The sequence below is a fragment of the Pararhizobium sp. DWP1-1-3 genome (assembly GCF_049896125.1).
Taxonomy (GTDB): Bacteria; Pseudomonadota; Alphaproteobacteria; order Rhizobiales; family Rhizobiaceae; genus Pararhizobium.
Map to the genome: position 1 here is coordinate 1 of NZ_JAFCTR010000001.1, position 57,671 is coordinate 57,671.

Annotated in this window: 49 protein-coding genes (1 of these 49 running past the window's edge); 29 read left to right on the forward strand and 20 right to left on the reverse strand. The window is 59.4% G+C overall.

What is annotated here, in order from left to right; all coding sequences use genetic code 11:
* Nucleotides 1–190: 190 nt before the first annotated feature.
* The 6 genes from ACP7BS_RS00005 (at nucleotide 191) to sbmA (ending at nucleotide 5,597) form a co-directional block, all read left to right on the forward strand.
* On the forward strand, nucleotides 191–496 hold the full coding sequence (locus tag ACP7BS_RS00005) for a type II toxin-antitoxin system Phd/YefM family antitoxin (protein ID WP_426227094.1): 306 nt from the start codon (nucleotides 191–193) through the stop codon (nucleotides 494–496).
* On the forward strand, nucleotides 493–915 hold the full coding sequence (locus ACP7BS_RS00010) for a type II toxin-antitoxin system VapC family toxin (RefSeq protein WP_426227096.1): 423 nt from the start codon (nucleotides 493–495) through the stop codon (nucleotides 913–915). The genes ACP7BS_RS00005 and ACP7BS_RS00010 overlap by 4 nt, the downstream gene beginning before the upstream one ends.
* A gap of 117 nt (nucleotides 916–1,032) precedes the next feature.
* Entirely contained in the window at nucleotides 1,033–2,091 is a 1,059-nt protein-coding gene (locus ACP7BS_RS00015) for an LLM class flavin-dependent oxidoreductase (RefSeq protein WP_426235112.1), read from the forward strand.
* Between the two features lie 78 nt (nucleotides 2,092–2,169).
* Nucleotides 2,170–2,919, forward strand: coding sequence for a type I methionyl aminopeptidase (map, locus tag ACP7BS_RS00020; protein WP_426235113.1), 750 nt, complete (start codon nucleotides 2,170–2,172; stop codon nucleotides 2,917–2,919).
* Between the two features lie 80 nt (nucleotides 2,920–2,999).
* Nucleotides 3,000–4,199, forward strand: coding sequence for an MFS transporter (locus ACP7BS_RS00025; RefSeq protein WP_426235114.1), 1,200 nt, complete (start codon nucleotides 3,000–3,002; stop codon nucleotides 4,197–4,199).
* Between the two features lie 123 nt (nucleotides 4,200–4,322).
* Complete coding sequence (gene sbmA / locus ACP7BS_RS00030) at nucleotides 4,323–5,597, forward strand: peptide antibiotic transporter SbmA (RefSeq protein WP_426235115.1); 1,275 nt, start codon at nucleotides 4,323–4,325, stop codon at nucleotides 5,595–5,597.
* 24 nt (nucleotides 5,598–5,621) lie between these two features.
* Here the strand turns inward: sbmA and ACP7BS_RS00035 are convergent, their stop codons facing one another.
* Nucleotides 5,622–6,629, reverse strand: coding sequence for a polysaccharide deacetylase family protein (locus tag ACP7BS_RS00035; protein ID WP_426235117.1), 1,008 nt, complete (start codon nucleotides 6,627–6,629; stop codon nucleotides 5,622–5,624).
* 136 nt (nucleotides 6,630–6,765) lie between these two features.
* Between ACP7BS_RS00035 and ACP7BS_RS00040 the strand changes: the two genes are divergently transcribed.
* The 3 genes from ACP7BS_RS00040 (at nucleotide 6,766) to der (ending at nucleotide 9,622) form a co-directional block, all read left to right on the forward strand.
* Entirely contained in the window at nucleotides 6,766–7,353 is a 588-nt protein-coding gene (locus tag ACP7BS_RS00040) for an NnrU family protein (RefSeq protein WP_426235119.1), read from the forward strand.
* A gap of 108 nt (nucleotides 7,354–7,461) precedes the next feature.
* Nucleotides 7,462–8,133, forward strand: coding sequence for a tetratricopeptide repeat protein (locus ACP7BS_RS00045; RefSeq protein WP_426227106.1), 672 nt, complete (start codon nucleotides 7,462–7,464; stop codon nucleotides 8,131–8,133).
* 67 nt (nucleotides 8,134–8,200) lie between these two features.
* On the forward strand, nucleotides 8,201–9,622 hold the full coding sequence (gene der, locus ACP7BS_RS00050; RefSeq protein ID WP_113312766.1) for a ribosome biogenesis GTPase Der: 1,422 nt from the start codon (nucleotides 8,201–8,203) through the stop codon (nucleotides 9,620–9,622).
* 22 nt (nucleotides 9,623–9,644) lie between these two features.
* Here der and ACP7BS_RS00055 read toward each other — a convergent pair whose 3' ends face one another.
* From ACP7BS_RS00055 to ACP7BS_RS00065, 3 genes are all read right to left on the reverse strand, one after another.
* Entirely contained in the window at nucleotides 9,645–10,034 is a 390-nt protein-coding gene (locus ACP7BS_RS00055) for a type II toxin-antitoxin system VapC family toxin (RefSeq protein WP_426235121.1), read from the reverse strand.
* The gene (locus ACP7BS_RS00060) at nucleotides 10,031–10,285 is read right to left on the reverse strand and encodes a type II toxin-antitoxin system Phd/YefM family antitoxin (protein ID WP_426235123.1); all 255 of its coding nucleotides are present in this window, start codon (nucleotides 10,283–10,285) and stop codon (nucleotides 10,031–10,033) included. Before ACP7BS_RS00060 ends, ACP7BS_RS00055 begins: the two co-directional genes overlap by 4 nt.
* Nucleotides 10,286–10,350: 65 nt before the next feature.
* On the reverse strand, nucleotides 10,351–11,271 hold the full coding sequence (locus tag ACP7BS_RS00065; RefSeq protein ID WP_426235125.1) for a sugar kinase: 921 nt from the start codon (nucleotides 11,269–11,271) through the stop codon (nucleotides 10,351–10,353).
* A 232-nt stretch (nucleotides 11,272–11,503) separates the two neighbouring features.
* Between ACP7BS_RS00065 and ACP7BS_RS00070 the strand changes: the two genes are divergently transcribed.
* Nucleotides 11,504–13,147, forward strand: a complete 1,644-nt coding sequence (locus ACP7BS_RS00070; RefSeq protein ID WP_426235126.1) for an alpha-glucosidase family protein — start codon at nucleotides 11,504–11,506, stop codon at nucleotides 13,145–13,147.
* 94 nt (nucleotides 13,148–13,241) lie between these two features.
* Here the strand turns inward: ACP7BS_RS00070 and ACP7BS_RS00075 are convergent, their stop codons facing one another.
* The 3 genes from ACP7BS_RS00075 to ACP7BS_RS00085 all read right to left on the reverse strand — a co-directional run bounded on the left by ACP7BS_RS00075 (nucleotide 13,242) and on the right by ACP7BS_RS00085 (nucleotide 16,869).
* Nucleotides 13,242–14,306: a pyridoxal-phosphate dependent enzyme gene (locus tag ACP7BS_RS00075; protein WP_426235128.1), complete on the reverse strand. Its 1,065-nt coding sequence runs from the start codon at nucleotides 14,304–14,306 to the stop codon at nucleotides 13,242–13,244.
* Between the two features lie 234 nt (nucleotides 14,307–14,540).
* Complete coding sequence (locus tag ACP7BS_RS00080; protein WP_426235130.1) at nucleotides 14,541–15,203, reverse strand: LuxR C-terminal-related transcriptional regulator; 663 nt, start codon at nucleotides 15,201–15,203, stop codon at nucleotides 14,541–14,543.
* A 223-nt stretch (nucleotides 15,204–15,426) separates the two neighbouring features.
* Nucleotides 15,427–16,869 (reverse strand): sensor histidine kinase, encoded by a 1,443-nt coding sequence (locus tag ACP7BS_RS00085; protein WP_426235132.1) that lies wholly within the window; start codon nucleotides 16,867–16,869, stop codon nucleotides 15,427–15,429.
* A 224-nt stretch (nucleotides 16,870–17,093) separates the two neighbouring features.
* On the opposite strand from ACP7BS_RS00085, the gene ACP7BS_RS00090 reads away from it, so the two are divergent.
* The 6 genes from ACP7BS_RS00090 to ACP7BS_RS00115 all read left to right on the forward strand — a co-directional run bounded on the left by ACP7BS_RS00090 (nucleotide 17,094) and on the right by ACP7BS_RS00115 (nucleotide 30,750).
* The gene (locus tag ACP7BS_RS00090) at nucleotides 17,094–24,329 is read left to right on the forward strand and encodes a peroxidase family protein (protein WP_426235134.1); all 7,236 of its coding nucleotides are present in this window, start codon (nucleotides 17,094–17,096) and stop codon (nucleotides 24,327–24,329) included.
* A gap of 68 nt (nucleotides 24,330–24,397) precedes the next feature.
* Nucleotides 24,398–26,152: a type I secretion system permease/ATPase gene (locus ACP7BS_RS00095; RefSeq protein WP_426235135.1), complete on the forward strand. Its 1,755-nt coding sequence runs from the start codon at nucleotides 24,398–24,400 to the stop codon at nucleotides 26,150–26,152.
* Nucleotides 26,149–28,446, forward strand: a complete 2,298-nt coding sequence (locus ACP7BS_RS00100) for a cadherin-like domain-containing protein (RefSeq protein ID WP_426235137.1) — start codon at nucleotides 26,149–26,151, stop codon at nucleotides 28,444–28,446. Before ACP7BS_RS00095 ends, ACP7BS_RS00100 begins: the two co-directional genes overlap by 4 nt.
* A 21-nt stretch (nucleotides 28,447–28,467) precedes the next feature.
* Nucleotides 28,468–29,799: an HlyD family type I secretion periplasmic adaptor subunit gene (locus tag ACP7BS_RS00105; protein WP_426235139.1), complete on the forward strand. Its 1,332-nt coding sequence runs from the start codon at nucleotides 28,468–28,470 to the stop codon at nucleotides 29,797–29,799.
* Between the two features lie 295 nt (nucleotides 29,800–30,094).
* Complete coding sequence (locus ACP7BS_RS00110; RefSeq protein WP_426235140.1) at nucleotides 30,095–30,562, forward strand: response regulator; 468 nt, start codon at nucleotides 30,095–30,097, stop codon at nucleotides 30,560–30,562.
* Nucleotides 30,553–30,750, forward strand: a complete 198-nt coding sequence (locus ACP7BS_RS00115) for a response regulator transcription factor (protein ID WP_426235142.1) — start codon at nucleotides 30,553–30,555, stop codon at nucleotides 30,748–30,750. The genes ACP7BS_RS00110 and ACP7BS_RS00115 overlap by 10 nt, the downstream gene beginning before the upstream one ends.
* 83 nt (nucleotides 30,751–30,833) lie before the next feature.
* Here the strand turns inward: ACP7BS_RS00115 and ACP7BS_RS00120 are convergent, their stop codons facing one another.
* The 4 genes from ACP7BS_RS00120 to ACP7BS_RS00135 all read right to left on the reverse strand — a co-directional run bounded on the left by ACP7BS_RS00120 (nucleotide 30,834) and on the right by ACP7BS_RS00135 (nucleotide 32,413).
* Nucleotides 30,834–30,965 (reverse strand): LuxR C-terminal-related transcriptional regulator, encoded by a 132-nt coding sequence (locus tag ACP7BS_RS00120; RefSeq protein WP_426236415.1) that lies wholly within the window; start codon nucleotides 30,963–30,965, stop codon nucleotides 30,834–30,836.
* Between the two features lie 12 nt (nucleotides 30,966–30,977).
* Nucleotides 30,978–31,244 (reverse strand): hypothetical protein, encoded by a 267-nt coding sequence (locus ACP7BS_RS00125; protein WP_426235144.1) that lies wholly within the window; start codon nucleotides 31,242–31,244, stop codon nucleotides 30,978–30,980.
* A 6-nt stretch (nucleotides 31,245–31,250) separates the two neighbouring features.
* Nucleotides 31,251–31,481, reverse strand: coding sequence for a response regulator (locus ACP7BS_RS00130; RefSeq protein WP_426236417.1), 231 nt, complete (start codon nucleotides 31,479–31,481; stop codon nucleotides 31,251–31,253).
* Between the two features lie 458 nt (nucleotides 31,482–31,939).
* Complete coding sequence (locus ACP7BS_RS00135; RefSeq protein ID WP_426235146.1) at nucleotides 31,940–32,413, reverse strand: Lrp/AsnC family transcriptional regulator; 474 nt, start codon at nucleotides 32,411–32,413, stop codon at nucleotides 31,940–31,942.
* A gap of 143 nt (nucleotides 32,414–32,556) precedes the next feature.
* Here ACP7BS_RS00135 and ACP7BS_RS00140 point away from each other — a divergent pair, with 143 nt between their 5' ends.
* Entirely contained in the window at nucleotides 32,557–33,171 is a 615-nt protein-coding gene (locus ACP7BS_RS00140; protein WP_426235148.1) for a glutathione S-transferase family protein, read from the forward strand.
* 15 nt (nucleotides 33,172–33,186) lie between these two features.
* On the opposite strand, the gene ade is transcribed toward ACP7BS_RS00140, so the two are convergent.
* The 3 genes from ade to ACP7BS_RS00155 all read right to left on the reverse strand — a co-directional run bounded on the left by ade (nucleotide 33,187) and on the right by ACP7BS_RS00155 (nucleotide 37,792).
* Nucleotides 33,187–34,884 (reverse strand): adenine deaminase, encoded by a 1,698-nt coding sequence (gene ade, locus ACP7BS_RS00145; RefSeq protein WP_426235149.1) that lies wholly within the window; start codon nucleotides 34,882–34,884, stop codon nucleotides 33,187–33,189.
* 189 nt (nucleotides 34,885–35,073) lie between these two features.
* Nucleotides 35,074–36,180 carry a branched-chain amino acid ABC transporter substrate-binding protein gene (locus tag ACP7BS_RS00150; RefSeq protein WP_426235151.1) on the reverse strand — a complete coding sequence of 369 codons (1,107 nt, stop codon included), beginning with the start codon at nucleotides 36,178–36,180 and terminating at the stop codon, nucleotides 35,074–35,076.
* Nucleotides 36,181–36,463: 283 nt separating this feature from the next.
* Entirely contained in the window at nucleotides 36,464–37,792 is a 1,329-nt protein-coding gene (locus ACP7BS_RS00155) for an aspartate aminotransferase family protein (protein ID WP_426235153.1), read from the reverse strand.
* 261 nt (nucleotides 37,793–38,053) lie between these two features.
* Between ACP7BS_RS00155 and ACP7BS_RS00160 the strand changes: the two genes are divergently transcribed.
* Both ACP7BS_RS00160 and ACP7BS_RS00165 read left to right on the forward strand, forming a co-directional pair.
* The gene (locus tag ACP7BS_RS00160) at nucleotides 38,054–40,321 is read left to right on the forward strand and encodes a glycoside hydrolase family 9 protein (protein WP_426235155.1); all 2,268 of its coding nucleotides are present in this window, start codon (nucleotides 38,054–38,056) and stop codon (nucleotides 40,319–40,321) included.
* Entirely contained in the window at nucleotides 40,318–41,463 is a 1,146-nt protein-coding gene (locus ACP7BS_RS00165; protein ID WP_426235157.1) for a Gfo/Idh/MocA family protein, read from the forward strand. The genes ACP7BS_RS00160 and ACP7BS_RS00165 overlap by 4 nt, the downstream gene beginning before the upstream one ends.
* Here the strand turns inward: ACP7BS_RS00165 and ACP7BS_RS00170 are convergent.
* The 6 genes from ACP7BS_RS00170 to ACP7BS_RS00195 all read right to left on the reverse strand — a co-directional run bounded on the left by ACP7BS_RS00170 (nucleotide 41,458) and on the right by ACP7BS_RS00195 (nucleotide 46,864).
* Nucleotides 41,458–42,525, reverse strand: a complete 1,068-nt coding sequence (locus ACP7BS_RS00170) for a Gfo/Idh/MocA family protein (RefSeq protein WP_426235159.1) — start codon at nucleotides 42,523–42,525, stop codon at nucleotides 41,458–41,460. The genes ACP7BS_RS00165 and ACP7BS_RS00170 overlap by 6 nt on opposite strands.
* 92 nt (nucleotides 42,526–42,617) lie before the next feature.
* Complete coding sequence (locus ACP7BS_RS00175) at nucleotides 42,618–42,959, reverse strand: ArsR/SmtB family transcription factor (RefSeq protein WP_426235161.1); 342 nt, start codon at nucleotides 42,957–42,959, stop codon at nucleotides 42,618–42,620.
* 120 nt (nucleotides 42,960–43,079) lie between these two features.
* A complete protein-coding gene (locus ACP7BS_RS00180; RefSeq protein WP_426235163.1) occupies nucleotides 43,080–43,823 on the reverse strand; it encodes a HugZ family protein in 744 nt (247 codons plus the stop codon).
* 81 nt (nucleotides 43,824–43,904) lie between these two features.
* Nucleotides 43,905–44,954 carry a choline ABC transporter ATP-binding protein gene (gene choV, locus ACP7BS_RS00185; RefSeq protein ID WP_426227144.1) on the reverse strand — a complete coding sequence of 350 codons (1,050 nt, stop codon included), beginning with the start codon at nucleotides 44,952–44,954 and terminating at the stop codon, nucleotides 43,905–43,907.
* The gene (gene choW, locus ACP7BS_RS00190; protein WP_426227146.1) at nucleotides 44,951–45,802 is read right to left on the reverse strand and encodes a choline ABC transporter permease subunit; all 852 of its coding nucleotides are present in this window, start codon (nucleotides 45,800–45,802) and stop codon (nucleotides 44,951–44,953) included. Before choW ends, choV begins: the two co-directional genes overlap by 4 nt.
* 114 nt (nucleotides 45,803–45,916) lie before the next feature.
* A complete protein-coding gene (locus ACP7BS_RS00195; RefSeq protein WP_426235165.1) occupies nucleotides 45,917–46,864 on the reverse strand; it encodes a choline ABC transporter substrate-binding protein in 948 nt (315 codons plus the stop codon).
* Between the two features lie 244 nt (nucleotides 46,865–47,108).
* On the opposite strand from ACP7BS_RS00195, the gene ACP7BS_RS00200 reads away from it, so the two are divergent.
* From ACP7BS_RS00200 to ACP7BS_RS00245, 10 genes are all read left to right on the forward strand, one after another.
* The gene (locus ACP7BS_RS00200) at nucleotides 47,109–47,690 is read left to right on the forward strand and encodes a thymidine kinase (protein WP_426227150.1); all 582 of its coding nucleotides are present in this window, start codon (nucleotides 47,109–47,111) and stop codon (nucleotides 47,688–47,690) included.
* A 71-nt stretch (nucleotides 47,691–47,761) separates the two neighbouring features.
* Nucleotides 47,762–48,151: a c-type cytochrome gene (locus tag ACP7BS_RS00205; RefSeq protein ID WP_426235167.1), complete on the forward strand. Its 390-nt coding sequence runs from the start codon at nucleotides 47,762–47,764 to the stop codon at nucleotides 48,149–48,151.
* A gap of 166 nt (nucleotides 48,152–48,317) precedes the next feature.
* Complete coding sequence (locus tag ACP7BS_RS00210) at nucleotides 48,318–49,406, forward strand: hypothetical protein (protein ID WP_426235168.1); 1,089 nt, start codon at nucleotides 48,318–48,320, stop codon at nucleotides 49,404–49,406.
* 208 nt (nucleotides 49,407–49,614) lie between these two features.
* A complete protein-coding gene (locus tag ACP7BS_RS00215; RefSeq protein ID WP_426122298.1) occupies nucleotides 49,615–50,763 on the forward strand; it encodes a hypothetical protein in 1,149 nt (382 codons plus the stop codon).
* Nucleotides 50,764–50,766: 3 nt separating this feature from the next.
* On the forward strand, nucleotides 50,767–52,683 hold the full coding sequence (locus ACP7BS_RS00220; protein WP_426235170.1) for an AAA family ATPase: 1,917 nt from the start codon (nucleotides 50,767–50,769) through the stop codon (nucleotides 52,681–52,683).
* An 83-nt stretch (nucleotides 52,684–52,766) separates the two neighbouring features.
* A complete protein-coding gene (locus tag ACP7BS_RS00225; protein WP_426236419.1) occupies nucleotides 52,767–53,000 on the forward strand; it encodes a type II toxin-antitoxin system RelE family toxin in 234 nt (77 codons plus the stop codon).
* The gene (locus ACP7BS_RS00230) at nucleotides 52,997–53,413 is read left to right on the forward strand and encodes a helix-turn-helix domain-containing protein (RefSeq protein WP_426122304.1); all 417 of its coding nucleotides are present in this window, start codon (nucleotides 52,997–52,999) and stop codon (nucleotides 53,411–53,413) included. Before ACP7BS_RS00225 ends, ACP7BS_RS00230 begins: the two co-directional genes overlap by 4 nt.
* A 24-nt stretch (nucleotides 53,414–53,437) precedes the next feature.
* Complete coding sequence (locus ACP7BS_RS00235) at nucleotides 53,438–54,739, forward strand: DUF6638 family protein (protein ID WP_426235172.1); 1,302 nt, start codon at nucleotides 53,438–53,440, stop codon at nucleotides 54,737–54,739.
* On the forward strand, nucleotides 54,732–55,859 hold the full coding sequence (locus ACP7BS_RS00240; RefSeq protein WP_426235174.1) for a DUF2333 family protein: 1,128 nt from the start codon (nucleotides 54,732–54,734) through the stop codon (nucleotides 55,857–55,859). Before ACP7BS_RS00235 ends, ACP7BS_RS00240 begins: the two co-directional genes overlap by 8 nt.
* A 182-nt stretch (nucleotides 55,860–56,041) precedes the next feature.
* Nucleotides 56,042–57,671, forward strand: partial view of a formate--tetrahydrofolate ligase gene (locus ACP7BS_RS00245; protein ID WP_426235176.1) — the 5' portion only. 50 nt of this gene lie beyond the right edge of the window; only the first 1,630 of its 1,680 coding nucleotides appear in the window; its start codon is at nucleotides 56,042–56,044; its stop codon lies beyond the right edge, outside the window.

Consider the following 57,671-nt stretch of genomic DNA (forward strand, 5'->3'; position numbering starts at 1 on the left):
AGCAAAACCCGCAGCCGCGGGCGATGATCTTCAATCATGTCGGCCTCCAAATCACCGACACACTTGAATCAGACTCGTGAAATTTCCGAAATACCCGTTAACCCGAGTTCAGGGCCGTGGAGCGACGGGTAGAAATATTGAAGCCGGACATTAAATGTAGTAACGTTGCTACAAATTAACGGAGGCGCCGATGAGCACCACATTGTCCAGCCGGGAATTCAACCAGGACACCGGGCGTGCCAAGAAAGCTGCAGCAGATGGACCCGTGTTTATTACTGACAGGGGGCGCCCTGCTCATGTGCTTTTGTCGATCGAGGAATATCAGAAGCTGACAAATGACAGAGGCGATCTCCCGGATGCGGAGGCGTCTGGTGGAAATCACAGGAAAAATATCCTCGAACTTCTGGCTATGCCGGGATTGGAGGTCGTGGATGACGACTTCGAGTTTCCGGAAATGAAAGGGGACTGGGGGCTTAAAACCCCCGATTTCTCGTGAAATTTATTCTGGATACGAACGTCATTTCCGAGTTTCGCAAGGCTGCCAGCGGCAGGTGTCATCCGTGCGTGAAGGATTGGGGCGAGAACGTCGATCCGGAAGAGATGTACCTCTCCGTCATCACGATCATGGAGCTGGAGGTCGGCTATCTGTCGTTGAGACGCCGTGATCAGCGGCAGGCTGCGCATGTTAAAGCCTGGATATCCGATTATATTCCTCGGGTCTTCGGGGATCGCATTCTGGTATTGGACGATGCGGTGGCTCTTGTTTGTGCCGGGTTGCATGTTCCAGATAAACGGCCGGAACGGGATGCGATCATCGCGGCGACCGCGCTCCATTACGACCTGACCGTGGTTACCCGCAATATCAGGGATTTCACGGGCACAGGGGTGCGTCTGCTCAATCCATGGGAATCCTGACCCGACTGGAAACGCACTGTTTCAACTGGCGTGCTGTGATCCGCCTGCAATGTTGATTATCTGAGTAATCGAAACATTCTCTTTGCCATCAGGTCTTTTCAGACAGACAGGAATCGCATGGAACTTGGTCTTTACACATTCGGCGATGTTCATCCCGAGGCGCCGCAGGGGCGCGGCCGGGAGGGTGAGGAGCGGGTGCGCCACCTGATCGAGGAAATCGAGCTGGCCGATCAGGTCGGGCTCGATGTCTTTGGTCTGGGCGAGCATCACCGGCCGGATTATGTCGCATCGGCCCCGGCGATGATCCTGGCTGCTGCGGCTTCGCGCACGAAAAACATCAAGCTGACCAGCGCAGTCACCGTGTTGAGCTCGGACGATCCCGTCCGGGTTTTCCAGCAGTTTGCAACGCTCGACCTGATTTCGAACGGCCGCGCCGAAATCATGGCGGGGCGGGGCTCTTTCATCGAATCCTTCCCGCTGTTCGGCTACGATCTGGAAGATTACGATCAGCTGTTTTCAGAAAAGCTGGACCTGCTTCTGGCCATCCGCGATGGCGAGGTGGTCACCTGGTCGGGCGAAAAGCGCGCGCCGATCAATGGCCGCGGTGTCTATCCGCGTCCGGTGAATGATCCGCTGCCGGTCTGGATCGCGGTGGGCGGCACGCCGCAATCTGTGGCGCGGGCCGGTGCTCTCGGTCTGCCCGTGGCGCTGGCGATCATCGGTGGCGAGCCGGCGCGTTATGCGCCGCTATTTGATCTCTACCGCGAGGCCGCGCGCCGGGCCGGGCAGGATGCGGCCAAGCTGAAGACCAGCATCAATGTCCATGGCTTCATCGCCGATACCAATGACAAGGCCGGCGACCAGTTCTACGGCCCGCAGGCAGAGGTCATGAACCGCATCGGCCGCGAGCGCGGCTGGGGACCGACCAACCGGGCGCATTTCAACCAGTCGATCGGGCCCAACGGCAATCTCTTCCTCGGCGATCCCGATACGGTGGCGGAAAAGATCATCCGGCACCAGAAGATCTTCAAAAACGACCGCTTTCTGCTGCAGATGGCAATCGGCACGATGCCGCATGACCAGATCCTGCGCGGCATCGAACTCTACGGCACGAAAGTGGCGCCGCTGGTGCGCGCGGCGCTGGCAGAGGAGAAGAAACAGGCGGAAACCGCCTGACCTCGGCGATTTTCCCATCGTGGGTGTCTGGATTGGCCGCTTTCGGCTTGTTACATAAGCAGCCGAAAGCGAGAGACGATGACACTCAACAACGACGAAGACCTGGAGCGGCTGAAGGACATCGGCCGTATTTGTGCCAATGCGATCCAGATCATGGCGACGGCGCTCGAGCCAGGCATGACCACGGCGGAACTTGACGCCATCGGCCGCAAGGTTCTGGAGGATGCCGGCGCCCGGTCTGCGCCGGAACTGACCTATAATTTTCCCGGCGCCACCTGCATCAGTGTCAACGAGGAAGTCGCCCACGGTATTCCAGGGAGCCGCATCATTCAGGCTGGCGATCTCGTCAATATCGATGTGTCCGCCGAGAAGAACGGACTGTTTGCCGATACCGGCGCGTCCTATGCCGTGCCGCCGGTCAAGCCACTGGTCGAACGCCTTTGCCGCGACGGCAAACGCGCCATGTGGGTGGGGCTGAACGAGGTAAAATCCGGCAAGCCGCTGGCCGCTATCGGCAATGCCATCGGCGCCTTTGCCAAGAAGAACCGCTATACGCTGATCACCAATCTGGCCAGCCACGGCGTCGGCCGTTCGCTGCACGAAGAGCCCACCGAGATCGCCACCTGGCCGGACAAGCATGAAAAGCGGCGGATGACCGAAGGCATGGTTTTTACCGTCGAGCCTTTCCTGTCGCTCGGTGCGCAATGGGCCGAAGGCGGCGATGACGAGTGGACGCTCTATAGCGAACCACGGGCGCTGACCGTTCAGTACGAGCATACCGTGATCGTTACCCGCAACGGGCCGCTGGTCGTCACCCTGCCGGGCTGACGGCTTCCATTCACGCGGTTGAACGGCACCATCAGATTTTGTCATTTGTCATCGCCATGCTGCATTGCAATAGGTAGGCCATGACCAGACCCGACCGCGTGCTCGCCCACAACCTTGTCCCGACCGCCCTTGCCGGTGCCATCGCCATGGCGGTCGCCATGGGTTTCGGGCGGTTTTCCTACACGCCGATCCTGCCCGGCATGATGACGGAACTCGGCCTGACGCCGGCCGATGCCGGGTTGATCGCCTCAGCGAATTTCGTGGGCTATCTCGGCGGTGCGGTCGCTGCGGGTTATGGCTGGGCAGCCGGGCACGAGCGGATGGTCAGCCTGTCGGCACTCGTCGCGACCACGGTTCTGTTGCTTGCCATGGGCCTGACGTCATCGCTCCTCCTGTTTTCCTTCATCCGGTTTCTGGCCGGTGTCGCCAGCGCCTTCACGATGATCTTTACCTCGGCGATCGTGCTCAGCCGGGGATTAGCGGCGGGCAATCCGCATGTGCAATCCGTGCATTTCGGCGGTGTCGGTATCGGTATCGCCGTTTCCTCGCTGATGGTCTTTCTCCTGCCCGCCCAAGGTTTCGGTGGACTTGCCAATTGGCAGGCCGCGTGGTTCGGCGGCGCCGTCATTGCCTGCATCGGCACGATTATCGTGGCGGCCCTGCTACCGTCCGGGCCGGCTTCCGGCAAAGCCGCTGAACGGGAAAAGCCGCTGGTCTGGACCCGGCCGCTGGTCGTCGTCACGCTGACTTACGGCCTGTTCGGCTTCGGCTATGTCATCACGGCGACCTTCCTCGTTGCGATGGCGAGGCAAGGGACGAGCGATCATACGGTCGAATTCCTCGCCTGGCTGATCACCGGCCTGTCTGCAGCAATCTCCGTCCAACTCTGGCGCCGCGCCGTCCCGAGGCTCGGGATCGTCGGCGTGTATCTGATGGGGCTGCTGGTCGAGGCTATCGGTCTTATCCTCGTCGTTGCCCTGCCATCGCCCTATGCGCCGCTCATCGGCGGGCTGATGCTCGGGGCGACCTTCATCATGGTCACCGCCTATGGTCTGCAGATCGGCCGGGCGCTTGTACCGCACAGCCCGCGCAAGGCGCTCGCCTTCATGACGGCGGCCTTCGGTGTCGGCCAGATCATCGGACCTCTGGTGGCCGGCTGGTTGGCGCAGGGAAGCGGCAGTTTCACGGTGCCGACATTGCTGGCATCCGGGGTGCTGCTCTTCTGTGCCGCCCTGATCGGGCTGGAAATGCGCCGGATCGTCGCCGCCACAGGAGCTTGATCGCCCCCGTAATTAAATAACCGTAACATTAGCTTGACGTGATTGGCAGGTGAGGGCTTTTGCCCTAGGTTCGGCACATCGAAGCAGGGTGTTTGCGCCCTCCAGAAACGCGAGTGCCCCGCCTTGTTCAAGTCGTTCTTTCCCCAACCAAAACTGTTTTTTTTATCGCTTATCGTATGGACGATGGTCGCCGTCTTGCTTTGGTATTTCGGAGGCCGTGACTTTGGAGCGGTTGTAGGCCTTCCCGCAGTCATGTCGGAGGAGCAGGGGTTTGTCGGGGTTTCTCTGTTCTGGTCGACGCCTTTCCTCTGGTTTTATATTTACTATGCCGTGATGGTCGGACTGTTCGCGGCCTTCTGGTTCACTTACCGCCCCCATCCGTGGCAATATTGGTCTGTGCTCGGCTCGGCATTGATTGTTTTCAATACCTATTTTTCCGTGCAGGTGAGCGTCGCTTTCAATGCCTGGTACGGTCCCTTCTACAATTTGATCCAGCAGGCCTTGTCGAAGTCCGCTCCCATCACCGAAGCCCAGCTTTATGCAGGGATGCTCAGTGTTACCGGCATTGCTTTCGTGGCCGTCTTCATTGGCGTGCTCAATCTGTTTTTTGTTAGCCACTACATCTTCCGTTGGCGCACCGCCATGAACGATTACTACATGAGCCATTGGAGTAAGCTCCGTCACATCGAGGGTGCGTCCCAGCGCGTTCAGGAAGACACTATGCGGTTTTCGACGACGGTCGAAAGTCTTGGAGTCAACCTCGTCAGTTCAGTGATGACGCTGATCGCATTCCTGCCGGTTCTGTTCGTATTTTCCGAAACCGTCACTGTCCTGCCGCTGATTGGAACCGTGCCTCACGCCCTTGTTTGGGCTGCGATTCTTTGGTCGGTCTTTGGCACCACATTTCTGGCAATCGTGGGTATCAAGCTTCCGGGGCTTGAGTTCCGCAACCAGCGCGTCGAGGCGGCTTATCGCAAGGAACTGGTCTACGGGGAGGATCACGCCGACAGAGCCGATCCTCCGACTGTCGCCATGCTGTTTGCCAACGTGCGGAAAAACTACTTCCGGCTTTACTTCCACTATCTTTATTTCAACGTCGCCCGCATCTTCTATCGCCAGGCGGATAACCTGTTCGGCACGCTCGTCCTTATTCCCTCGATCGTAGCGGGCAAGCTGACGCTCGGCACGATGAACCAGATCCTCAACGTCTTCGGGGAGGTGCGCGACTCTTTCCAGTATCTCGTCAATTCCTGGACGACGATCGTCGAGTTGCTGTCGATTTACAAACGTCTTCGTGCTTTTGAAGCGGTCATAGAAGACGAACCGCTACCAGCGATCGACCAGCGCTATCTCGCCCGCGAAGAACATGATGGGGAGCTCGCGGCAGACCGGCCGTAAACCCAACGCTCACGAAAACGACACTCAAAAGGCGGAGCGATCCGCCTTTTGCTGTTTGGCGATCAGCGGTAGCGCCTGGGCATAGCTGACGCAGGCGACGTCCGGTTTGCCGCAGGTTTCGGTCAGGAACCGGTCGAGCGCCCGCCAATAGGCGCCACCGTTCATTTCGACGAAATGGAAACCCAGCTGCAGGGGAATGCGGTTGCCGGCATATTCCTTCTGGAACGCCTTGCGGTAGGCGTCGAGCGTACGTTCTTCGAAGGCGACGCTGTCCTTGCGGTTCTCGATGCCCATGGAATGGCGAACGAACAGATTGTAGTCCATGCCGATCACCCGGCGCTGTTGCGGCCCTTCGGGAATGAGCGGCAGGCCGAAGCGCGGCAATCCATCGGCGTCGGACGGCCAGCCCGGTCCCTTGGTCACAAGGCTGGCGTCATAGCTGAAGCCGTCTTGTTTCAAGGCAGGCAGCAGACCGTCGCTTAGCGAGAGATAGGGTGAGCGAAACCCTCTAATGTCGTGGGCGGCGAAATCGGCCCAGCCCTGCGGCTCCTCGCTGGCGATGCCGCCGGCCTTCCAGGCGTTGACCAAAGCTGCGTTGAAGGCGGAGAATTCCCGTTTCCAGTGGGCAGCAGTCCAGCCTTTGCCGTCGAAATGGCCGCAGGCATGGCTGCCGATATCGTGACCAGCCTGACGGGCCTGCCAGATATGGCGCACACGGGTCTGGATCTCTTCGCGGCTCTGGGCGAACCCAACATTCGAGCGTCCGGCTTTGTGGCCCGGTGCCTGATAGGCCTTGCCGCCCTCTGCCCTGGTCATCAGGAACGTGCAGGAGAGGAAATAGGTGAAATGCGCGCCGGTGCGCCTGGCCATGTCGAGGCTCTTTTCCCAGAGCTTGTTGTCGTGCGCGCCGTCGAACGAGATGATGACGAGTTGCTTGCGGTCCGCCGGTACCGGAGGCTCGACGGCGTGGGCGAGGGTGGGGACCAATGCCATTGCAACGGCAAGACAAGGTGCTGCGGAAAATCTGGACATGCGAAAACCTTGGACGGCGAATGCGGAACTGCGACCCTTGAGCCCAGAATGCGGCAATCCTTTGATCGGACTGGAAAACCGGCTGCGTTACCGGTATGCGGTAGTTCGCAATTCATAACAGTCACGGGTGTCCTTCATGGCCTTTCTCATTCTCGGTATCGTCATCTTCCTCGGTATCCATCTGATCAAGAGCTTCGCGCCCGGTCTTCGCGCTGCGGTCGTCGAGCAGGGCGGCACCGGGCTGTGGCATGCCATTCACGGTTTTTGTGCTCTCTTGGGCCTCTGTCTGATTGCCTACGGCTTCGATATTTCCCGGGCAACGACCGGCATTCTCTACACGCCGCCGAAATTTTTCACCCATATCGCACTGACGCTGATGCTGATTTCCTTCATCTGTCTGGCGGCCGCCTTCCTGCCTGCCGGCAGGATCAAGGCAGCAACAAAACATCCGGCTATCCTCGCCATCAAGATCTGGGCCGTGGCGCATCTGATGGCCAATGGCGAGGTCAATTCGGTGCTGCTGTTCGGCACGTTCCTGGTCTGGGGCGTGCTTTTGCGTATCTCGGCGAAGCGCCGCTGGCGTGCCGGCAGCGTCACGCATCCGGTGTTCGTATCCTACAAATACGATGTCATCGCTGTGCTTGCGGCCCTCGTCGTTTACGGGCTGTTTGTCTGGAAGTTGCACGAAGCGCTGATCGGCGTTGCGCCGATTGTCATGGGTTAAGAAGGCCTAAATCGCGCTGCCCCCTTACAACAGCCTCAAAATACGGTAGAAGCGCGGAAATCTTTACATTCATCTTTGCAGGGAAGGCCGGGAAACCGGAACTTAGGAATGGCGAACCAGGACGAAAGCTTTATCCGCGAGGTCAACGAAGAACTGCGTTCCGAACAGGTGAAAGCCGTCTGGACGCGGTTCGGTAGCGTGATTATCGGTCTCGCAATTCTCATCGTGCTTGGTACGATCGGCAAGGTTGGCTATGAATACTGGCATGAAACCTCTGCCTCCAAGTCCGGCGACGAATTCCTCGCAGCCTTGACCCTTTCCCGTGAAAACAAGACAGATGAGGCCATTGCAGCGCTGAACACGCTCGAAAAGGATGGCTACGGCGCCTATCCGGTTCTGGCCAAGATGCGGGCTGCAACCCTGCAGGCGCAGAAGGGCGATACGGCAGGGGCCGTCAAAGTCTTCTCCGATATCTCCAAGGATACTGCCCTGCCACAGGCGATGCGCGATGCTGCCCGCATGCGTGCTGCCTATCTTCTGGTTGACACCGGCACCTATGAGCAGGTTTCGGCCGAGGCCGAGCAGCTCGCCGTTCCTGCCAACGGCATGCGCCATTCGGCCCGCGAGGCTCTCGGTCTTGCAGCTTACAAGGCCGGCGATATGGCCAAGGCCAAGAGCTGGTTCCAGCAGATCACTGATGATGCCGAGACACCGCGCAATCTGGCAAACCGCGCCCAGATGCTGCTCGATCTGATTACTGCCAGCGGCAAGGCGTCCTAAGCGGGCGCCCAAGAAAACAACATTGGAGCATGACCGGTTGCGGATGCTCTGAGGACAGGATTATTCGATGAACTTCACCGTCGCCATCGTTGGGCGCCCCAATGTCGGAAAGTCGACGCTTTTCAACCGTCTGGTTGGCAAGAAGCTGGCGCTCGTCGACGATACGCCGGGTGTGACCCGCGACCGCCGTCCGGGCGACGCCAAGCTCGTCGATCTGCGCTTCACCATCATCGATACCGCCGGCCTTGAGCAGTCCGGACCGGAGACCCTGCAGGGCCGCATGTGGCTGCAGACGGAAGCAGCCATCGAAGAGGCCGACCTGACGCTGTTCGTCGTTGACGCCAAATACGGCCTGACGCCGGCCGACGAGACGCTCGGCAAAATGCTGCGCCGCCGCGGCAAGCCTGTCGTACTGGTTGCCAACAAGTCGGAAGCCAAGGGCTCCGACGGCGGCTATTACGATGCCTTCACGCTCGGCCTCGGCGAACCCGTTGCCATTTCTGCCGAACACGGCCAGGGCATGATCGACCTGCGCGACGCCATCGTCGCAGCACTCGGCGAAGACCGCGCCTTTCCGCCTGAGATCGACGAGCCGGCGACCAATGTCGATCTGCGCGGTGAAGAGGACCTGGAAGATGACGATTACGAGCCGGAATACGATGATACCAAGCCGCTGCGCGTGGCGATCATCGGTCGCCCGAATGCCGGCAAGTCGACGCTGATCAATCGCTTCCTCGGTGAAGACCGTCTTTTGACCGGCCCGGAGGCCGGCATTACGCGCGACAGCATTTCCGTGGAATGGGACTGGCGCGGCCGCACCATCAAGATGTTCGACACCGCCGGCATGCGCAAGAAGGCGCGCGTGCAGGAGAAACTCGAAAAGCTCTCGGTTGCCGACAGCCTGCGCTCGATCCGTTTTGCCGAATCCGTCGTCATCGTCTTCGATGCGACCATTCCGTTCGAAAAACAGGACCTGCAGCTGGTCGATCTCGTTGCCCGCGAAGGCCGCGCCGCGATCCTGGCCTTCAACAAATGGGATCTCGTCGAAGACACCCAGGCGCTATTGGCCGATCTGCGTGAAAAGACGGAACGTCTTTTGCCGCAGGTGCGCGGCATCCGCGCCGTGCCGATTTCCGGCCAGACCGGCTATGGCCTCGACAAGTTGATGCAGTCGATCATCGACACGGACAAGACCTGGAACCGCCGCATCTCCACCGCCAAGCTCAACAAGTGGCTGGAATCGCAGCAGATTCAGCATCCGCCGCCGGCCGTTTCCGGCCGCCGCCTGAAGCTGAAATACATGACCCAGGTCAAGGCCCGCCCGCCGGGCTTCATGATCTCCTGCACGCGTCCGGAATCCGTTCCGGAAAGCTATATCCGCTATCTGACAAACGGCCTGCGCGCCGATTTCGAAATGCCGGGCGTGCCGATCCGTATTCATCTGAGAGCGTCGGAAAACCCCTTCGAGAACCGCAAGAAGAAGCGGTAGGGCCTGGAATGAGCTTGGGCCCCTACCAGGTGACGAAGGTCGGGCTATAGGTAGCTATCTTGCTGTCCCGGGTGACCAGGATCAGCGGCTCGGTGATGGCTTGTGCGATCAGCAAACGGTCGAATGGGTCGGCGTGAGGGGTATTCAGACGCCCGACGGCGGCGGTATGAGCGACCGAGATGTCCAGGAAATCATATCCGACATTGGTGAAATGCCGGATCGCCTCTTCGGCATTGAAGGGAGGGCTATCCTTTCGGCCGAGCCGGAATTTGATCGCGATTTCCCAGATGCTGGCGGCCGAGACGAGGACGTCATTGCTTCGGCTCGCTAGCATGTGTCTTATATCGACCGGTAGGCGATGGACGGCGGTCAAGCTCCATATGGCCACATGGGTGTCGAGAAGCAGCCTCATTCAGGCTTGACGCCGAAGAGTTCGGCAATTTCTTCATCCAAGGCGTTGAAATCCTCAAGAGACATGTCCGGAAACTGTCCTTCAAGAAGACCCAGCCGTCTTGGCGGCTTTTCGCCAGCGGCGATGGGAACCAGCCTTGCCGCCGGTTTGCCGTCGCGCGCAATGATGATTTCGTCTTCGGCGCCGCTTTCAACGGCGCTGACAAGTTGGGAAAGGCGCGTCTTGGCTTCCAGCATATTGACGGTGGTCATCACAGATCCCCTTGGCTAAGGTTGACCAAGGATAAGGCCGATACCGCGAGATTGCAATATTTGTACTACGCGGTCCCTGCCAGCTTGTCTTTGGAGACAAGCGCGCCATGATGCTGGATGACGGCCGCTGCCGTTTCCGCTGCAAACTTGGCTGCAGCGGTGGCGTTGCCATCGACGGCGTAGCGGGCAAGGAAGGCGCCGTTGAAGCTATCGCCGGCGCTGGTCGTGTCGACGATCCTGTCGACCTTGGCGGAGGGGACAAACTGGAGCGGTGCTTCGCCAAAGCTGAGCGTCACGCCGTTTGCCCCGTCCTTGACGACGATGTTTTCGGCGCCGAGACCGCGATAGCGCGCGATGGTTGCCGCGATATCTTCATCGCCGAAATGCACCGCTTCGTCATCGAAGCTCGGCATGACGAGGTTGGCCGCGCGGGCGCCGGCCGAGATCGTTTCGAGCATATAGCTCTTGTCGTCCCACAGGCGCGGGCGGATATTGGGGTCGAAGACGACCCGCTTGCCTGCCGCCTTGGCGCGGCGAAGTTCGGACAACAGCGTCTCGACGGCGGACGGTGCCAGGATGGCAAGGGTAATGCCGGAAAACACGATGACATCCGAGGCTTCGATGGCGACGCGGAGATGGGCGGCATCGTCGGCCAGGGTCTTTGCGGCCGAGACGGAGCGCCAGTAGGAGAAGCTGCGCTCGCCGTCTTTCAGGTGGATCATGTAGAGCCCCGGCGAACGGCCCTCGATGCGGCGGATGAAGCCCGTTCCGACGCCGGTCTTGTCGATGAAGGCCAGCATCTCGTCGGACACCGTATCGGTTCCGACGGCGGTCAGATAATCGACCGACCAGTCACCCGGAAGGAAGAGCCGGGCGTAATAGGCGGTGTTGAACGTGTCGCCGGCGTAGCCCTTGCGCAAGAGATCACCTTCGGCCTGCATCAGTTCCACCATGCATTCGCCGATCGAAAGCAACTTGCCCGCCATGAAATTCTCCTGCTCTTCACGTCCTTGCGACAGCGGAGATACGGCTTACCGGGACGGAAGGCAAGCGGATGCGGCCGTCGCGACGGTTCCTGAGCTCTCGCGCCAAACGCCTTGAATCGTCATTTTTGCATCGCCGTTGGTCAATTGCCGCAAACAGCCGCAACGGCCGTTTACTCGCACCTGCAGCAACGATACATCTTGCAGCATATCCTTGTGATCGCGGAGCTTTTTGATGGCATCTCCCTTGAAGTCCAATCCCGATTGGTGGCGCGGCGCGGTGATCTACCAAGTCTATCCACGCTCCTTCCAGGATACGACGGGGGATGGCCTGGGCGACCTCAAGGGGGTGACGCAGCGGCTGCCGCATATTGCCGGCCTCGGCATCGACGCCATCTGGCTGTCGCCCTTCTTCACCTCGCCGATGGCCGACATGGGCTACGACGTTTCGGACTATTGCGATGTCGATCCGATATTCGGCACACTCGCCGATTTCGACGCCCTGCTGAAGAAAGCGCACCAGCTCGGCATCAAGATCATCATCGACCAGGTGATTTCGCACACGTCCGACCAGCACCCCTGGTTCAGGGAAAGCCGCTCGGACCGTACCAATCCGAAAGCCGATTGGTATGTCTGGGCCGATCCGAAACCGGATGGCACGGCGCCCAACAACTGGATGTCGATCTTCGGCGGGCCGGGCTGGGAATGGGACGGCGTGCGCAAGCAGTATTATATGCACAATTTTCTGGGCTCGCAGCCGGACCTCAACTTCCACAATCCGGATGTGCAGGAAGCCCTGCTGGAGACCGTGCGCTTCTGGCTGAAGCGCGGTGTCGATGGATTCCGGCTGGACACAGTGAACTTCTATTTCCACGACAAGGAGCTGCGCGATAATCCGCCGCTGGTCTATGATCCCGACGCCATCGGTCTGGATGCGCCCGACGTCAATCCCTACGGCATGCAGAACCATCTCTATGACAAGACACAGCCGGAAAATATCGGCTTCCTGCAGCGGTTTCGCGCTCTGCTCGACGAGTTCGGCGATCGGGCCTCGGTCGGCGAAGTCGGCGATGGCGCTCGCTCGCTGAAGACCGTGGCCGCCTATACCGGCGGCGGCGACAAGCTGCATATGTGCTACACGTTCGACCTGTTGGGGCCGGATTTCACCGCCACCCATATTCGCCGCTGCGTTCAGGCCTTTCAGGATGCGGTCACCGACGGCTGGGTGTGCTGGGCTTTTTCCAACCACGACGTCACCCGCCATATCAGCCGGTTCACGCACACGGCCGAGGAGCGCGAGCGGGTTGCCAAACTGGCGATCTCGGTGCTTTCAGCGCTGCGCGGCTCGATCTGCCTCTATCAGGGCGAAGAACTGGCGCTGCCGGAAGCCGAACTCGAACTGGCGGACTTGCGTGATCCCTACGGCATCCGATTCTGGCCGGCCTTCAAGGGGCGGGATGGATGCCGTACGCCGATGGTCTGGGAAAAGGCGGCTGATCATGCCGGTTTCACCAGTGCCAAACCGTGGTTGCCGGTGCCCGCCGAACATCTGCCGCTCGCTGCCGATCAGCAGGCGGGCACGGGGTCAGTTCTCGATCACTACCGGCAGACGCTGGCCTTCAGAAAGGCGCATGCGCCGCTGCTCGACGGTGCGATGACATTCCTCGAAACCAATCAGGACATCCTGGCTTTCACGCGGGAAAAAGGCGGCGAGAAGCTGCTGTTCATCTTCAACCTGCACCGTGGCCCGCAAACGGTCGACCTGCCGAAGGGCGTGGTGATTGCCGAGGTTCTGCCGATGCCGGGGTTTGCGCCGCAGACCGTCGACGGCCAAATCGTTCTGGAGGCTATGGACGTGTTTTGCGGGCGGCTGGGATAGGCACGGGCTGCCTCTGAGAACCAGGACGCTTTCCTGTCGACTGTCCCTTCCTGGCGACTGTCGGTTTATGCATCGACCTCCGGCGTTAGGTTGTTCAGGCCCCCATCTGCGGGAAGAAGCCTGCTGCAAAACGACAGGCAGCTTCGAGCTCGATGACGACGTCGCGGCAAAAGGCATCCGGGTGCGCTTCCGTCGCGACAAGCAAAACCGTGCTGGAACGGTCAAGACCCGACAGTTCGCTGAGGTCGCCGCGGCGCGCCACTTGCAGCAATCCCGCCAGACCGGCGCTGCCAGACGGGGTGGTGTGGATATCGGCCTCCTGACGCATGATCTCGGCCGCTTGCAAAAGCCCGGCTTCGCTGACAAGGACGGGCAAGGGGTTGTGCCGTTGAAAAATAGCCAATGCTGGTGCTGACGCCTCGCCGCAGGCGAGCATCTCCGCGCATGTGTGCAATGAACTGTCGATGCGAACCACGCGACCGGCCGCGAGGGCGGGGGCGACGCAGGCCGCATTTTCCGGCTCGACAATGGCAAGCTTTGCCTTCGGTAGGCCTTGCGCCATGGCGGCGGCAAGGCCGCCCACGCCAGCCTGAATGAACTGATGGGAGACGGCGATCGCGCTTTCCGCGAGTTGAACAGCGATTTCGTTGGTCATCGTTGCGTAACCGGACATCACATCCCGGACGATCGGATCATTTACATCGGAACTGGTGTCCGGCACGAGAATACCGTCGACCCGCGCCGCCTCGATGGCGGCATCCACCGCATGATCATAGGTTCCTGCGATCCAGTAGACCGACGCGCCAAGCGCAATAATCCGGTCTGCCCGCGACCGGGGTACGCCATGGTGCAGATAGATCGTCGCGGGCGCGCCGGCGATCTTAGCCGCTGCCGCGACGGCCAGCCCATGGTTTCCGTCGCTGGCGCAGATCAGGCGCGGCAGGTCGCGGTGAGTGGGCAATTGCGCAACAGGCGTTCTGGTGATGCGGGACAAAGCGCGCAGCGCTGCCGTCATGCCGCCGAGAATCTTGAAGTTCCCAAACGGCCGGCCGCTCTCCACCTTGACGAGAACGCGGCCAACATCGGCGCGGCGTGCCAGTGCCGGACAATCTGAAAGCGCCGTTGGGTTGACGGGAATTTGGAGACGAGGTTGGGTCATGGGAAAACTATGACAGGCCACCCTGCGGTCAAACCGCGAAAATTTCCGGGCATGTGCAGCAAAGCCGCAATGTTCCAGACAAGCCTTCGTCAGAAAAACAAGACGGCGCTCTGCGCTCGGTTACCGCGCAGTCTGCTCCAGCGCACGCTCCACAAGGTCCATACCTCACGCAACAATGGCATCCGTTACCGCGACTAAATGTCGAGTGAACCTCTGGAACGGTGGCAGGGTCTGTCAATGGCGCAGTATTGGTGCACCGTCATGGTCGAGTTTCTGTGCGGCAATCAAAACCTCAAGGCGATTGCGAACGTTCAGCTTCTGCATCAGGACAGTCATGTAATTTTTGACGGTCTTTTCGCTGATTTTCAGCTCGGAGGCGATCTGGCGGTTGGTGCAACCGCGTGTCAGCATTGCGATGATCTGGGCCTCCCGAATGCTCAGTTTAACCGGTGGCCCGGCAGCGACACGCAGGGAAGCCAGTCTCTGTTCTTCGACCAGTTTGCATGCCAGAGCACGGGTGATAAAGGTCTCGCCGCGATGCACGGCCTTGACGCCTTCAATAAGCTCCTGCGGGCTGCTGCCTTTGAGAACATAGCCGCTCGCTCCGGCATCCAGGGTCTTGATCGCGATGTCTGATCGTGACATCGCGCTGAAAGCGAGCACCTTTGTCTTCCCGCCGTATCTCACCAGTTTCAGAATGGTGTCGAATACGTTTCCTGGCATCATGATATCGACGATGAACACATCTGGTGCCGATCGAAGGCCGACCTCAAGTGCTTCATCCGCGTTGGATCCCGTCCCGACTACTTCAAATTCTTCTTCAGTTTTAAATAGTTCCAAAAGACCAGAAAGCATTAATGGATGATCGTCGGCCAGGGCCAGCGAAATTGATTTCATGATTGATACCAACCCTCCCGGACATAGCTATACGCTCGCGGAAGTTTCATGTCCATGCGAGTAGTATCTAGCTATACTGATTAGGTATAGGCCGGTCTGTTGATCTCGGATTTTATAATTAAATGCGAAACAACAATTTTGCATATTATTGTTATATCGAATATATTTTTTGTTCGTACACGGTTTAGTTGTAGTGTGTGCTTGGGTATCAACTGTACTCAATCTAGTCGCTATTGCCATTCAGTGGAACAATGACCACAAGCTCGGTCCGGCGGCCGTCGCGTCTCCTCACCTTGAGCGTACCGTTAAAGGCTTCTACTCTGTTGTGAATGCCAAGCAAGCCGAGGGGCAGCCGGTCTTTACCGGCCCGATTGAGCGGTAAACCCGGCCCGCCGTCGCTGACGGTTATCGTAATATTCCGTTCGTCCGCACTCGCATCGATATGTTGATCGATCCCGTTTCCATGGCGAAATGCGTTGTTCAAACCTTCCTGTACAATGCGGTAGAGGCAAATTTTAAGCGAGCTTGCCACCGTCACCGGAAGTCTTGTGTAGTTGGCACCGACCCAGGTTCCTGTCGTGAACTGATGCCGGTCGACGGCGAGCCTAAGCGCGTCCTCCAGCGAGAGTTCGTCGATCTGCGGCATGACAAGTCCGGTCGAAAGATCTCGCAGCTGCGTAAGGCACTCCGTGGCGATACTGGAGGGGGTCAGGTTTTCGGGTACGTCTTCCGTCCTGCTCGTTGCCGTGGCCTGCCCCAAACGCAGGATAAGCAAAGCCAGAAGCTGCATCGGTCCATCATGCAGATCGGAGCCGATACGGTTGAGAAGGCTCTCGTTCGACTTGCTTGCTTCGAGACGGGCCTTGTTGGCGAGTTCCCGCAGGTCCCTGTTCTGCTGCGCCATGGCCTTTGCGTCTGCCAGCTGACTTTTCAACCTGTTCCGCTGAACACCGATCAGGTTGTCGGCGCGGCGCACGATCGCATAAAGCGCTGCCAAGATTGCAAGCGTGGTGGCGGCGACAATGTACCAAGTCCGTCTCTGAACGTCGTCCCGCCGCTCGATGAAATCGCTCGCATCTTCGTAAACCTCTCCAACAGCCAAGGTGTCTCGAGTCCCTTCACGATAGATGGGTGCGTAGATTTCGATAAGAGGCCTCTCTTCAGCGGGGGACAAATTTCCTTCATCATCATGCCCACTCTCCAAGTGAGCAGAAACTCTGCCCAAAAAAGCTGCCTCGACACTGGGCGATGGAAAAGTCTTTCCGATAAGAGTTTTGTCGGTGCTGTAGAGGATCAGGCCGTCGCGCCGCCAGATGCGCAGGCTGTCGATGCGGCGTGCCAGATCCGGATTGATGAGCAGTTCATCGAGTTCCTCAATGCCCTCAGAGGTCACGGTGGGACCAAGGTCGCCGGATTGGACATGCCGGGCGAGAAACCCCTCCATGTAGAGAGCTCCCGAGTCGGCCCTGCTTTGAAGCTGGCTGGCGGCGATCTGCAGGTTTACCCATTCGCCCAGGATGGCCATTGAAAGGCTGAGGATCAGCGACGCGACGATCAGGAATTGCGACCGCAAGCTAAGGTGTTGCCAAAGCTGGTTTAACTGGAAAGTTGCGGTTTTGCCGCGTCCGGTAACTGTGACGTTGGTCACATCGTCTTTACGGCCCAAGGTCACGCTCTCCTCTAGTACAAAGTCGCAAGAAAGCCCCGACCAAGGCAACTGTTCAACCAGCCTGCGAACAACTGATTATTGGCAAGTTAGATTAAGCGAACGTTTCTGTCGACGATGCCGGGTTGAAGACCCGTGCCGGCAAGAACACCGACGAAATTTCAATAGTTATTTCAAAACGGTAACGGTTCTTCGTGTCCGAAGCAATCAAAGGGAGAGAAAAGATGGTTGCCTATATTCGTTCTGACCTTGATTTCATCTTGAAACAGATCAAGATCGCAGAGGATCACGCGCTCTTTGAGCAGTCGGGTGGCACCCAGGGCAAGTCGCTGTTCGGTCCGGCCGGCTCTATTCCAAGCTACAACATCTCTTGGGGACTGCGCACGGTTGACGGGACCTACAACAACCCGCTCCATCCGGAATGGGGAGCTGCCGACAATGAATTCCCTGAGCCGCTGGGCACGGATTTCCGCACGATCATGGTGGACCCCGACGGTCCCGGCCCGGCCCCGATGGTCCCGGTTACCTACCAGCCTGGCGTCGACAATGACGGCCCCGGAACAGCCGGTCCCGGCGATGTCTTCGACCCCTATGTCCGTACCATCTCAAACCTGCTTGTCGACCAAACCCTTGGCAACCCGTCAGCCATCCTGACGGGCCTCCAACGGGCAGGCATCGTCCTTCCGGAACAACAGATGGCCGTTACGGCGGCGATTTCTGCCGCCTATGCGCCGTTGATTCCGCAGTTCAGGGCGGTCGCGACGGCGGAACGCGAATATGCAGAAGCCGCCGCAGCGGCCTCTGCCAGCCCCAACAACGCAGCACTTCAGCAGGCGGCAGCCGATGCCCTCACCGACCTGAACGCGGCACGGCTGGAGCTTGCCGCGGTAGACGATGACCTGATGACGCTTCTCGAAACCAACGGTATCGAACTGGAGGGCGCCAACGTCAAGATTACCAACCTGGCGCCGGACGAAGGTCTCTCGGCGTCATTCAATTCCTGGTTCACGCTTTTCGGCCAATTCTTCGACCACGGCCTCGACCTGGTCGCCAAGGGCGGCAATGGTACGGTTTTCATTCCGCTCATGCCGGATGATCCGCTCTATGTGCCCGGTGGCACCACCAACTTCATGGTTCTGACGCGCGCAACCTTGGCAGGGCCGGGCAATGATGGCGTGATGGGAACTGCGGATGATACGGACCGTCCGGTGAACAACACCACGTCCTTCGTCGATCAGAACCAGACCTACACCTCGCACCCTTCTCATCAGGTTTTCCTTCGCCAATATGTTCTGAACGGGGACGGCGTTCCGGTTGCAACCGGGCGGCTGATTGAGGGCGTCAACGGTGGGATGGCGACCTGGGCCGACGTCAAGGCGCAGGCAAGAGACATCCTCGGCATCAACTTGACCGATTTTCATGTCGGTAACCTGCCTTTGCTGGCAACCGATGCCTATGGCAATTTCATTCCCCATCCGACCACGGGCTTCCCGCAGGTCGTCATGGCAGGACCTCCGCAGACGCTTGCATCCGGCACGCCAGCCGCGCCGCTCAGCCTGTACAATCTCGTAGCGGACGGCGCCGACGCGGACACGCTTCCAGATGTCGTCCATCTCGCAGTCCGCACCGGCCATGCCTTCCTGGCAGACATTGCCCACAACGCGGTCCCGACCGGTCTTGCCGACGGCGATCTCGAGATCGGCTTGGGCAATCCGGACCAAACGCCGACCGATGGACAGTATGACAACGAGCTGCTCGATGCCCACTTCATCGCCGGCGACGGCCGCGCAAACGAGAATATCGGCCTGACAGCCGTCCATCACGTGTTCCACTCCGAACATAATCGGCTGGTGCAGCACACCAAGGACGTGGTCTTGGCCGATGCCAATGCCATGCTGACCAACGGTGCTTCGCAGGCGGAAGCCGTGGCATTCCTCAACGAGTGGCTGAGCGTCGATGTCGCGGCGGTTCCGGCAAACGCAGCCGGACTCATCTGGGACGGCGAACGCCTTTTCCAGGCTGCCAAGTTCGGCACCGAAATGCAGTACCAGCATCTTGTGTTTGAAGAGTTCGCACGCAAGATCCAGCCCAACATCAACGTGTTCCTGGTGCCGGACGGTTTCGACGTCACCATCGACCCTTCGATCGTGGCCGAGTTCGCCCATGTGGTTTACCGCTTCGGTCACTCGATGCTGACCGAATCCATCGACCGCTTCGATGAAAACTTCAACGAAGACCATATCGGTTTGATCGAGGGCTTCCTCAATCCGATCCAGTTCAAGAACAATGGTACAGCCGATGTCGTCGACGCCGATATCGCGGCGGGCGCCATTATCCGCGGCATGACACGACAGGTCGGCAACGAGATCGATGAGTTCGTGACCAGCGCTCTGCGCAACAACCTGCTTGGTCTGCCGCTCGATCTGGCGACCATCAACCTTGCACGCGGCCGTGACACCGGGGTGCCAACCCTGAATGAAGCTCGCGCCCAGTTCTACGCCGCGACAAATCAGGATAGCCTGCTCAAGCCTTACGAGAGTTGGGTCGACTTCGCCGGACATCTCAAGCATGAAGCCTCGATCATCAACTTCATCGCCGCCTACGGCACGCATTCGCTGATCACCGGTCAGACCACGATTGAAGGCAAACGGGATGCCGCGATGACCCTGATCTTCGATCAGTCATATGGCGGCCTCGCAGTGCAGGCGGATTCCGCCGACTTCCTCAATGCCACCGGAGCCTATGCCGGCGGTTCGCTTGGCGGCCTCAACGATATCGATCTTTGGATCGGTGGCCTTGCCGAACAGATCATGCCGTTCGGCGGCATGCTCGGCTCGACGTTCAACTTCGTCTTCGAAACCCAGATGGAGAAATTGCAGAGCGGCGACCGCTTCTACTACCTGCAGCGTCTCGACGGCCTGCACCTCTTCGGCGAGATGGAGAACAACTCATTCGCCGCCATGATCATGCGCAACACCGATGCGGGACATCTTCCGTCCGACGTGTTCTCGACGCCCGGTCTCATTCTCGAGATCGACCGGACCAAGCAGTATAATTCCGGTCTCGGCGAGACTGCCGGAGCGGACGGCATATTGGAAGACAATCCTGCGACGGCTGCCAACGAAAGTGCCGACAACCTCGGCAACGATCCCGTTGGTGGTGGTATTCTGACGCCTCTGGTCGTGCGCAACAACCCGGCGACAGCGGGACCGGATACCAACTATCTCAAATACACCGGCGGAGACCATGTCGTCCTCGGCGGCACCGACGGCAACGATATCCTGATCGCCGGCATCGGTGACGACACGCTCTATGGCGATGGCGGCAACGACCGGCTGGAAGGGGGCTTCGGCAACGACATCATCAATGCCGGCGCGGGCGACGACATTATCGTCGACTCCGGCGGCGACGACAATATCAAGGCTGGCGCGGGCAATGACGTCGTCCATGCCGGACCGGGGCTCGACCTGGTCATGGGCAATGACGGTCAGGACTTCATCTTCCTTGGGACCGACATGGGATCGGAGGTCTTCGCCGGAACCGGCAACGACTTCATCTACGGCAACAAGAACGCCGAACGTATCCTCGGCAATGAAGGCGACGACTGGATCGAGACCGGCACATTCGACGGTGCGCCTGGCGACAACTTCGACGAAGTCTTTGCTCATGACGGTGTAGATGGGCACGACGTCTTCCTGGGGGATGGTGGCTTTGACGAATTCATCGGCGAAGGCGGCGACGACATCATGGTCGGCAGTGCCGGCCGGGGCAAGATGGTGGGCATGTCCGGCTTCGACTGGGCAACCTACAAGGACAACGTCCGTGGGGTGAACGCCGACCTGTCGATCCCGATCGTCTTCGACGAGGCACCGGTTCTGCCGGAGAATGCCGCGCTTGATGAATACGAATCCGTGGAAGGCCTGTCCGGCACAAGGTACAACGACGTTCTGGCCGGCACGGAAGACGTGGCGGCGGATAGAGCCCCGCTTGCCCAGGGCGGGACGACAGGTTATCTCGGCAGCGGGCTCGATGCCCAAGGAATTGCTCTCGTCAACGGCCTGCAGGCCTTGCTTGGCGCCGGTGTCACCTCGTTTGCCGGCGGAGACATCATCCTGGGCGGCGACGGCAGCGACCGCATCATCGGTAACGCCGGCGACGACATCATCGATGGGGACAAGTGGCTTGACGTGCAGATCGGCGTCTATGCCGCTAATGACCCCGAACATACCGGCACGCCTGTCCTGCACAACAGCATGACGACGCTCGCCGCCGCCATGTTCAACGGCAGCATCAACCCGGGCCAGCTGGCCATCGTGCGGACGATCCGCGACAGCAACGACCAGCCAGACAGCGACGGAATTGCCGATATCGACACGGCGGTCTTCTCGGGTGCCCGTGCCGAATACGACATCGCCTTCAACACCAACGGCACGGTCACAGTCGCCCATGTCGGCGGGTTGGCAACCGACGGTACGGACACGATCCGCAACGTCGAGCTGCTGGACTTCACCGACCAGGACATCTCGCTCCAGGCGCCGACACTGGATCTGCATGGCCCTTCGACCACCACGACCACCGCAACGGTGGCACAGGCCTATCGCGATACGTTTGCCACGGCCGCCTATACGAATAGTAACGGCGCTTCAAATTGGGTTGGACCCTGGGTCGAGGCCGGGGATGCCGGGGGTGCAACGGCCGGTGATGTCAGCATCGCTGGCGGCAGACTGCAATTTGTCGCCGGTATCGATGGCGATGAAACCCTTGCCCGCCCGGTCAATCTGACGGGTATTACCAGAGCGACGCTGAGCTTTGACTATCAATCCGTCGGTCTGGACGGCGGCGAAAACGTCGTGGTCGAAGTCCGCAATACCGCTGCCGGCGCATGGACGGGACTCGGCACACTCGGCGGCACTGCGAATACCAACTTCTCGGCAGCAATTCCGGCGGCCTTAATCGGCGTGAACACCCAGATCCGCTTCAGGACAGTCGGGACCTTTGATGCCGGTGAAAACTTCTTCATCGACAACGTCAACATCCAGACCGAAGTCGATACGATCACGCCCGTGCCTGGTGGAGCTGGGAACAACTACCAGACCACCTACACGGAAAACACTCCGGCCGTGGCGATTGCACTTGCTCCTGTCATCACGGACGATGGTACGACGCTGGCTTCTGCCCGGGTTGTCCTAACCAATGCCAGCGCCGGTGACGCCCTGTCGATACAGGGCGCCCTGCCTGGGGGCATTGCCACAGCGGTGGACACTTCGGTTGCCGGACAGATTACCCTGACGCTTTCCGGCACGTCGTCGATCGCAAACTATCGCACCGCGATCCAACAGGTGCGCTATGTCAACAACTCCGACAACCCAGGCACAGCCGCTCGTACCATCCAGGTCACCGTCAATGATGGCCTGTTGACAAGCGCGGTGGCAACCACGACCGTTACCGTGACCGCAATCAACGACGCTCCAGCTGCCAACAACGATACGGTCATCACCAACGCCCTCCAAAACGAGACCTTCTCCATCTCGCAGGCAGCCTTGCTTGCAAACGACATCGATCCGGAGGGAGCGGCTGTCACCATCACGGCAGTTGGAACACCGGGCGGCGTATCAGCTCCGGTGCTCGGGGCAGGTGCCGTGACGCTCGCCGATACCGGCGCTGCAGGCGGAACGTTCGTCTACACCGCAAGCGACGGGTCCCTCACTGACCCGGCGACCGTCACCATCAACCGTGTCGCTGGCAATATCACCGGCACCGGCGGCGCCGACATCATCGTCGGCAATACGGCGGGCACCACGATCAACGGCGCAGGCGGCAATGACAACATCGATGCCGGCGACGGCGGCGACACCATCAATGGCGGCACTGGAAATGACATCATCGATGCGGGTACCGGTAACGATACGATCACCATGAATGCCACCGACGGGTTTGACCGGATCGATGGCGATGCCGGCACCGACACCTTCCAGCTCGTCGGCAATGCCGAGGCCGAGACCTTCCGCATCTATGCAAAGGCTGCGGCCATTGCTGCGGGGGTTCCGGTCACCGGGGCGGACGCCGAAATCATCATCACCCGCACGGTCGGACTGACCACCACGGTCATTGCGGAACTCGACAATATCGAAGAGATCACGGTCAATACACTGAATACGACCGCGAACAACGGCAACAACCCGACCACGCCTGACGGCGGAGCCAGCAATGGTGATACCATCCAGGTGTTCGGCAACTTCAATGCACCGTTCACCAGCTTGAACTTCAGCACGATTACCATCGATGGCAATGCCGGGAACGACACTGTCGACATAACCGGGCTCAGTTCCGAGCACCGGATCGTCTTCCGGTCGAATGGTGGCAACGACACGATTATCGGCCAACTGCGTTCGCAGGATGTGATCGAGCTCGGGGGTACGCTGACTGACTTCGTGACCACTGAAGCCGATGGCAACGTCACGGTCAGCAACGGCGCGAACTCCGTGACGTTCAAAAAACAACAAGCAGGCGGGCCGCAGATCACCGGGGCGGACGACGATACCGATGAGACACCGACGCCAACTCCGGGCGCAGGCGCACCGATCGCCGGCACAGCAAGCGCAGACGTGCTGCTTGGCACCGCAAATGCGGAAACGATCGTAGCGCTTGCAGGCAACGACACCGTTATCGGCGGCGACGGGGCTGACGTCATCAGAGGTGATGAAGGCAACGATTTCATCACGGCAGGTGCCGGCAACGACATGGTGTTCGGCGGTGACGGCGATGATGACATGCTCGGCGGTGACGGCAACGACATGCTGTATGGCGATGCCGGATCGGACCGCGTTTTCGCCGATGCCGGGAATGACATGATCCAGACAGGTGCCGGCAACGACTACGCCTATGGCGGTGCCGGAGACGACATGTTCGTGGCAGCCAAAGCTGACGGCGACGACATCTATTACGGTGATGCCGGCAGCGACACTTTGGACATGTCTGCTATCACCGCCAATCTCACCGTCGATATCGGTGGTGGCTTCATGGGCCAGGGCAGTGCCTCAAGCAATCAGTCCGGCCATGATACCCTCTGGGGCTTTGAAAATGTCGTGACCGGATCCGGGGACGATACGATCGTCGCCAACGCCTCCGTGAACGTCATCGAAGGTGGAGCCGGTCGGGATACGTTCCGGTTCCAGTCGGAAGCCAGTGCCGATGGGGACACGATCACCAGCTTCCAGGCCGGCGACAAGATCGACCTCAGCGGAACCGACGCCAACAACGGGGTGGCGGGAAACCAGTCCTTCACCTTGGTAGCGGGATCGTCACTGAGTGGAGCGGCCCAGCTGGCCGTTACCCATGAAAGCCGATCCGATGGCGACTACACGGTCGTTTCGGGCAGCACCGACAGTGACGGAACGGCGGAATTCCGCCTGAATATCAAGGGAAACCACAACCTCACCACCTCTGATTTCAACTTGTAATCTGCAGCTACCGGCGCGCCGATCATGGTGCGCCGGCCTGCTCGCATCAACTCGAATCGGTGAGTATCATGCGCCCAAAGACACCCCTTACTGGCACGAAACGTAAGAACGCCGAGAAACTGACCAAGAGATTCAAGGGGATATTCCTCTTCCTCTTCATCACGTCCGGCATGATCAATATTCTGGCCCTGACCGGCTCCTTCTACATGTTGCAGATTTACGACCGGGCTTTAACCAGCGGTAGTATTCCGACCCTTCTCGGGCTCTCGATCCTCGCGATCGGGCTCTATCTGTTTCAGGGCTTTTTCGACATTATTCGTTCGCAAGTTCTGGTGCGGGTCGGGGCGAGACTTGATGCAAAAATTGCACCGCTTGCCCATCAGGTTGCCATCGACATGCCCCGTTTTGGTTTCTCCACGGCGGAAGCCCTTGAGCGTGGCCGGGACGTCGATACGGTCAGAGGATTTCTCGGCGGCCAGGGCCCGATCGCTTTTTTCGACCTGCCTTGGATGCCGCTATACCTGATCTTCGTCTACATGCTGCATCCCTATCTCGGGGCCTTGACGTTTGGCGGCGCATTTATTCTGACCATTCTCACCGTCTTGACCGAGCTGATGACGCGCCGGTGGGCCGCCGCCACGCACAAGTCCGGCATTGAACGCAACGCCATTGCCGATTCAAACACACGCAATGCCGAGGTGTTGAAAGCAATGGGTTTTGCGGAGCGTGCCGTGGGCCGTTTCAATCTTGCCAACCAGGAGCACCTGGCACTGCAAACCCGAACAAACGATATCAGCGGCACCTTTAGCGCTATATCACGCGTGCTTCGGATGGTCCTTCAGTCTGCGGTTCTTGGTCTTGGAGCCTGGCTGACGATCCAGGGCGAAATGTCTGCCGGCGCCATCATCGCGGCCTCCGTTGCCTCGGCGCGCGCCCTTGCGCCTGTCGATCTGGCCGTCGGCAACTGGAAGAGCTTTGTCGCAGCGCGAACCGCCTTCAGCCGCCTCAAGGAAACGGTCATCGCGTTGGCAGGAAACACCGCTCCAATGGATCTGCCTGCTCCGTCGAGAACGTTGAAGGTCGAAAGGCTCACCGTCGCGGCACCCGGTTCCGGGCGTGTTCTTCTGAGCGACGTCAGTTTCGAAATCGCCGCCGGGCAAGCTTTGGGCATTATCGGCCCCAGTGGCGGCGGCAAGACCACGCTTGCCCGCGCCCTGACCGGCATTTGGCCGCCCCTTCGCGGCGGCGTCCGGTTGGACGATGCGGAATTGACCCAATGGTCGGACAGCTGTCTCGGCCAGCATATCGGCTATCTTCCGCAGGATGTGGCTCTGCTGGATGCAACGGTTGAAGAGAACATTTCCCGCCTTGAAGCCAACGTCGATGCACGGGCGATCGTGGAGGCCGCACAAACCACCGGAATTCATGAAATGATCGTGCGTTTGCCGGATGGCTACCGCACCTCGCTCGGCCCGCAGGGTGCGTCCCTGTCCGCCGGTCAGAGACAACGGATCGCGCTGGCGCGTGCCCTGTACCGCAATCCCTTCATCGTCGTCATGGACGAGCCCAACTCAAATCTCGACGGAGAAGGCGAATCCGCACTGACCCAAGCCATACAAGCGGTGCGGGCGCGCAATGGCATCGCCATCGTCATCGCGCATCGTCCCAGTGCGCTGACCGCCTGCGATCTGATCGCAGTGGTTCAGAATGGCAAGATGGTGGCGTTTGGGCCGAAAAATGAAATCCTGAAACCCGCCGCGATCGGGGATGCCATTGGCCGCCCCGCTGTAACCGCGCGCATGACGTCAAAGGTGTCGGAATGATCGAGGCAAAGGGAACAAAGTCCGTCAAGGAAGACGATCCGCATCAGCGTTACGCCCTGAAGAACGAGGAAGCCTCATCAAGAAGCCCGGCTGCTATCGCGTTGTTTCTGACCGGCTTTGCGCTCTATCTCAAGAGTGCCTTCAGCACCGCGCCGGAGCCTGGAGAGAGCCGTCCAGAGGTTGAGGCGCCGCCAGAAGAAAACCTCCCGCCCTCGCAACTGATCACCGGGAGCATCCCCGCGCAGGTGGAGGACAAGGAGCAAGAGCCGCCAATCGAAAAGAAGACAGGCGGCGGAATGCGGGCTGATCGCTTTGAGGGCGAGGAAATCGAACCCGTTGATTCTCAACCTTTCGTATTCCAGACGAGTGACGTCCCGAAGCCGGCTTTTCAATTGCGCGAGCAGGGGGACCCGTTGCCGTCGCTTCGTGCTTCAAACGACAACGCCGCCCCACGGGACGCGGCCGTGGGCTCGCCAGCAACACCATCTTACGCAGACCCCGATGGCGATGACGACGAGCCGGATGACGACCCTGACGACCAAGACGACGATGACGATGACGAGGAGGACGATGACGATGACGACGACGACGACGACGACGGTGTAAGCCCGATCAATGGCGCACCCCGGGTGAACGGTACGCTCATGCTGATGGACGTTTCGGGCTGCGCAGCGGTCCTGATCGGTCTTTCCGATCTCCTGCGCGGTGCGTCGGATCCGGAGGGAACGCCGCTGACAGTCGCCGATATCGCCGTCACATCGGGCAGCATCACAGCGACAGCAGACGGCTGGCTCTATGATTGGACGGAGCTCGGCCCGGTCACGGTAACCTACCGAATCAGCGATGGTCAGCTCTCCATCGCCCAAACAGCGCATTTTTCGGTTGTCAAAGCTCCGCCGATCATCGGGACGGCAGGCGAAGATATGCTCCTGGGTACCAATTGTGGGGACGCCATCGACGGCTTGGCCGGCGATGACAGCATTGACGCTCGCGGTGGGGCCGACACCGTGGATGGAGGAGCGGGCAACGACAATATCGCAGCTGGCGCGGGTGATGACATCATTTTTGCCGGCATCGGAAACGACGTGGTCGTTGCTGGTTCCGGTCACGACCAGATCCACGGTGGCAGCGGCAATGATAGGCTTTTCGGCGATGATGGTCGCGACATCCTGTTCGGTGATGATGGCGACGACGCTTTGAATGGAGGCGCGGACGACGACCTGCTCTTCGGCGGCGATGGACATGACATGGTTGCCGGCGATGAAGGTCATGACGTCCTGGACGGCGGTACCGGCTCCGACGAGCTGTCCGGTGGAATCGGGAACGATACCCTGCTTGGGCAAACGGGCGACGACAGGGTTGCCGGCGGTGACGGTGACGACATTTTGGTGGGGGGTGCCGACCGGGATCGGGTTGACGGCGGTGCGGGCGATGACACCGTTGCCGGCGATGGCGATCAAGTCGCGGATCTCTATGACGGCGGCGCAGGCTCGGACATTCTCGACTATTCCAGCATGGTGCAGGCCATCCAAATCAACCTGAACACAGGCACGGCATCCGGGCAGGAAATCGGTGAGGACACCATCTGGAATTTTGAGGTCATTCTTGCCGGTCATGGCGATGATAGCGTGATCGGCAGCGACGAGGCCGAACGGATAGAGGCCGGGGCCGGGAATGATCTCGTGGAAGATAACGGAGGCAGCGACGTCGTCGCCGGCGGCGCGGGAAACGATACGGTCTTGGCAGCCGCCGATGGTGCCGACGACCACTATGACGGCCAATCTGGTTTTGACACCCTGGATTACTCCCGTGCGGCGCACGGCGTGGTCATCGATCTTGAAAGCGGCGTCGCAACCGGTTTGGACATCGGCAGTGATGTTCTCATGAGTTTTGAGCAGATCATCGGCAGCGCGCAGGCGGATGTCTTCAGCGTGAATGTTTCAGCTGCGGTCCTTGAGGGCGGCGCTGGTGACGACATCTTCCGGTTCAGCATGCCGGCCGGTTCGTCCAGCGGCGACGTCATCCATCAGATCCTGGATTTCATGGTAGGCGACCGGATCGAAATGTCGCGATATCAGATATTCGAAGAGATCGTCGATAATCTCGAGGACCATTTCGAGGCGGTTTACGGGGTGGACGTCGATGAAGATGCCTTGCCCATCAGAGTGCGGCACGAGGGAACCGACGAACTCGGCCAGACGCTGATCGAAATCGACGCCGACAACGACCTGAAATACGAGATGACGATCAACCTGAGCGGTCATCACGTGTTGATGATCATCGAGGCGGCCTGAGGAAAGTTCGGGGAGGGTGGAGTGAACCAATCAGATAGACGAGATTCCGTCACGCGCGGAGAGGATACGGATGCCGCGTTTCCGGTGACCTTCCGGGTCATTGCCGGGGCCATGCTCGGCCTTCTGCTGTTTGCAGGCGCCGGCGGATGGGCCGCCACGGTCCAGCTTACCGGCGCCATAGTGGCGTCGGGAATGGTCAGGGTCGAACAGAACCTGAAAGCCGTGCAACACCGGGACGGCGGCATCGTCAGCGAGATCGCGGTCAAGGAAGGTGATTTCGTCCGCAAAGGCGAGATCATGCTGCGGCTTGACGATGTGCAGACGCGCGCAGAACTTTCGATCGTCAAGAACCAGCTCAACGAGTTGATGGCGCGAAAAAGCCGGTTGATTGCCGAACGGGACAACGTCTTCGAGCTGACGTTTCCGGCCGAACTGAATGACGCGATCCGCGCGCTTCCTGCCGTCTTCATGGGAGAGGCGCGGCTCTTTCTCGGCAATCGCCAAAATCGCGAAAGTCAGAAAAAACAGCTGCAATGGGGGATCTCCCAGCTGGAAGAGGAGGTGAAGGGCCTGTCTGCTCAACGGTCGGCAAAGCAGGACGAACTCGCACTCGTCAAAACCGAGCATCAGAAGATCACACGCCTTACCGACAAAAATCTGCTGGAAACGTCCCGCAAATACATTATCGACCGCGAAATGGCGAAGATCATCGGCGAAAGCGGTGAGATATACGCAAACATCGCGCGGTCTCAGGCGCGCAAAAGCGAAATCGAACTGCAGATCATTTCCATCGATGAGGCGGCGCGGACCGAGGCGCAGCGTGAGTTGACGACGGTGGAGCAGAAGCTCTCCGAGCTCAACGAGCGAAAGATTGCCGTTGAGGACAGGTTGCAACGCACCGACATCCGTGCCCCTCTGTCAGGAACAGTCAACGAGCTTTTCGTTCATACAATCGGCGGTGTCGTAACCCCGGCGGAAAAACTGGTCACCCTCGTGCCGGCCGATGCTGTCCTCAAGATTCAGGCCCGGCTTTCTCCAACCGATATCGATCAGGTCTTTTCAGGTCAGCCGGTAAAGCTGCGTTTCTCGGCTTTCAACCAACGCACCACTCCGGAGCTTTCCGGGCACATCACCTATGTGTCGGCTGCCACAAGCAATGACCCTGCCACCGGCGAGACCTATTACCTGGCGGATGTTGGAGTTGCCAACACGGAACTGACGAAGCTCGGCGATAACAAGCTCCTACCCGGCATGCCGGTGGAGGTTTTCATTTCCACCGAGGAACGGACGGCGTTCTCGTTCTTGTCAAAGCCGCTCACCGATCAGTTCAGCAGGGCCTTTCGCGAGCAATGAGACCCTAAAGCGTAACGATCCTTAGACAAAGGGAGTAAGCTGTCTACTCCCTTTGTTTGCTGTCTGCCGCGCCAATCCGGTGCCACTATGGCGGTATTGCCTTTTGCTAATCTTAGCCTCCAGAATATGTACATAAATCCAATAGATCGAAGATTTTCACCCTGATTTCCCGCCGGGGTGTGCTTATGAAGTTGCTGCGGTGTTTGATATTAACTAAGACTTAAGTAATATATTTAAGAAATCGTTTATTTGCGTTAGATTGTTAAGTGAATAAATAGAAAAAAGCCATGTCATCATGGCCATTTGTGTCGCATTTGTGGACGATCACCCGATATTGCTTGAGGGGTTGGTCAGCCTGTATTCATTGAAGAAAGACCTGTCGATTGTCGCACAGGGACATCATGCCGTGGATGCAATAAAAATTGCCGAACAGCATTCGCCTGATGTCATCGTGCTCGACCTCAGCATGCCGGGTGACTCCCTGGCCGCCATCGACATCATCATCAAGACTGTCACGAAGACGAAGGTTGTCATTTTCACGGCGACGTCCAGCATAGAGACTGCCGTCAAGGCTTTGAATCTGGGTGTCTTCGGCTATGTGCTGAAGGGCAGCACCACCTTGGAGCTACACGAGGCGATCATCGCGGCGTACAACGGCGAGACCTTATATGACGCCGGGCTTGGCAACCAAAGTCATCATGTCGATGAAAACAGCCGAGATGCGGCAGAAAGCCATGCACAAGAACAGGCTGAATGCCCGTGAAGAGCAGATCGTCCAGCACCTGTTGCGGGGGGCGGACAAACCGGGAAATCGCACAGTGTCTCGATATCGGCGAGAAGACTGTCAAACATTACATGACGGTGTTGATGCAGAAGCTCGACGTCCGCAATCGTGTCGAAGTTGTGCTTGCGGCACAAAAGATCGGCTCTTCCCCGGATTTGCTGAACTAACGGCGACATAGTTCAATCGTTATCGGGCATTATGCCGGTTACCATCACCACCGTAGACCTCTATTTTGGCGTGATCTCACCCGTCATTTTTTCCGGTTGAGGTATTCGTGCGCAAGCAAGGCTGCTTCGACGCGATTGTGGAGGCCAATCTTTTCAAACAGTTTCGACATGTGAAATTTGATGGTCTTGACTTGCACGCCGAGACGTTCGGCGATCTGCCGGTTGCTCTACCCGTTTGCAAGCAGTTCGAACGTGCTTCTTTGCTTCGGGGTCAGCCTGGCAAGTCGTGACGCGATCGCATCCGGTCCGGATTTTTCGCGCATCACATTGAACAGGCGCAAGCCAAGGTTGGAGGCGATGTAGGATTTTCCCTCGTTGACCATCGAAACAATCTCGATGAGTTCCGGAGCCGGAACACCCTTGAGAACATAGCCTGCAACGCCGGCATCAAGGGCCCTGAGAATGTCGTCATCCTCCTCCGATACGGTCAGCATCAGGACCTATATATTCGAACAGAGCCGATGAATGTCTGCGGCGGCTTTGATGCCGCCGCCCGGCATGGATATATCGATCAAAGCCACATCCGGTTGCAGCGTTTCAGCAAGCGTCAGGGCATCCAGCGCCGAAGAACCTTCGCCGACAACCGTGATCGCGTTGCTCAGTGCCAACGCCTGCACCACGCCCATGCGGAAAATGGCGTGGTCATCAATGACGATAACTGATGTTTTCATGCTCAAAATTCAAACCTCCCGTCAGATCCAGCTGCCAGCATACTGCCGAGCAAATAGTGGAACTGTTCAACCTCGGTATCACCGATGAGTGGAGACTGGTGACAGAAACGGTTTCAAGCCTCCCAAGTGGCGGCTGGCATTGATTTTACCGGTAGTGCGGCTTGATGGACATGGGTGGAGGTGTTGCGGTCGGCGGACGTCAGGTGTGTTTGGAGCGAGGCTGAACCAAGAGATTTTGCGCTGTCGTGGGGTGTATGGAGACACCAGAGCTGCGAAGCGTTTCTTGGTTTGGGTTAGAAGGAACACGGATGTTCTGCCGAACCATATCGTGACAGACGAGCTTTCCATGGCGCGGCATGATGCACTGTGTCCATGCTCCAGCGTTACCAATCCTCCGCCTGACGGCATATGATGGCCATTGGGCAGATGGGCCATCGGCTCGAAGAGAAAAACCGAGGCTAATCTTCGTCCAGAGAAACGGGAATGACCAGTCCGCGTTTGATGACGCCAAGCGCAACATTGGTGGTGAAGCGGCGGATATTGGCGTTTTCGGCGATCAGCCGGGACATCAGCGCGTCATAGGCATCGACATCAGGTGCCGTGACGATCAGCACGAAATCCGATCCGCCGGTGATGTAGAAGGCCTGCTGGATCATCGGCTCGTTCGCCAGCCAGCGGCGCAACTGGGCAAGAAGCTCCGGCCGTTCCCGCTCGACATCGAGAGCGACGATGAAAAATGTCGGCCGGCCCACCTGTTTGGGGTCCACCACCGCAATATCCCGCTGGATAATTCCCGTTTCGCGCAGGCGTTTCAGCCGGCGCTGGATTGCGGAAACGGAGAGCGGTACCGCTGCAGCAAGCTGTTCGGCGGTCTGTGATGCATCTTCCTGCACCAGGTTGAGCAAATGTCGGTCGAAGCGGTCGAGGTTCATGCAGGCATATTACAAGCATATTGCGCGGGAAAAAAGCGATCTGGAATTACCTATCGCGGTGAAACGGCGTTGGGGTGCCTTATAACCGGACCGGATGATCCGGGACCTTCCGGTTCTATTTTTGTGCCGTGGGAATGATGCAAATGAAGCTCCTCTACCAGACCCATTCGCCCTTCGCCCGTAAGACGCTGGTCTTTGCTCATGAGGTGGGTATTGCCGATCAACTGGTTGTCGAGCATCACGAAACCAGTCCAACAAATGCCAATGCCATTGTTTTCAACAGCAATCCGCTCGGAAAGGTGCCGGTTCTGCTGCGCGACGGCCTGTCGCCGCTGTTTGATTCCGACGTCATCTGCGCCTATTTCGATACGCTGCACAAAGGCCCATCGCTTTTCCCCGAAGACACCGAGCGCAGATGGGCGGCGTTGCGCTTGCAGGCCCTGGCGCAGGACATGGCCTATGCGGGCATCGGCATTCGCTGGGAAACGGCACGCCGCCCCGAGCATCTTCGCTATCCGGAACTGCAGGCCGGCTATGAGCGAAAGCTCGCCGAAAGCTATCGTTGGCTGGACCGGGAAATCCAGGCCGACGAGGCCTTGCACATCGGCCATATCGCCATTGCAACGACACTGGACTGGCTCGCCTTCCGCTACCTTCCGTCCTTTCGTGCGCATGCCAATCTCACCCGCTGGTTCGATGCGTTTGCGCAGCGGCCGTCGATGATAAAGACGCCGCTTTCCGGCGAAACGCAGGATTAGAGAGTTATCGGGCTCTCACCCGATCAGCACGAACTTGTCGACATCCACCAGCCCCATATCCGAAATCTTCAGATGCGGAATGACCGGCAGTGGCAGGAACGCCAGCTGCAAAAATGGCTCCTGCAGCGTTGCCCCGAGCGCGAAGGCCGCCTGGCGCAGATGATGCAGCGTGTCGCGCACGCTCTCATAGGGTTCAAGGCTCATCAGGCCGGCGACCGGCAGCGAGATTTCGCCGGTGACCTTGCCGTCCTCGACGACGACGAAGCCGCCCTTGATCTGGCCGAGCCGGTTGGCGGCCAGCGCCATGTCGTCCTCGTTGACGCCGACGACGCAGATATTGTGGCTGTCATGGCCGACGGTGGAGGCAATGGCACCCGTCTTCAGCCCAAAACCCTGGACGAAGCCGTTGGCATGGTTGCCGTTGATGCCGTGGCGCTCGATGACGGCGACCTTGATGATGTCGCGGCCAAGATCGACGCCGGCCTGATTGCCGGATGCCGGCAGCCTGTAGCGCCGGTGTTCGGTGATGATCTTGCCGGGCAGCACGCCGATGACCGATGTCTCGCCTTCGGCATAGGGCACGCCGAAATCGGCGGCATTGATATGGCCTGCCTTGACGCTGTCCAAACCAACGGGTGCGACCGGGCGGCGGGTGGCAAACAGCGCATCATCGACGAGACGGCCACCGGCAAACACCATCTGGGCTTTGCAGTTTTCCAAGCTGTCGATCACAACGAGATCGGCGCGCCAGCCGGGCGCGACAAGGCCCCGGTCGCGCAGGCCGAAGGCGCGGGCAGCCGAGATCGAGGCGGCGCGGTAAACGGCGAGCGGTTCGACGCCTTTGGCGGTCGCTTCACGGATCATATAGTCGAGATGGCCCTCTTCAGCGATGTCGAGCGGATTGCGGTCGTCGGTGCACAGCGCCAGGAACGGCGACAGGCGTTCCGTCAGGATCGGCATCAGCGCGTGCAGATCCTTGGAGACGGAGCCTTCGCGCACCAGGATGTGCATGCCCTTGCGGATCTTTTCGAGCGCTTCCTCCGCCGTGGTGCATTCGTGATCGGTGCGGATGCCGGCGGAAAGATAGCCGTTGAGATCAAGGCCGCTCAACAGCGGCGCATGGCCATCGATGTGGCCGCCCTGGAAGGCGTCGAGCTTGGCAAGGCAGACCGGGTCCTTGTGGATGACGCCCGGAAAGTTCATGAATTCCGCCAGGCCAATGACCTTCTCGTGGTCTCGGAAGGGCAAAAGCTTTTCGATCGGCAGGTTGGCGCCGGAGGTTTCCAGATGGGTCGCGGGCACGCAGCTCGAGAGCTGCACGCGGATATCCATGATCGTCTCGCGCGCCGAATCGAGGAAGAACTGGATGCCTTCGGTGCCGAGCACATTGGCGATCTCATGCGGATCGCAGATCACGGTGGTGACGCCATAGGGCAGGACGCAGCGGTCGAATTCATGCGGGGTGACCAGCGAGGATTCGATATGCAGATGCGTGTCGATGAAACCCGGCACGACGATCTTGCCGGTGATATCGATTTCGGTAGCGCCGGTATAATTGCCGTAGGTGCCGACGATGCGATCACCGCAGATGGCGATATCGGAGGCGACGAGGTCGCCGGTGACCAGATCGAAGAAACGGCCGCCCTTGAGCACGATATCGGCCGGAATGCGGCCGGTGCCCTGATCGATCAGCTGTTCAAGTTTTTCGCTCACGGGGTTCTGCCTCTTGGATGCTTGGTCTGAGATACGGTTCGTGGGAGCATAGAGGTTGATCACCGTTATTGCACACCCGGATCCGCCAAATCTCTGATCGCGGCTGTGGATCGTGGCTCTTCGTTACAGATCCGCCTGTTCAAACGAATTCGGGCGCCGAAGCGCCCGATCCGTCATTGGGCGATCTGCTTACTCGGCCGAAACGATCTTGCCGTTTTCCCACTTGTAGAGCGAGAAGCTCTGCGAGGTGAGGTCGCCGGTTTCGCCATAGGTGACGTCGCCGATGGCGGTCTTGATCGGCTCGCCGGTCTTCAGGGCAGCGGTAACGGCTGCGGCGTCTACTGCGCTGCCGGCTTTCTCGATGCCGGCCTTGATCACTTCGACGGCTGCATAGGCATTGAGCGTAAAGGCTTCCGGCGGGATGTTCGCGGCCTGAAGGGCTGCAACGGCAGCTTTCGAGCTGTCGTTCTTCAAAGCGTCGGCCGCATTGGTGAAGACCGTGCCTGCACCGGCGTCGGCGCCGATGGCCCAGAATTCGGTGTTGGACAGGCCGTCGCCACCGATGATCTGGATCGGAGCGCCGATATCATGCAGCTGGCGCACCAGAAGACCGGCCTCCGGGTGGTAGCCGCCGAAATAGAGCACGTCGACCTTTTCAGCCTTGAGACGGGTGGTGAGTGCGCTCAGATCCTTGTCGCCCGGTGTTAGGGAATCGTTGAAGACTTCGGTGACACCACCGGCGTTCAGCGTTGCCTTGAAGGCGTCGGCGAGACCCTTGCCGTAGGCGCCCTTGTCGTTGAGGATGCCGATGCGCTTGTCCTTGAACTGCTTCAGGACGTAGGCGGCTGCGACTTCCGCCTGCTGGTCGTCACGGCCGCAGGTGCGCAGGATGGTGGCAAGGCCACGCTTGGTCAGGTCCGGTGTCGTTGCGGTCGGTGTGACCATCAGGATGCCGTTTTCGGCCAAAACGTCGGATGCCGGCATGGCAACGCCTGACGTGACCGGGCCGACGACAAAGCGGATGCCTTCGCCGACGATCTGGTTTGCTGCCGAAACACCCTGCTTGGGTTCGCCGGCGTCGTCGGCCAGCTTCAGCACGACCTGCTCGCCCAAAATGCCGCCGTTCTTGTTGATCTGATCAACGGCAACCTGGGCGCCGTTCTTGACCTGGTCGCCGTAGGCGGCGACGGGGCCGGTCAGCGGCGCGATCAGGCCGATCACGATCTCGGCATGGGCCAGCGGCGCAAAGGCCAGCGAGGCTGCGAACGTGGCGCCCGTCAATGTCTTGAAGTTCATCTTACTTCTCCTTTTGTGGGTTGGTTCCCCGCAGTGCCAGCGCTTCGGTTGCCGGGCCGGGAGGGTGAAACCTGCCAGCCGAAAAGCAACTCCAGTTCCGTCGAGTTGTCCGTCTTCTGTGAACGGATCGATCCCATGCTTCTCGTCTATGAAGCTCCCCACGATTCCGCAAGGCGATTTTTTGGGCAATGTGCAAAATAATTGTTCAGATATGACCCCAAACGGGGCCGGGACATGTGTCCCGGCCCCGTTTGGGTACCATTTACGATGGAATATCGTTCGTTTATGCGTTGGCGATCAGCACCTTGCGAATACCGTCGACCAGTTCATCGATCTCAGCCCTCGAGATGATCAGCGGTGGCGAAAGCGCGATGATGTCGCCGGTGGTGCGGATCAGGTAGCCGCTTTCATAGGCCTTAAGGAAAGCCGAGAAGGCGCGTTTGGTCGGCTCTCCGGCGATCGGCGCCAGTTCGATCGCACCGATCAGGCCGATATTGCGGATGTCGATGACATGCGGGCAATCGCGCAGCGAATGCAGCGCATCGCCCCAGTAGGAGGCAAGCTCAGCGCCACGGGTGAGCAGGCCTTCATCGCGATAGGTGTCGAGCGTGCCGAGCGCTGCGGCGCAAGCGATCGGGTTGCCGGAATAGGTGTAGCCGTGGAAGAACTCGATCATGTGCTCGGGGCCGCTCATGAAGGCATCATGGATTTCGGCGGTGACGAAGACGGCACCCATCGGGATGACGCCGTTGGTCAGACCCTTGGCGGTGACGATCATGTCCGGCATGACGTCGAAATACTGGGCTGCGAACGGCGTGCCGAGGCGACCATAGCCGGTGATGACTTCGTCGAAGATCAACAGGATGCCGTGCTTGGTGCAGATCTCACGCAGCTTCTGCAGGTAACCCTTCGGCGGAATGAGCACACCGGTGGAGCCCGCTACCGGCTCGACGATGACAGCGGCGATGGTCGAGGCATCATGCAGCGTGACGATGCGTTCCAGTTCGGTCGCAAGATCAGCGCCGTGTTCCGGCTCGCCCTTGGTGAAGGCGTTCTTTTCCGGCAGATGGGTGTGCGGCATGTGATCGACGCCGGAGAGCAGCGTACCGAACATCTTGCGGTTGGAGACGATGCCGCCAACGGAAATGCCGCCGAAATTGACACCGTGATAGCCGCGTTCGCGGCCGATCAGGCGGGTGCGGGAGCCTTGGCCCTTCACCTTGTGGTAGGCGAGCGCCACCTTCAGCGCGGTCTCGACCGATTCAGAGCCGGAATTGGTATAGAGTACGTGTTCCATGCCATCAGGCGCGATGTCGATCAGGCGGTTTGCCAGTTCAAAGGCCTTTGGATGGCCAAGCTGAAAGGCCGGAGCATAATCCAGTTCGCCGGCCTGTTCGCGAATGGCCTCGGTGATCAGCGGGCGGCAGTGTCCGGCATTGACGCACCAGAGGCCGGCCGTGCCGTCGAGCACCTGGCGGCCGTCATGGGTCGTGTAGTGCATGTCCTTCGCCTTGACGAACATGCGCGGTTCTTTCTTGTACTGCCGGTTGGCTGTGAACGGCATCCAGAAGGCGCTGAGGTCGTTGGGGGTGGCATTGAGGCGGTTCGACATCATATTCTCCGTGGCACGTACTGTCTGGCGGCCAAATCCAGTGGGTTTCGGTGAATCTTTACCTGATGGTCAAACTAACAGGGCGCTTTTCGGGGTCAAGCTCGGCCTGCGACGGCCAAATGGGGTTCATTCGCATTAACCACGGAGTTTCGCCGCCCGGAAACATTTGGAAACAGGGTTGCATCCAATCTTTTCCGAAGGTTAACCTGTTTGCAGCAGAGTGGCGCCGCGTTCCCGCAACACGCGCTCAGGATAAAGATCTTGCCAAAATTTGCAGCCAGCCTGGCGCTTGCGCTAATCGTCAGTCTTCCAGTGAAAGCAGGCGCGTCCGAGATGATCGCCGATGGTGCCTTTGCGAAAGGCCAGGACGGCTTCTGGGCCGCCGGCGGCGTCGCCCTGGCGCGCGAACGCGGCAAGCTCTGTGTCGATATCGAGGCGGGCGGCAACGCCTGGGACCGGCTGCTCGGTGTCAATGACCTGCAGTTTCAGCCGGGAACATCCTATCGCCTGACAATGATGCTCGAAGCCGGGGATGCCCATACGTTCGCGATCACGATCCAGCGCAATGCGGAGCCGTGGACCCCACAGGCAGCCTTCGATGCGAAGACCAAGGCCGGGAAGGTAGAATTTTCGGCCGTCTTCACGGCAACGGAGAAAGATCCGGCCCAGATCGTCTTCCAATTGGGTGGGTCTGAAAAGCCTTGGCGCGTTTGCCTGGATGACGTGGCGATGCGGGAAACAAAGCCCGACAAGACCGCAGCGGCCGCACAAAAAACGATGTACGCGCTGCCGGCATTGGTCAATCAGACCGGATATTTTCTCGACGGACCGAAGCGGGCGACCCTTCTGTCGGAGGCTAATAGGCCGCTGCCCTTCAAGCTGGAAGACGGGAACGGCGTTGCGGTCGGCGAGGGAATGACTGCGCCTGCCGGTTTTGACCCGACCGTCGGGGCGAACAGCCAGATCGCCGATTTTTCGGCCTTTGCAACGGCCGGGGAGGGCTACCGGCTGGTCGTCGGCGAGAAGAAAAGCTTGCCGTTTTCGGTCGGCCACGACGTCTATGGCAAACTGCGCGTCGATGCTTTGTCCTGGTTTTATCCGCAGCGCAGCGGCATCGAGATCAAGGGCGATATCGCCGGTGAGGCCTATGCGCGGCCGCCCGGACATGTGCAGCAAAGCCCCAACCAGGGCGATACCAAGGTGACCTGCCTGACCGGCAAGGTCGCCGCCAAACTTTATGGCAAGGACTGGACCTGCGACTACACGCTGGATGTCTCGGGAGGATGGTACGACGCGGGCGACCAGGGCAAGTATGTGGTCAATGGCGGCATCGCCGTGTCGCAGCTGTTGAGCACGTTCGAACGCGGTTTGGTGTATGGCGACGGCGCTTCGCCTGTGTTGAGCGACAGCCTGTCGCGCATCCCTGAAAACGGCAACGGCATTCCCGATATTCTCGACGAGGCGCGTTGGGAACTCGAGTTCCTGATGAAGATGATGGTGCCGGACGGTCAGCCCCTGGCCGGTATGGTTCATCACAAGGTTCACGATACAAAATGGACCGGGGTGCCGATGCTGCCGCATCTCGATCCGGAACTGCGCGCGTTGCACCGGCCATCGACGGCAGCGACGCTCAACCTTGCTGCCGTGGCCGCCCAGGGCGCCCGGCTGTTTGCGCCCTATGACAGGGAATTTGCGCAGCGCCTGCTTGCCGCTGGCCAAAAAGCCTGGTTAGCCGCCGCCGCCAATCCGGTGCTGTTCGCCCCGGATTCGGATGGGTTGCAGGGCGGCGGCGACTATGGCGACACCGACACCAGCGATGAAACCTACTGGGCTGCTGCCGAGCTGTTCATCACCACCGGAGAAGCCCGTTACCTCACCGCGCTGAAATCCTCGCCCCATTGGGCAGGCCCGGTCTTTCCCGCCGCTGGTGCCTTCGATTGGCGCAGTGTCGCCGGTCTCGGGCGTCTCGATCTTGCACTCTATGGCGACAATCTTGGCAAGGACGACAAGGCGATGGTCATGGCCTCGGTCGTCGCTGCCGCGAGAAACTTCATCAGCCTGCAGGCAAAGGAGCCGTTCGGGCAGATCTACAAACCGGCCAACAACCGTTACGACTGGGGATCGAACCAGCTCATTTTGCAAAACATGATCGTCGTTTCCGCCGGCTATGACCTCACAGGCGAATTGCCGCTTCTCAATGGCGTGCGGGAAAGCATCGACTACATTTTTGGGCGCAACGCGATGAACACATCCTATGTCACGGGATATGGCAGCGTCTTTGCCAGGAACCAGCATAGCCGCTGGTATGCGCATCAGGCCGACAACACGCTGCCCAACCCGCCTGTCGGTACACTGGCAGGGGGCCCGAATTCGACGCTGGTCGACGATGTCGCGCGGGCGAAGCTCAAGGGTTGCGCGCCGCAGACCTGCTATATCGACGACATCATGGCCTGGGGCACGAACGAAATGACGATCAACTGGAATGCCCCGCTGGTCTATATCGCGTCTTTCCTGGCGGATGCGCGATGAGCGGACAAACGGGCATCGCCTTTATCGGCACGGGCTTCGTTGCCGATTACTACATGACGACATTGGCCAACCACCCGCAACTGCGGCTGGCGGGTGTCTGGGACATCGACCCAGATCGCTTAAAGCAGTTTTGCAACTACTGGAACATTCGCGCGTATGCCTCTGAAGCAGAATCGCTTTCCGATCCTGCCGTCACCATCATCGTCAATCTGACGACGCCGGAAAGCCATCATGCCGTCAACAGGGCGGCGCTATCGGCAGGCAAGCATGTCTATTGCGAGAAGCCTCTGGCCATGACGGTAGAAGAGGCGCGCGAGCTGCTATCGCTGGCCACGGAGCGAGGCCTTGTCCTTGCCGGCGCGCCAGCCAATGCGCTTAGCGATGCCTGTAACCACTGCGCCGACATCCTCCGCTCCGGCGTCATCGGCACGCCGCGTCTGGCCTATGCCGAAATGGAGGATGGGCCGGTTTTCCGCGACAAGTGGCAGGAATGGCGCAGCCGCTCGGGCGCCAAATGGCCGGCTGTCCACGAATTTGAAATCGGCTGTACGCTGGAGCACGCAGGCTATGCGGCAAGCTGGCTGGTGTCGCTGTTCGGGCCGGTATCCAATGTTGCGGCCTTTTCGGCGCTGACGTTTCCCAACAAAGGACCGGGAACCGAAAAGCTTGTCCTCGGGCCGGATTTTTCCGTCGGATGTCTGACCTTCAAGTCGGGGCCCGTCGCGCGTCTGACCAGTGGTCTGGCAGCGCCCCGCGACCGGTCGCTGACCATTGTCGGCGACAAGGGTACGATCGTCGTGCGCGATCTGTGGGACAATCGCTCCCCGATCCATGTCGAGCTGGCTGGCAGCAAGCGGCCGCTGTTGCATCGGCTGATCGAACGCCTTGAGTGGCAGCTTCAGCGGAAATTCCCGTTTCGTCTCACTGCCGGCAAACCGGTGGCTTATCCGCAGGCAGCGCGGAAGAACACCCTGCCGGCCTATCCGTCGCAAATCGATTTTGTGCGCGGGATCGCAGCGCAGGCGGATGCAGTCAAGACCGGCACGCAGCCGCTGTTTTCCGGCGAGACGGCTTTGCATCTGACGGACATCGTGCTGGCGCTCAACGCCGGCAAGCGGGACTATACGCCAACGGCGCTATGAGGGCGGCCGTGACCGGATGGTCTCGATGATGCCGAGTGCCTCGGCGCTGGCGGCAAGCGGCATCTGCGATTGCTGATGTTGTCCCGCGAGGATGGCGCGGCTGGCAGCCGCGATCTCGAACTGCAATCCATCACCGGGAAAGCCGTGCCGATAAACGGTGAGGCCGGGCAGGGGTAGCCGGCCGGCAATCTTTCCGGCGACGCGCGACAGGCGGCCCGACCCGGACGGTACGGCGAGATGATGGACGATCGGGTTTCTCGTCAGGATGATCCGGCTTGCCTTCAGAAACGGAGCATCGATCACCAGGCTGCCGGTTTCGCCTTCGATGATGAAGCGATTGCTCCCGGTGCGATCGAAGCCGACGGACAGTTTCGCCTGGAAGCCCTCATAGCCGAGCGTAACATCCGCCGACATATCGACGCCCGTGGGGGCAGCCGACCAAGTGCCTGCAATCGTGTGCGGTGAGCCGAACAATGAGAGCGTGAGCGCGATCGGGTAGACTCCCAGATCAAGCAGCGAACCGCCGCCCAGCGACGGCGCGAAAAACCGGCTGTTGCCGTCGAAGGTCTTGGCATAGGCAAGTTCGGCGCGGATGCCGGTGACGGCGCCGATCACCTTATCGGCCAGAAGCTGCCGTACGTGGTCGATGGCCGGCAGGAAGACGGTCCAGAGCCCTTCCATCGCAAAGGTCTGTTTTTCCGCAGCCAAGTCCGCAAGTACCGTTGCCTGCGCTGCGCTCGTCACCAGCGGTTTTTCGACCAGCACAGGCTTTCCAGCGCCGAGCAGCGTCCGGGCCTGATCGAAATGAGCGGTATTCGGTGTTGCGAGGTAGATGGCGTCGATCAGCGGATCGGCGGCGAGGGTGCCGATATCCGCAATGATGCGCAGTCCGCCGAAGCGTCTTGAAAAAACGGTGGCGGCCTCGAGCGTACGGGAGCACACGGCTACAAGTGCCGCATTGTGCGTCAGCATGATATCGTCGGCAAAAGTCGTTGCGATGGAGCCCGTGCCAAGCACAGCCCATTTGACGGGGAGCGTGGAAGGCCGATCTTTGGTTGTCATGTTCATGGCGCCGATACTGCAACGCCAAGTCTCAAAGGGGCGTAAACGTCACCGGGAGACAGGTCGGGGCCGGCAAGCGGCCCCGATCCGTATCAGGCGGTACGGCGTTGCGGGATCTTTTCCATCGCGCTGGTTTCGTCGCCGTAGATTTCCTTCAAAGTTTTTAGAACTTTCAGTACTGCATCCGAAGAACTTGAATAATAAATCGTCTGGGCATCTCTACGGGTGGTCACGAGATTTTGGGCACGTAGCTTCGAGAGATGTTGCGACAGGGCAGACTGGCTGAGGCCGACCTGGTTAGCCAAGGCGCCGACTGCCATTTCCTCGTTCACCAGTGAACTGAGAATCAGCAGACGCTTTGGGTTGGCCATAGCCGACAGAAACTCCGCAGCTATTTCAGCCTTGCCGTGTTTCTGAGGAGAGATCGTTTGCATTCCATACTCCATGCGAAGTTCACATCACGCTTGGTTATGAATGTGAATAACTGATAATTAGACGTGATGAATAAAAGGACAACTGCCTACTGCAAGAAATCGGGGTAAAAGGCCCCGTATTTAACGGTAAAGTTTTACCAGCGTGGCCCGTAACTCCCCTTTTGATTGCAGTGGCGCGTCATATTCCAGTCGCCTGAGCTGATCGCCGAGCGCTAAATCGACTCCGCCGGCATCAAGGCCACAGATTCGCCAGCCGCTTCCTTTTGCCTTGCAATAGAGTTGGGCATACTTGCTTGCGGCATCGGCATGATCGGAATTCATGTGATCGATGGCGCCTTGCTCCATCGCGGCGAGATCCTTTACCGCCGGAGAACGAATCATCAAATCCTCGCCGGTGAGCACATAAGCGCGGCCAAAGCCGCCATTCATGCTTGCCTTCAGCGGCGCCAGCCTGAAAAACGCGAAATCGGGAAAGTCGACATAGAGTTGCGCTTTCGGATGGCGGCGGATGAAACGTTCGCGAATGCCCGCATGGGCGTCGCCGCCCCGGTCTATTTTTTCCGCTTCACACTGAACCGTCAGGCGCGCATGGGCGAGTGGGTCACCCTTGCCGATTTCGCCCGTCAACAGCGAGCAGCGCCGGTCGGTGGACAGAGCCTGCGTGTGGGCCGAAAGGGCGGAAACCAGGATGACCGGCGTGCCGTCGGTATCGATGCCGAGGAGCACGCGGCTGACAAAGGGGAAACCGTCGCTATCTGGCTCGATCACCGCAATGGCGGCACTGCGGGCGGAGCGCAGGATGATGCGGGCAAGCTTGCGAGCCTCATCGTCGGTTTCGCGTAGAACGGAAGGTTTGTCGGCCATCGGATCGCCTCTCGTCTTGAATGCCAAACGCCCGGATGCTGCCGTCCGGGCGTCCTTATAACGACATCTTGACCGTCATCGTCAACTTTTGTTGCGATGCCTCGTCAGGCCTTCCACGACGTTCTGCGCATTGATCGTGCCGATAATGGCGCCGTTATCGACGACGCCGATGCTGCCGGGCTGGCGCGACATCGCATCGAGGATGTCGATCAGCGGTGTTGTCGGCTTGGCCGTCGCCGAAACGCCGGCGGCACCGTCATTGCGGTTAACGCCCTCGCTCATCACGTCCATCGCCGTCAGCATGGTGATCGGGTTCATGTGCTGAACGAAATCGGCCACATATTGGTTGGCCGGGTTCTTGACGATGTCCTGTGGGGTGCCGCACTGGATGATGCGGCCGCCTTCCATGATGGCGATGCGGTTACCGATGCGAAAGGCTTCGTCGAGATCGTGGCTGACGAACAGAATGGTCTTCTTCAGCCGCCGCTGGAATTCCAGCAGTTCGTCCTGAAGGCGGGTGCGGATCAGCGGATCGAGCGCCGAGAACGGCTCGTCCATCAGGAGGATCGGCGCGCCGGTGGCAAAGGCGCGGGCCAGGCCGACACGCTGCTGCATGCCGCCGGAAAGCTCCTTGACCTGGCGTCCTGCCCATTTCGTCAGGTTGACCAGTTCCAGCTGTTCGGCAACGCGGTCCTTGCGCTCCTTGTCCGGCACACCGGCGAGTTCCAGCCCGAAACCGACATTGTCCTCCACCGTGCGCCAGGGCAACAGCGCGAACTGCTGGAACACCATCGAGACATCGTGCATGCGGAAGTCGCGCAGCGATTTGGCTGATGTCTTGTACGGATTGATGTTGCCGTGGCGGGTCTTGACCTGGACTTCGCCGCGCACCACCGGCGCCAGCCCATTGACGGCGCGCAGAAGGGTGGATTTGCCCGAGCCCGACAATCCCATCAAGACGAGAATTTCGCCCTCGGTAATGGTCAGCGATGCATCGGCGACGCCAAGCACCAGACCCGTCGCAGCTCCGATTTCGTCGCGGGTCTTGCCCTGATCGACCATGGCGATGGCGGTTTCCGGCTTGTTGCCGAAGATGATGTCGACATTCTTGAAAATCACGGCATCGGTCATGCGCCTTCTCCTTCATCGGACGAACGGAACAGGCGGTCGAGAATGATCGCGAGGATGACGATACAGAGGCCGGATTCAAAGCCCATGGCGATGTTGACGGTGTTCAGCGCCCGCACCACAGGCACGCCGAGACCGGCAGCACCGACCAGCGCCGAAATCACCACCATGGAAAGCGACAGCATGATGGTCTGGGTAAGGCCGGCCATGATCTGCGGCATGGCGAAGGGAAGCTCGATCTTGCGCAGCACCTGCGATGGTGTCGCGCCGAAGGAAACGGCCGCTTCGACCAGCGAAGGCGGGGTCGAGATGATGCCGAGCCGGGTGAGGCGGATCGGCGCGGGAATGGCGAAGATCACGGTGGCGATCAGACCCGGAACCATGCCAAGCCCGAACAGCACGAGGGCCGGGATCAGGTAGACGAAGGTCGGGATGGTCTGCATCAGGTCGAGGATCGGCCGCATCACGGCATAGACCCAGGCGCGCCGGGCAGCGGCGATCCCCAAGGGAATGCCGACCGCCATCGAAACGAAGCTGGCCGCCAGAACCAGCGCCAGCGTCTCCGTCGTTGCCTTCCAGTAACCGAGATTGATGATCAAGAGCAGGCCGAACAGCGTGAACAGGGTGACGCCTATCGAGCGGCGGAACCAGTAGGACAGTGCGGTGACGATCGCTACGACGATCAGCGGATGCGGCGTCTGCAGGACCCACAGGATCGCATTCACAACACCGGCCAGGATTGCCGAGACCTGGTCGAAAAAGCCGGTGAAATTGGTGGTCAGCCAGGTGAAGAAACTCTTCGCCCAGCCGCCTATGGGGATGCGTCGATCAGGATTGGTTAGCCATTCCACGGGAAAATCGCCTGGTTCTTGGAGCCGATGATAGGAGCGGAAGCGCGTGACATCTGCCTAAACGTGACATGCGCTTAAAAAAGGCGGGGTTGGAGCCCCGCCTTGATCAGCCGGTCAAAGACCGAGTGCTGTCTTTACGGCAGGCAATCCTTCAGCGCCGTCCTTGGTGGTGACGCCGGCAAGCCAGGGATCGATCGCCGCGGGGTTGGCCTTCAGCCACTCGTTGGCCGCCACTTCCGGGTCCTTGCCGTCGTTCAAGATCTTGCCCATGATCTCGTTTTCCATCGGAAGCGAGAATTTGAGATTGGTGATCAGCTTCCCGACATTCGGGCACTCAGTGGTGTAGCCGACGCGAACATTGGTGAAGATGGTGGCGCCGCCGAGGTTGGGTCCGAAGATGTCGTCGCCACCGGTGAGGTAGGTCAGCTTGAAATTGGCATTCATCGGATGGGGCTCCCAGCCGAGGAAGATCACCGGCTTGCCGTCCTTTTCGGCGCGGGCGACCTGCGCCAGCATGCCCTGCTCGGAGGATTCGACGACTTCGAAGCCCTTCAGGCCGAACGTGTCCTTGTCGGTCATGTCGATGATCAGGCGGTTGCCGTCGTTACCCGGCTCGATGCCGTAGATCTTGCCTTCGAGCTCATCCTTGTGAGCGGCGATGTCCTTGAAATCCTTGATGCCGAGTTCGGCACCCTTGGCATTCGTCGCCAGCGTGTACTTGGCGCCTTCCAGGTTCGGGCCGAACGATTCGACCGACTTGTCGTTCAGGAAGGGGCGAACGTCGGCTTCCTGCGTCGGCATCCAATTGCCGAGGAAGACGTCGATGTCCTTGTTCTTCAGGGATTGGTAGGTGACCGGAACGGACAGGACCTTGATGTCGGTCTGATAGCCGAGGCCCTTGAGGATCGAGGAAACGGTCGCGGTGGTCGCGGTGATATCCGTCCAGCCGACATCGGCGAAGCGGACGGTGGCACAGCTTTCAGGCTCGGCAGCATAGGCGGATGTCAGCGCGCCCAGCGATACGGCCGCAGTCAGCATGAATTTCAATGTCAGTCTGGTCATCGTGATTATTCCCCTGCCTTTTGATTTTAGCCAATCACCAAATGTCCGCCAATTCAAGCGCCCTGGTGTTGTCCTGAGTGTATTGGGACATTCGCCGGACACGCCCGCCTAAAGCGACGCGGGATGTCGCATTGCCAAATGTTGTGGCGCCTGCCGACGATTTTCTGTGACTTTCGCGTTCGCGCTCTGGCCTTCCTCGCCCGGTCTGTTCATGAACAACCGACAGCATACAGAAGAGGACGCCATGGCAAAACTGTATTTCAGCTACGCCACGATGAACGCAGGCAAATCGACCATGCTCCTGCAGGCGTCGTACAATTATCGCGAACGCGGTATGCGCACGGTGATCCTGATCGCGGCGTTTGATGACCGGGCCGGCCAGGGCCGGGTGTCCTCGCGCATCGGATTGAGCGAAGACGGTATCGCGTTTACGCATGCCGACGACCTTTATGCCTTGGTCGAGCGGCTGCACGCTGAAGAGGCGATCGCCTGCGTTTTCGTCGATGAAGCTCAGTTCCTCGGTGAAGATCAGGTCTGGCAACTCGCCCGTGTCGCCGACCGGATCGGTATTCCGGTGATGGCCTACGGTTTACGCACGGACTTCCAGGGCAAGCTGTTTCCGGGTTCGATGGCGCTGCTCGCCATTGCCGACGAGATGCGCGAAGTCCGCACCATCTGCCATTGCGGCCGCAAGGCGACCATGGTGGCGCGGATGGATGTGGCCGGCAATATCGTGCGCGAAGGCGCGCAAGTCGAGGTTGGCGGCAACGAGAAATACGTCGTCTATTGCCGCCGTCACTGGGAAGACAAGATGAACGAAGCGTGAGGCAGGCTATCGCCGGTCCGGTGCGCCGTGCCATGATGGCGCCATTGCGTCCGCGTTCCGGGAAGCCATCCATGTCTTTGTCTCTGCGTTTCGTTTCATTCAGCCTTTTCCTCTGTCTCGGGACAAGTCTTGCCCATGCCGCCGGCGGCGCTGTGGCGGGCGCGCAGGTTTTTAGGAAGTGCGGCGCCTGTCACACGGCGACCGAACCGATGAACCGTGTCGGTCCGAGCCTGCAGGGCGTCGTCGGCCGCCCGGTCGCAACGTTTGCGGGTTACACCTATTCAAGCGCGATGACGGCTTTCGGTGAAGATGGCAAGGTCTGGGACGAGGAGCGGCTGTCGGAATATTTGATGGCCCCCAAGGCGATGGTGCCCGGCACCAAGATGTCCTTTCCGGGCCTGAAAAAGCCGCAGGACATCGCAGATGTCATTGCCTATCTGAAGACGGCCATTGCCAAATGATAGCACTGCCCCCGCCGGAGCGGGCCGTCCAAGCGGCAGGCTGTTTAAAATCCGTGGATTGGCCACTTGTGCTTCATTTTACCGCTCCCATTATATAAGCTGATGTCACGACTGAATAATTTGGCTACGCGGCGCGTCTGCACCGGAGCAACCAGGGGGAAAACCGATGGCGACACTTCAGAATTTTGAGAGCGAAATCGAGAAAACCCGCGGCATCGTCGAGCAGATGCGCGGCAAGATGAACCAGTCGGCTGTCGTGCTTGATCAGTTCGCCAAATCCGACACGAAACTGGGCGATGCCAATTTCGACATCGAGAATGCCCGCATCCAGGATGTCATCAACCAGCAGAAGGTCATGGAAGGCAATATCGCCGACCTGATCATCGGTCTGGAAGATGCAACCAACGCCTTCGGCTCCGAATTCGAGAGCATGAAGAGCTATACCGGCTACGAAAAATTCATCGGCATCTTTTCCAAACAGAGCGCCCAGCGCATGCGCACGGACCGCGTCCGCAACATGTCGCTTGCGGGCAATCTGCAGGAGCTGCTGTCCAAGTCCGACACCATCGTCGGCATCCTGAAGGAACAGAAGGGCGTTCTCGACCAGCGCTACAAGACGTCCGAGGCAAGCCTTTTGCAGGTGATCGAGCGGCGCAAGGCGACGATTGCCAATCTGCAGGAAACCCAGAAGCGCATCGAGGAACTCAACCCGATGCTGATGGACATCGAAAACAGGATCGCCGCTTCGACCGACCAGATTTCCCGCACCCAGCTTGAAGGCGAGCGTTCGGCGCTGGCGACGGAATATAACGAGAAGCAGGCCAAGGAGCAGGAACTCCTGGCCGAGAGCCAGACATATGAGCGTTACACCTCGATGTTCCAGACCTTCGTCGATTCGCTGAACAACCAGATCGCCGCGCAGAACACGCTGATCAACAAGCTGACCATCGATACTGAACAACGCATCGTGCTTTACAAGGCGCTCGAAGATTCCTTGAAGACGGCAGCCCAGCAGGATGTTGCCCACAAGATCAACACGCTCGGAAGCCAGGTCGATACGGCGGCCGAAGAAACCATGGCCGGCATCGGCTCTGCTTCGCAGCGCCACATCGGCGATCTCCTGGAAATGCACGAGAAGAACATGCTCTCGACCCAGGACATCCAGCGCCGCAAGAAGCTTGCCGACGATGCCTTTGCACGGCGATTCAAGGATGTCATGGACAAGCATAATACGGCGAATTACGTGAAGTCGTGATGAGTTCACTTATCCTAGAAACCAGAGCCTTTCGTGTGTCCGGAGGCTTACCCCCCTCTGTCGGCGACGCCGACATCTCCCCCGCAAGGGGGGAGATTGCTACTGCCTTTGGGGCTGACTGGGAAAAAGAACAATCTCCCCCCTTGTGGGGGAGATGTCACGTAGTGACAGAGGGGGGCAGGCGTCCTCATATTCCGGGTAATCCATCATGAACGCCGCATCCGAAGGGGCCGTCGGCCAGTACTTTGCCTCGATCCGGGCCGCACTTGGTGGTTTGGAAATCTTCTTGGGTGATCGCAACTCGCCGCTCTACCGCGATACGGTGGTGGGCGAGGTCGTCATTCCCTACCTGTCACGGTTGAAGGCGTCGTTTTCCTGCTGGGAAAACCGCATCGGCTTTATCGAGCAGTTCCGCATCTCGCGGGCCGAAAGTGGTTTTCCGGTGTTCCAGAATGTGCTGGAGCTGGAAAATGACCGGCAATCGGCGGAAAAGCGGCTGGCCGGAATTCCGGTGGCCGATGCGCTGCGTCAGGAAATGGCCGACTTCATCCTGCGCCAGAAGACATTTCCAGCTGAATTGCAGTCGCGCATGGCCGAACGGCTCTATCTCGAACAGATCGGCAAGGGTGATATTTTTTCGCCCTTCATCATGCCCGAGACCATTCGCGTTGGTGTGAACCCCAAGACCCAGCGGCCGTATTACGTTGTCTGCTGGGGCGCCTTCGATGGCGCAAGCACCTTGCCGATGGTCTATATGTCTGTCATCGAGGATTCGTCGGAAAAGATCGTCAAGCTTCTGGTGACGCCGGACGGCAAGCTCAATCCCGACACGGATATACCGCTGCCGATCGGCGGGCTGCTCAATCCCGATCTCGCCAGCCGTTTCGACGATTTCGCCCTTAAGAACAGCGCCTATTCGCTGACGCCGGTGACGATCGCCACCAATCTCGACAAGGATTTCGAGGAACTGCATCCCAAGCAGGTGCGGCGTATCGTGCTCGGACCGTTCTATTCGGCCGGGATTACCGAGAACAATGCCAAGATCAACGATATCCTCTCCAAGGTCCGCAAGGCGGAAAACGCCTGGCTGTTGACCTGGACGGTGCAGGAGGTGTTCTCCAAGGCTGAGCGGCCGGCCCAGCGCGGCTTCTTTTCTTCGACACCGGCCTCGGAAGAATTCCATATCGACACCGACAATCTCGAGGCGACCCGCATGGGTGTGAGCTCGTACGAGAAGCACGCGCTGGTGCCGCACGACGCCTATCAGGCGCTCTATGCCGCCGGCGACGCAGCAACAATCTTCGGCGATTACAAGGTGCACGTGATTTCCGGAAACCAGGTTATCAGCGAGGTCTAGACAATGTCATTGAACGCGGGCTTGACGACGCTGCACGAAGACGACATCGCCAAGCATCAGGCGGTAGCACAGGGGCTGGTCACCCGGCTGATTATTCTTGAGGCGGATGATCCTTCCGCAGGCACGGCTTTGGCCGGAACCGGGCGCCGCTTTGTCTCCACCGTTTCGACCGGCGGTCAGCGCCGCACGCGTGAAGTGGAGCTGATGAAGACCATTCAATCGATCCGCGCTGCAGATCCGCTGTTTTCGCCAGCCCAGCACGCTCTGCTCTACCGCTCCCGCCGGGGCATTCAGGTGGCGCTGGCGGTTGCCGATGTTTTTGCGCGTCAGACCAGTCTGGAAAGCCTGCAGTCGCGCAATGCGACAGCGCCGCTGTCGGGCGAGGACGCAAGCCAGTTCAAGGCGCTTCTGTCGGCATCGGCTTACATCGCCGCTTTCACCTTCGCGGCCTATATCGGCGCGACACTTGCTGGCGAAGGCGAACCGGTGGAAGACGGAACGGAGCCGGATTTCCTGTTCGATACGCCACAGGACGCATTGAAAGGCATGGTCTCGGCGCTCGACAAGACCATTGCCGGGGCGCCCGATGACAGCGCCTTGACCAGTCGCGCCCGCGCTTTTGCGCGGCTTGCCATCGAAGGTTTGATCGGCCGCAAGACACGCTTCACCGGACTTGCCAGCTTTGAGAACGTGCATATCCGCATCGATCAGGACGATTTTACGCTGAACGGTTTCGACGTGGCGCCCGGCGCCAAGCGCAAGCCGTTGGTGATGACCTTCAAGAAACCCGAAGAGATCATCGGCAACCACATCGCCAAGTATCAGGCGCTCAAACTTGCCAAGATGCTGATGGCCTATGATTTCGACCGGCAGATGAACCCGTTCGTCGAGCTTGGCGGCTTTCTCTTCACCTTTATCGGCGACGGCATGCCGGGCACCGGCAAGACCATCCTCATCCAGATGCTGGCCGGTCTGCTCAACGACTATTGTGAGATCGCCGGCTACGCCTTCCACTACGAGAATTTCGGCGTCGACCAGATTTCCTCCTACCAGGGGAAATCCGGCCAGAACTGCAAGGCGTTCGTCAACAATGTCATCAATCCGCGCGCTATCGGTTTCGGTACGATCGACGATGTCGATCAGGTCGCTGCCAAGCGCTCAGATGATCGTGCATCGGCGGGACAGCACGAAGTGACGGCGGTGCTGATGGAGAGCTTTGCCGGTGCCTCGACGGTGATCCGCGGCAACTGCACCTTCGGCATGTTCTCCAACTATCCGGAAAATGTCGATGATGCGCTGCGCCAGCGTGCCGGCGCCCGCTGGCTGGTCGATGGGCCGCAGTCGGAAGGGGATTATATCGATATCTTCGCCATGCTGGTCGGCAAGAACCACAAGATCCCGCTGGGAGAACACCAGCTGTTTGCCGGTCAGGAGATCAAAAAAGCCGTTTCGCAATCCTATGCCGAACACGCCCGGCCGAAGGAAGAGGGGCTGCTGGCCGTCTGGGAACGGCACGAGAAGGAAGAGGGCAAGATCGAGACGGTGGCCGATGTCGGCTCCTATCTGCACATGATCAAGGAAGCGGAGCCGCGCTTCACCGGCCGGGCGATCAAGAACATCACCGATGCGGTCAAGATGCGGGCTATGGACGTGGACCTTCCCGACGACTGGTTTGCGACGCCGGAAGCTTTTATGCACAAGGCCTATGACGAAAAGAAAGCCATGATCGAGACCCTGCGCGGGCCGATCACGCTCGATATGGTCATGCAGGAGATCAACCGCTACGCCGACAGCGAGTTCCGCTACACCGACAAATCCGACGATGCAGCCGTCACCGACATCATCCGCCGCGAACGCCAGCGGGAGAAGGCGATCCGCGAGATCGAGGCGATGAAGGCCGATGGGCGTTGGCAGGGGTAAAAGTTAGCTATTGGCGAATTTTCTTGTCTGTACGTGGTCTCTCGGATTAGGATGGCGATGCGTATCATAATGACAAGCAGGCCATTAAGGCCCTGACGCGCATGCCCGCAACGGACGCAAAACGGATACGGCAGAAGGTGCAGCAATATGCCGAAAACCCGGCATCGCTCGCCAACAATGTCAAGAAGTTGCGAGGTGTCGATTATTATCGTCTTCAGGTCGGTGACTGGCGGGTGATTTTCACGGAGGGCGGATTGGTCATCGATGTCATCAAGATCGCGGGTCGCGGAGACGTCTACAAGGGGTTGGAGCCATGAATACTCCCGTTTCTTTCACAACACCGAATGGCGAGGAGCTGGTTGTTCTTAGCCGTAACGATTATGAGCTGCTGCTCAGGCAATCAGAACTTGCCGACGATCTTGAAGATTTGCTGGCGGTCAAGGCCTACGAGGCCAGGCTGGCTGCTGGAGAAGAGGACCGTATCCCTGCAGAATTCGTTGATCGTTTGATCGACGGGGAAAACCCGGTAAGGGTCTGGCGGGAGGTTCGTGGGCTCTCGGCCAAGGATTTGGCGGCTGCAGCGGGTATCAGCGCGGCCTATATCTCTGAGATTGAGACGGGGAAAAAGGAGGGCAGTATTTCCGTGCTGAAGGCAATCTCCAGGGTCCTTCGCATCGACCTCGACGATCTGGTCTGGTCCCGAGACGAAGCACAGCCTAACGATGGCTGATCAACGGGAAGCCGCAGAAAACGCATGAAACTCCTCCTCGAAGCCGAACTGATCTATGGACGCCTGCTCGAGATTTCCGAGCCGCATCTGATTGCGCGTTACAACAAGGCGCTGCAGGGTTTTGGCCTGCGCCCGACGGCGCTGCCGTCCTTCCAGATCGACATGACCGGGTTTTCGCCGGAAATCGCCGACGAGCTTGGCGACCGCGACTATCTCGATCCCAACCGCGTCAACCGCCGCTTCATCATCATGACGCCGGATCAGGAAGAACTGCCGGTGGTTCATACCAGCTTTTCCAACACCGCCGGCTTGATGCACGAGTTTTTCGGCGCCAACAGGCGTGCGATCAATGCGGTGACGATCAAGGATGCCCTTTACGGCGAAATCGAGGATTCCGTGTCAGTCGTCAACGATATCGACGACCTTTTGTCGATCAACGAAGTGCGGTTTCGCGTTTTGTCGGCCGAAGACATGCTCGGCAAGGCGGCCGAACTGCGCTCGCTCGTCGACCGATTGAAAACGGTGCCGACAGCCTGGGCCGACGATGCGCTGCTCAACCGGATGGTCGAGCTCGCAAAAGTCACCGGCGATATCCGCGAGAACGCCTTGGTGCCGGACAAGCTGGTGTTTCGCCATGATGCCTTCTGGGCCAATCATTTCGGTGGCGTCTATGTCTTTCTGGATGAAAAGACCACGACTGTGATCTGCGATCCCTCGGTGCCGGGCTTCAGGCGTTCGAGACCTTGGCAGGTCGGCTATATCAGCCTGTCCGACCATCAGCGCATCTATGACTTTCTCGCTTCGACCAACCGGCTGCAATTGCCGCAGGCGTCCTGGGTGCAGGATAGCGGCCTCTATCAGCACCGCGCCGACATGGCCCTGCGTGGCCTGGTCAATCAGGCGGATCCGACGGCGGATATCAATGCGATCGATGCGATCTGGCTGCAGACCTGGATACACCGCAATTCGGCGCTGCTATCCTCAGACGGCACCTATCCGTTCCTGCAGACGATGTTGCGTACAGTTTTGGCGTCGGGCAGCATCAAGATGCAGGATGTTGCTCCGGAAAACCGCTTTCTGCTGGTGCGAGCCGCACCAAATCATCCAGACCAATGGCTCACAAACCGGCTGATCTCGCAACTTTGCCCGAGCGATTTTGTCTCCCGCTTCGTCTTTGACAAGCAGGGGTTTTATGCGGCCTATGAACATTACAGCGAAAAGTTCAGGGAATATGTTGTGGCGACACTGACCAGCACATATCTCAGGGACAAGGTGGCGTTCCGAAAACGCCTTTATGGCCTCAAGGAGGATAATACGAATGCTTGATCCGATCGTTGCGTTTTTTCAGCGTGTGTTTGCAGCGATCGGCCGGGGCATTGGCCTGGTGGTGTCCTGGATACTCTTTCCGTTCATGCTCGTTGCCAACTGGTACAGAGGGCGCGCCTGGATCATCAAGGGCCCGATTGGCCTTGGTCTGCTGCTGCTCGTCGCGCTCTATGGCTATTTCATCTGGCAGACCCAGGTCTGGACCAATTTCGATCCGGACTATCCAAACCGGTATAATCTTGCCGAGCGCAAGAATGACGCCGGCCTGCCTGTCAAGGCCGCTGCCGGCCAGACGGCGCCGGTCAATGCCTGCGAGCGTTCCGCCATCGTCGATGTCACTGCCGACCTGATCAACTACAACGTCAACCAGAACTCCTGGATCTCGTCGATGGTGCTCTACAAGGCCGGCCTGTTCGGCATGGATTGGGACCGCACGCCATGGCTCGACAACAAGGCGTCGTTCCAGCGCGGCGTCAATGAAGCGGTGCGCCGCACAACAGTCGAGCTGGTCGATTCTCTGGTGCGCATGCGTGGCACGTCGGGCATCAATCCGCAGCTGCAGAGCGTGCGCAGCAAGATGCAATACGAGGAAACCAATTGGTATTTCGGCCTGTCGCCCTTCGGCTTTCTGACCCCGACGCCGACGCAATATCGCGCCGCCATGGCAGACCTTCGCTCGTTCAACGATCAGCTGGCCACGTGTGCTGCCACCTTCGATGCCCGCGCCGACAATTTCCTGGAATTCATGGACCGCGTTTCAAGCTCGATCGGCAGCACGTCGGCGATGCTGCGCGAGCGTTCGGAAAACTACGATGGCGGCTGGTTCGATACACGTGCGGATGACCGGTTCTGGTTCGCCTACGGCCAGCTCTACGGCTATTATGGCATCCTGTCGGCAACCGGCGCAGACTTTGACGGGGTCATCAACCAGCGCGGCCTGGCGCCGATCTGGAATGAAAGCATCAAGCAGATGCGCGCTGCCCTGCGCATCCAGCCGCTGATCATTTCCAATGGCCAGGAAGATGGCTGGATCATGCCGACGCATCTGGCAACACTCGGCTTCTACGTTCTCAGGGTTCGCTCGAACCTTGTCGAAATGCGTGACATCCTGGCGCGCTAAGCCTTTTTTCCATCATGGAGACGGGAGAACGCTGTTCTTCCGTCTTTTTCTTTGGTTTTTCAGAAAATCATCGAATTTCTAAGTTTCCCGGCGTCATTTCCCAACAAAATGATGGAAAGCGTCTTCGCTTCACGCTCATATGCCCTCAGACCAAGAAAAAGGTGGAACGGGAGAGACACCATATGGCCGACGTGAAGTCCGATATCGAAATTGCCCGCGCAGCGACGAAAAAACCGATCCTCGAGATCGGCGCCAAGCTTGGAATTCCAGCCGAACATCTGCTTCCCTACGGTCATGACAAGGCAAAGATCAGCGCCGAATTCATCGCCCAGCAGAAAGGCCGTCCAGACGGACGGTTGATCCTGGTGACGGCGATCAATCCGACGCCGGCCGGCGAGGGCAAGACGACCACCACGGTCGGCCTTGGCGACGGGCTCAACCGCATCGGCAAGAAGGCGGTGGTCTGCATCCGCGAAGCGTCGCTCGGACCCTGTTTCGGTGTCAAAGGAGGAGCAGCCGGCGGCGGTTATGCGCAGGTCGTGCCGATGGAAGACATCAACCTACATTTCACCGGCGATTTCCACGCCATCACCTCTGCCCACAATCTCCTGTCGGCGCTGATCGACAATCACATCTATTGGGGCAACGAGCAGAATATCGATATCCGCCGTGTCGCCTGGCGCCGGGTGATGGACATGAACGACCGTGGCCTTCGCCATATCGTCGGTTCGCTCGGCGGCGTTGCCAACGGCTTTCCGCGGGAAACCGGGTTTGACATCACCGTCGCTTCGGAAGTGATGGCGATCCTGTGTCTCGCCACCGATCTGAAGGATCTGGAAACACGCCTCGGCGACATCATCATCGCCTACCGGCGCGACAAGACGCCGGTGTTCGCCCGCGACATCAAGGCGGATGGGGCGATGACCGTGCTGCTCAAGGATGCGATGCAGCCGAATATCGTCCAGACGCTGGAGAACAACCCGGCCTTCGTGCATGGCGGCCCGTTCGCCAACATTGCCCATGGCTGCAATTCGGTGGTGGCGACGACGACGGCGCTAAAACTTGCCGATTACGTCGTCACCGAAGCCGGCTTCGGCGCCGATCTCGGGGCGGAAAAATTCTTCGACATCAAGTGCCGCAAGGCGGGGCTGAAGCCCGATGCGGCGGTGCTGGTAGCGACAGCCCGGGCGATGAAAATGAATGGCGGCGTCAAGAAAGAGGATCTTGGCCAGGAGAATGTCGAGGCGGTCAAGAAGGGCTGCTCCAATCTCGGCCGCCATATCCAGAACGTCAAGAAATTCGGCGTACCCGTGGTGGTGGCGATCAACCATTTCACGCTGGATACGGAAGCCGAGATCAAGGCGATCAAGGATTACGTCGCCACGCTCGGCACTGAAGCGATCCTGTGCAAGCATTGGGCGGAAGGCTCCGCCGGCATCGAGGATCTCGCCCGCAAGGTCGTCGCGCTGGCGGAGAACGGCCGCTCGCAGTTCTCGCCGCTGTACCCCGACGATATGCCGCTGTTCAAGAAGATCGAGACGATCGCCAAGGACATCTATCACGCCGACGCCGTCATCGCCGACAAGTCGGTACGCGAGCAGTTGCACACATGGGAAAAGCAGGGCTACGGCCACCTGCCGATCTGCATGGCCAAGACCCAGTACTCGTTTTCGACCGACCCGAACCTGCGCGGTGCCCCGACCGGCCACACCGTGCCGGTGCGCGAGGTCCGGCTATCGGCTGGCGCCGGCTTCATCGTCGTCATCACCGGCGAGATCATGACCATGCCGGGTCTGCCACGGGTGCCGTCGT

Bases quoted from the DNA above. Each gene is read 5' to 3' on its own strand.
- ACP7BS_RS00110 (WP_426235140.1), top strand. From the start codon at position 30,095: ATGGCCATTTGTGTCGCATTTGTGGACGATCACCCGATATTGCTTGAG.
- ACP7BS_RS00140 (WP_426235148.1), top strand. From the start codon at position 32,557: ATGAAGCTCCTCTACCAGACCCATTCGCCCTTCGCCCGTAAGACGCTG.
- ACP7BS_RS00240 (WP_426235174.1), top strand. From the start codon at position 54,732: ATGCTTGATCCGATCGTTGCGTTTTTTCAGCGTGTGTTTGCAGCGATC.
- ACP7BS_RS00075 (WP_426235128.1), bottom strand. From the start codon at position 14,306: ATGACCCAACCTCGTCTCCAAATTCCCGTCAACCCAACGGCGCTTTCA.
- ACP7BS_RS00205 (WP_426235167.1), top strand. From the start codon at position 47,762: ATGTCTTTGTCTCTGCGTTTCGTTTCATTCAGCCTTTTCCTCTGTCTC.
- ACP7BS_RS00035 (WP_426235117.1), bottom strand. From the start codon at position 6,629: ATGTCCAGATTTTCCGCAGCACCTTGTCTTGCCGTTGCAATGGCATTG.
- ACP7BS_RS00150 (WP_426235151.1), bottom strand. From the start codon at position 36,180: ATGAACTTCAAGACATTGACGGGCGCCACGTTCGCAGCCTCGCTGGCC.
- ACP7BS_RS00100 (WP_426235137.1), top strand. From the start codon at position 26,149: ATGATCGAGGCAAAGGGAACAAAGTCCGTCAAGGAAGACGATCCGCAT.
- ACP7BS_RS00165 (WP_426235157.1), top strand. From the start codon at position 40,318: ATGAGCGGACAAACGGGCATCGCCTTTATCGGCACGGGCTTCGTTGCC.
- ACP7BS_RS00070 (WP_426235126.1), top strand. From the start codon at position 11,504: ATGGCATCTCCCTTGAAGTCCAATCCCGATTGGTGGCGCGGCGCGGTG.
- ACP7BS_RS00220 (WP_426235170.1), top strand. From the start codon at position 50,767: ATGTCATTGAACGCGGGCTTGACGACGCTGCACGAAGACGACATCGCC.
- ACP7BS_RS00180 (WP_426235163.1), bottom strand. From the start codon at position 43,823: ATGGCCGACAAACCTTCCGTTCTACGCGAAACCGACGATGAGGCTCGC.
- ACP7BS_RS00135 (WP_426235146.1), bottom strand. From the start codon at position 32,413: ATGAACCTCGACCGCTTCGACCGACATTTGCTCAACCTGGTGCAGGAA.
- ACP7BS_RS00005 (WP_426227094.1), top strand. From the start codon at position 191: ATGAGCACCACATTGTCCAGCCGGGAATTCAACCAGGACACCGGGCGT.
- ACP7BS_RS00230 (WP_426122304.1), top strand. From the start codon at position 52,997: ATGAATACTCCCGTTTCTTTCACAACACCGAATGGCGAGGAGCTGGTT.
- ACP7BS_RS00215 (WP_426122298.1), top strand. From the start codon at position 49,615: ATGAACGCCGCATCCGAAGGGGCCGTCGGCCAGTACTTTGCCTCGATC.
- choV (WP_426227144.1), bottom strand. From the start codon at position 44,954: ATGACCGATGCCGTGATTTTCAAGAATGTCGACATCATCTTCGGCAAC.
- ACP7BS_RS00015 (WP_426235112.1), top strand. From the start codon at position 1,033: ATGGAACTTGGTCTTTACACATTCGGCGATGTTCATCCCGAGGCGCCG.
- ACP7BS_RS00060 (WP_426235123.1), bottom strand. From the start codon at position 10,285: ATGACCACCGTCAATATGCTGGAAGCCAAGACGCGCCTTTCCCAACTT.
- ACP7BS_RS00115 (WP_426235142.1), top strand. From the start codon at position 30,553: ATGCCCGTGAAGAGCAGATCGTCCAGCACCTGTTGCGGGGGGCGGACA.
- ACP7BS_RS00195 (WP_426235165.1), bottom strand. From the start codon at position 46,864: ATGACCAGACTGACATTGAAATTCATGCTGACTGCGGCCGTATCGCTG.
- ACP7BS_RS00125 (WP_426235144.1), bottom strand. From the start codon at position 31,244: ATGCTGACCGTATCGGAGGAGGATGACGACATTCTCAGGGCCCTTGAT.
- ACP7BS_RS00155 (WP_426235153.1), bottom strand. From the start codon at position 37,792: ATGTCGAACCGCCTCAATGCCACCCCCAACGACCTCAGCGCCTTCTGG.
- ACP7BS_RS00200 (WP_426227150.1), top strand. From the start codon at position 47,109: ATGGCAAAACTGTATTTCAGCTACGCCACGATGAACGCAGGCAAATCG.
- ACP7BS_RS00080 (WP_426235130.1), bottom strand. From the start codon at position 15,203: ATGAAATCAATTTCGCTGGCCCTGGCCGACGATCATCCATTAATGCTT.
- ACP7BS_RS00175 (WP_426235161.1), bottom strand. From the start codon at position 42,959: ATGCAAACGATCTCTCCTCAGAAACACGGCAAGGCTGAAATAGCTGCG.
- ACP7BS_RS00065 (WP_426235125.1), bottom strand. From the start codon at position 11,271: ATGGCGGGCAAGTTGCTTTCGATCGGCGAATGCATGGTGGAACTGATG.
- ACP7BS_RS00045 (WP_426227106.1), top strand. From the start codon at position 7,462: ATGGCGAACCAGGACGAAAGCTTTATCCGCGAGGTCAACGAAGAACTG.
- ACP7BS_RS00210 (WP_426235168.1), top strand. From the start codon at position 48,318: ATGGCGACACTTCAGAATTTTGAGAGCGAAATCGAGAAAACCCGCGGC.
- der (WP_113312766.1), top strand. From the start codon at position 8,201: ATGAACTTCACCGTCGCCATCGTTGGGCGCCCCAATGTCGGAAAGTCG.
- ACP7BS_RS00090 (WP_426235134.1), top strand. From the start codon at position 17,094: ATGGTTGCCTATATTCGTTCTGACCTTGATTTCATCTTGAAACAGATC.
- ACP7BS_RS00170 (WP_426235159.1), bottom strand. From the start codon at position 42,525: ATGACAACCAAAGATCGGCCTTCCACGCTCCCCGTCAAATGGGCTGTG.
- ACP7BS_RS00025 (WP_426235114.1), top strand. From the start codon at position 3,000: ATGACCAGACCCGACCGCGTGCTCGCCCACAACCTTGTCCCGACCGCC.
- map (WP_426235113.1), top strand. From the start codon at position 2,170: ATGACACTCAACAACGACGAAGACCTGGAGCGGCTGAAGGACATCGGC.
- ACP7BS_RS00130 (WP_426236417.1), bottom strand. From the start codon at position 31,481: ATGAAAACATCAGTTATCGTCATTGATGACCACGCCATTTTCCGCATG.
- ACP7BS_RS00095 (WP_426235135.1), top strand. From the start codon at position 24,398: ATGCGCCCAAAGACACCCCTTACTGGCACGAAACGTAAGAACGCCGAG.
- ACP7BS_RS00040 (WP_426235119.1), top strand. From the start codon at position 6,766: ATGGCCTTTCTCATTCTCGGTATCGTCATCTTCCTCGGTATCCATCTG.
- ACP7BS_RS00235 (WP_426235172.1), top strand. From the start codon at position 53,438: ATGAAACTCCTCCTCGAAGCCGAACTGATCTATGGACGCCTGCTCGAG.
- ACP7BS_RS00055 (WP_426235121.1), bottom strand. From the start codon at position 10,034: ATGAGGCTGCTTCTCGACACCCATGTGGCCATATGGAGCTTGACCGCC.